This is a genomic window from Prevotella sp. kh1p2 (assembly GCF_900111525.1).
In the GTDB taxonomy this organism is placed as follows: domain Bacteria; phylum Bacteroidota; class Bacteroidia; order Bacteroidales; family Bacteroidaceae; genus Prevotella.
On the sequence record NZ_FOHY01000009.1, the window covers coordinates 59,772 to 117,442 of the forward strand.

Below are 57,671 nucleotides of genomic sequence, written 5' to 3' on the forward strand. Positions count from 1 at the left end.
GCTTACGAAATCATCCCCTCCTAACCTCCCCTTTCTAAGGGGAGGAACCGCTGCTGCATGCCCCCTGCCGATTGGTTGCTGATTATTTAAGACAGGGTAACAGCGTAGTTTTTTGTTTGTAGCAGGTTTGCTACTTAGCGGGAAAGAGCAAGTAACAGTTTGCAAAAAGTCAAACTGGTATCCTCCCCTTGGAAAGGGGAGGCGGAGGAGGGGATGACCTGATAGCATGAGTTGGCAATGCAGCTTATGAAATCATCCCCTCCTAACCTTCCCTTTCTAAGGGGAGGAACCATTGCTGCATGCTCCTTGTCGGTTGGTTGCTGATTATTTAAGACAGAGTAACAGCGCGTTAATTTTGCTGCAGCGGCTTTCCTGCTGGCCATTCTCTAATCGAACAAATCAGGCTCCGTGGGTGCGGGGTTGCCATCAGCAGAAGCGAAGCGGGCGATGAATTCGTCTTCGGAAATAATGGGGATGTCCAGCTGATGGGCCTTCTGGTTCTTGGTAGAGGTGGACGCCACGTCGTTGTTTATCAGGTAGTTGGTCGATTTGCTCACGCTTCCCGTCACCTTGCCGCCCTGACTCTCGATGTATGCTTTCAGCTCATTGCGGTTCTTGTAGTGGTGCACGTCGCCGGTGATGACGAAGGTCAGTCCCTCACACCGTGCCCCGGTGGGTTTGCTTTCGGCCTGGATGACGTGCAACTCGGGCAGCAGATGGTCTACCGTTCGCTGGTTCTGCTCGTCGTGGAACCAGCGGACGAAGGACGCGCTCTTCTCCGGTCCGATGCCCGAAATCACGGCAAAGTGGCCCTCGTCGGAGGTTTCGCGGGCTTCGCGGATGAGGTCAGCCAGCTTGTAGGCAGAGAGCAGGCGCTTGCAAACATCCACTCCGCACATGGGAATGGTGAGAGCGTAGAGCAGCCGTTGTGCCTCCACCTGGCGCGAAGCCTCGATGGAGCGCATGATGTTGGCAACAGACTTCTCGCCAAAGCCCTCGAGCGAGGCCATGGCTGTGGCGTGGTCGCGCAGCCGGTAGATGTCGGCATAGTCGCTCACCCAGCCCAGGTTGATGAATTTGGCTAAGGTCTGTTCCGATATTCCGTCAACATCCATGCCCGCCTTCGACACGAATCGGGCGAATTTCTTGAGCTGTTTGGCGGGGCAGGCGGCGTTGGTGCAGTGCAAGGTGCGCGTTCCGCTGGCGCCGCTTACACTTACTTTGGTGGCCGAACCGCACACGGGGCAGTGCTCGGGTATCTCGAACGAGCCCACGGCCTGGCTCACCCGGATGACTTTGGGGATGATTTTGTTGGCCTTGATGACCTGCAGCACGGAGCCAGAACCGCCGATGCCGAGCCGTTGGCACTCGCTGATGTTGCACAGCGAGGCCCGCTTCACGGTGGTTCCTTCGAGCTCCACGGGGTCGAACACGGCCACGGGCGAGATGGTGGAGGCAGCGCACGACCACTCGATGTGGTCGAGCCGGGTCTCTGCACTCTCGTCTTGCCACTTGAAAGCGTAGCCCGCACGCGTGGCGTGGTGGCCGGTTACGGAGCCGGTCTGGGCGTAGGCGGTGTCGTCGTAGGTAATGACGAGGCCGTCGACGGGGTAGGGGTTCACGCGGTCGGTTACCTTTCGGGTCCAGCGGTCAATCACTTCTTCGATGTTGTTCAGTGTAGGTTGCCGGATAAGTTCGTGCTCCACGGGGCCGAAACCTAACTTGCGGAGCCACTGCATGCGTGCACCCCAGGAGCTGATGTCCTCGTCGGTGTGCACCAGAGTGAACGGAATCCAGTGTATGTGGCGCGCTTTCACCTCCTGCGGGTCCTTGAGCGTGAGCGAGCCCGAGGCCAGGTTACGGGGGTTGGCGTACTCTTCGTCGCTCTCCATGTTGAACTGTTCGAAGTCTTCATACGATATCACGGCCTCGCCGCGGATGACAACGTGGCCGCTGTAGGCTATCTGCGGCAGTATGCCCTCTATGGCTCCGGCCAGGTGGGTGATGTTGGTGCCGATGTGGCCGTTGCCGCGCGTAACCACTTTGGTTAGCCTGCCGTTGTCGTAAGTCACTACAAGGGTGAGGCCGTCGAGCTTCCACGAGAGCCACACGGGGCGCATTTCGGCCCATTTCTCCAGGTCGGCCGGCAGCTTGGTCTTGGCCAGCGAGAGGGCTGCAAACTCGTGCTGCTCCTTCTGTCCGGCCAAGTTGTCTTCCGAAACCTTGTTGGTAGGCGAGTCGGGGAGCACTTCGCCCGTCTCTGCTTCAAGTTGTTTCAACTGGTCGAACATCGAGTCCCACTCGTGGTCGCTCATGAGTTCGCCCCTGCCATTATAGTAGGCTTGCGATGCCTGGTTGAGTTTGTCGACCAGTTGCTGCATCAGTGTGATTTTGTCCATAGTCTTTAATGATGCTGCCCTGCGCGGGCAACGGTTTTGGTTTTTATCTGTTATGCTTGCAAAAATAACAAAAAAGGTGCATAAAAGCGGGTAGGATGGAATAAATTTTCTAACTTTGCCGTGTCCGCAGGCAGAAATGAGGTGTGTTGTTGCGGACTTTTTAAAGCAAGAAAAGAATGATAGAGGTAACTGTATCGGATGAGATAGAGAGCGTGTGCCCGGGCTTTGTGGGCGCGTGTGTTGAGGCCCGCGTGGTGAACAGCGAGTATTCGGAAGGGCTGTGGCAGGAGATAGGCCGGCTCGGAGAACAATATCGCAGCGAGCTGACCACCGAAACGCTGAAGCTGATGCCCGGTATCGAGGCCACGCGCAGGGTGTACCGGGCGTGCGGCAAGGATCCGTCGCGCTATCGTCCGGCATCGGAGGCGCTTATCAGGCGCATGCTGCAGGGTAAGCAACTGTACCAAATAGACACGCTCGTAGACCTCGTTAACCTGGCCAGTATCAAGTTCGGCTACAGCATCGGAGGCTTTGATGCTGACAAATTCGTGGGCAGCAAGCTCACGCTGGGCATCGGCCGGGAGAGCGAACCCTATGAAGGCATCGGACGGGGAATGATAAACATTGCCGGCCTGCCGGTGTATCGGGACGGCGAGGGAGGCGTAGGCACACCCACATCCGACCATGAGCGCACCAAGATAAGCCTCGAGACCACGCACTTGGTGGTGCTCATCAATGGTTACGACGGCAACGAGCAGAACGTAAGAGCCAATGCCGAGTACATCTTGGAGCTTGTTAGGAGATACTGCCAGAGCAGTGGCGGCAGCTATTTCGTGTACAGGTAAAAGAGCCGGCGGTCGTCAGATGAGCTGCAGGAGCTTGCGGTCGGCGTCGGTCCAGTTCAGCTTTTCCATCTCTGCCCGGGTGAGCCATTTGGCATCCAGGTGCTCCAGCAGCTTGAAGTCGCCGTCACCTTTGCGGCACAGATAGCCCGTGAGCGCAATCCGGAAGTCGGGATACTGGTGCTCGACCGTGCCGATGGGGCGGCCTACAAAGATGTCCCAGTCCATCTCTTCCTTGATTTCGCGAATGAGGGTAGCGTAGTCGCATTCACCTGTTTCAACCTTTCCGCCGGGGAACTCCCATCGTTCGGAATTATAGGATTCGTGCGACCGGCATCTCTGCATGCACAAGTATCGGTCTCCGTCTTTCACAATGGCTGCCACGACTCTCACCGGTTCGTGGCCAAAAGCGTTTTTTTCCATAAATCAATCATTAATGGTGCGAATATACAAAAAATATAGTATCTTTGCTTCTCGTAATCTTCTTTTTTATTATTTATTCTATAATTCTGTGTTGACGTGAGTATTATAATAGGTATAGACGTAGGTATCAGCACCACCAAGATTGTTGGTATCAACGAAGAAGGCAAGGTGGTATCGCCCATCCGCATCAAGGCTACCGACCCGGTAACATCGCTCTACGGTGCTTTCGGCAAGTATCTGTATGACAATAAGGTGAAGCTGGAGGACATAGAGCAGGTGATGATAACCGGCGTAGGTGCCGCTTACATCGACGCACCCATCTATGGACTGCCCACGGCAAAGGCCGAGGAGTTTATAGCCGACGGTTTGGGAGCCCGTTATGAAACCGAACTGGAAGACATGATTGTGGTGAGCATGGGCACCGGTACATCGCTCGTGCAGTGTAACGGCAACAATATACGCCACATCGGAGGTATCGGCGTGGGAGGCGGTACGCTGATGGGGCTTGCCCGCATCATGCTCAAAACCGACGATGTAAAGACCATCACCACGCTTGCCATGCAGGGCGACATCTCCAATATCGATGTCCGCATCGGCGACATCAGCCCCAATCCGCTGCCCGGACTTCCCAAGACAGCCACTGCCAGCTTGTTCGGAAACGCCAAGAGTAATGCTTCACGCGAGGATATTGCGCTGGGAATCATCACCACAGTGCTGCAAACCATCGGCTCGAGCACCATCCTCTCGGCTCTGGGAACAGGCATCCGCGAGTATGTACTCATCGGAAACCTGACCCTGCTGCCGCAGTGCAAGGAGGTTTTTCCGGCCATGGAAAAACTCTACAAGGTACGTTTCATCATTCCGAAGTACAGCGAATTCTGCACTGCTATTGGTGCGGCGCTCTACTATCTCAATAACCGCAAGTCGGTTTAACGGGTCAGTTCCACCAGCCGAGCCATCTGTACGGGTATCCGTATCTGCTGAGGACACTTCGGCAAGCATGCCTCGCAGTCCATACACTGGTCGGCCCGGCCGCTCTCTTCTATGGCTTTGCGGAAACCATTGACAAACTCCCGGCGGCGCTCTGCGTAGTCGGGAGCGTTTTTATCGGGCAGAGGAAGCACGTGGGAGTTCACTGCTTCGTTGTAATAAGCAAAGTTTTCGGGTATATGCACACCGTAAGGACAGGGCATGCAGTAGCGGCATGCGGTGCAGGGAATGGTGGGATAGCCTGCCAGCGAGTCGGCTATCTTGGCCAGCAGAGCCTTTTCCGCCTCCGTACAAGGGTCGAGAGGAGAGAATGTCTTGACGTTATCTTCCAAGTGTTCCATGTACGTCATGCCGCTGAGTGCAACGAGAATGTTGGGCAGAGTGCCAACCCATCTGAACGCCCAAGAGGCAACGCTCTTGCCTGGTCGTTGGCTTGTGAGTTGTTGGGCGAGCTCGGCAGGAAGCTTGGCCAGCCGGCTTCCGAGCAGCGGTTCCATCACCACGTTCTGTATTCCCAGCTTTTCGCATTTGTTGTAGAGATACTCCGCGTCGGCATCTTCTTTGGAGAGCGAGGCATGACGCCAGTCAACATAGTTGAGTTCTATCTGTACGAAGTCGAATTGATACTTGTCGTTGTGGTCCAGCAACCAGTCGAACACGGCCACGTCGCCGTGGTAGGAGAAACCCAGGTTGCGTATTCTGCCTGCCTTGCGCTCCTCAACGAGGAAGTCGAGCAGGCCGTTTTCGATGAAGCGATGCTTCAAGTTCTCAATCCCGCCGCCACCTACAGCGTGCATGAGGTAATAATCTATGTGGTCAACTTGCAGGTTCTTGAACGAGTTGTGGTACATTTCCTTGGCCTTGTCAATGTCCCAGAGCCTTTGATTTTGGTTCGACATCTTCGTTGCAACGAGGTATTTCTCGCGCGGATAGCGGTGCAGCGCAATGCCTGTAGCGGCCTCGCTCTTGCCTCCGCAATAAACGGGAGCCGTGTCAAAGTAGTTCACTCCGTGGGCAATGGCATAGTCCACTTCCTTATTCACCAGCTCTTGGTCAATCTGTCCGGCCTTCATCGGCAGGCGCATCATGCCGTAACCGAGCAGGCTCACCTTGTCTCCGGTGTGGCGGTTCACCCTGTAAGTCATGTTGTTGTGGGCCGACTGGCGGGGCGCTTTGCCGTCTTCCATCGGACCGGCAATTACCTTGAGGGGGTCAAGAGCCATCATGGCCATGGCCGAAGCGGAACCTACGCCCAGCTTCTTGATGAACTCTCTCCTGTTTAATCTCTTGTTTTCGTCCATAATGTTGATGTTTAGTTTTCAATCGCAAATATAATAAAAAACCATCATGCCAAGTATATTTGCGCGGAATTTCTAATTTTTATTGTACCTTTGTGTCAGTTTACAACACAAACATCACATGAAAACAATCTCTATTCTCGCGCTTTTGGCGTTGTCATTCCCATTACATGCGCAGAAAAAACCACTCGACCACTCCGTTTACGACGGCTGGCAGAGCGTGCAGAATGCCACGATTTCGCGCAGCGGAAACATCCAGACATGGCAGGAAAACCCACAGGAAGGCGACGGCGTGCTCGTTATTCGCAACAACAAAAACGGCCGACAGCTCCGCCTGCCGCGCGGTTACAGGCAACAGATTGTAAGCGGCGAGCAGTTCGTTGTCTGCCAGTTGAAGCCGCTCTACGAGCAGACGAGGAAGGCGAAAATCAAGAAAAAGAAGGACGACGACCTGCCGCAGGATTCCCTGGCCATCCTTAACTTGCGGACATGGAAGGTGAACAAGTTTGCCTCCGTTCCCTCCTACAAGCTCGGCAAGTATGCTACAAGGGCCGTGGCCTTTATGAGCAGCGACACGACCCTTATCCCCAAGAAGGAGCGGAAGAAGAAAGACGTGGGCCGGCCCTTGCTGGTTTACGAGTTTCTCACCGGCCGCACGGACACGTTACGCCACGTTGATGCCTATGACATGGACCGCACGGGCAGCGTGGTGGCCTACACCCGCAAGGAGCAGAAGAACAAGATGCTGCTCGGAACCTACGACATAGCCCGCCATGAGTCGGCACTCGTGGGCGACACGCTGGCCTTCTACGCGCTGCCCTCCTTCAATGAGCAGGGCTCGCAGATGCTGTATCTTGCCTCTGCCGACACCATGAAGACCGGCAACAAGCACTGTGCACTCTACCGTTACACCATGAACGGCAAGGCCGAAAGACTGGTCGACTCCGTCCGCATAGGCAATCTGCCCAAGGGATGGGGCATCAACGAGTATGCCGCACCGTCCTTCAGCCGCGACGGCAAGCGCATCTTTGCCGGCGTGGCACCGCTCATTGCGCCCGACGATACCACCAAGTACGACTTCGAGACGGCACAACTTGACCTGTGGACCTATAACGAACCCATGCTCCCACCGGCCATGAAGGTGAACCTGAAACAGCTGCAAAGGCAGACGTGCCTGGCCGTTTACCGCGACGGAGAGCTCAAACCCCTCACCACTTCCATGTTCGACGACATCCGGCTCATCAACCGCGGCAACGCTCCCAAGGCCCTGTCGGTCGACCGCACGGAACGGATGGTGGAAACGCAGTGGAACTACCAGATACCCGAACGCGTCAACCTGATTGACCTCAGCACCGGGGCACGGCAGCTGGTAACGGAAGGCGTGGTAAGCCAAGTTAGCGCCTCGCCCTCTGCCCGCTATGTGGCATATTTCGACATGAAGGCTTCCGTGTGGAAAGTCTTTGACTCCACAACCTCCTCTACGCGTGAACTTGGCACCCAGACGGGCGTAAACTTCTGGAATGAAGACGACGACCACCCCATGCTCAAGGAGCCTTACGGCCTGGCGGGATGGACAGCAGGCGACGCCGACATCATTGTCTACGACCGCTACGACGTGTGGCGTCTGCCCGTTAACGGTGCAAAAGCCGTTTGCCTGACCAGAGGCGAGGGCCGCAGAGACAGCCTGACGTACCGTTATATCAGCACGAAAGAGGCCGACGACGACCCCACCATCGCTCCCGGCGAGGAGATGCTGATCTCCGTCTTCGACAATGTGAGCAAGCGCAACGGCCTCGCCCTGACCACCACCGGCGGCAACCTGCGCCGCTGCACGCTCGAGGGATGGAGCTACCTGAACATCATCAAGGCCCACGATGCCCGCGTTTATGCCTATCTGCGGGGCAACTTCCAGCACTCCAACGACATCTACCTGACGCGCAACAGCTTCAAGACGCAGCAGCAACTCTCGGCCATCAATCCCCAGCAAAAGGACTACAACTGGGGCTCGGTGGAGCTGGTACACTGGACGGCCTTTGATGGCAAGCGGCTCGACGGACTGCTCTACAAGCCCGAGAACTTTGACCCAACGAAGAAATACCCCGTGATGATTTACTTTTATGAGAAGCGTTCGGAGAGTCTGTACAGCTATATTGCACCGGCCCCCAGCCGTTCCATCATCAATATCTCGTTCTTCACGAGCCGCGGCTACCTGTGTTTTGTGCCCGACATTGTGTACACCGCCGGCCTTCCAGGCGAGTCGGCGTACAACTGCGTGGTAAGTGGAGCCGAGGCGCTGGCCCGCAATCCGTGGGTCGATAAGGCCAACATGGCCATTCAGGGACAAAGCTGGGGAGGCTATCAGGTGGCCTATCTCATCACCCGCACCAACATGTTCAAGGCTGCCGGGGCAGGAGCACCGGTATCGAACATGACGAGTGCCTTCGGCGGCATTCGCTGGGAGAGCGGACAGAGCAGGCAGGGGCAGTACGAACAGGGCCAGAGCCGCATCGGCCGCAACCTGTGGCAGGCCCCCGAGCTGTACCTTTCAAACTCGGCACTCTTCAAACTTCCGCAGGTCGAAACGCCCGTCCTCATCATGCACAACGATGCCGACGGCGCCGTGCCCTGGTACCAGGGCATCGAGCTTTTCATGGGTTTGCGCCGCCTGGGCAAGCCGGCATGGCTGCTGGAGTACAACAACGAGGCCCACAACCTCAAGGAGCGCCGCAACTGCAAGGACCTGTCGGTGCGCCTGCAGCAGTTCTTCGACTATGAGCTCAAGGGCGCGCCGCAGCCTGCCTGGATGAAGAACGGCATCCCGACACTGCTCAAGGGGCAGTACTTCGGGTTCGAGCATGCCGACTGAATGTAAAGAGGGTATGCCCGCCGGTGGTGGTGCATACCCTCTTGATAGTTTAAATAATGGGTTCGGATGTAGGTACTATTCGTACCAAACCTCGCCACCCAGCATGGATACGAGTTCGGTCTGGTCGCTGCTACTTGCTTGGTAGGCAGCTAAGTCCTGATAGACCTCTTCTTTAATTCTACTTACTGCCATAGTTGTAAAGATTAAATGATTAATATGTAGCTTTACCAGAAGCCCGTGGGCTTTCCGTTTCAGGATTACGCGAATTGCAGTTCCCGCGCACCCTAACATTGCAAATATAGCGAAAAAATTGATGTGCATCAAGTCTGATGTATTAAAATAATGTGAAAACTTGCGTTCTTTGTGTTTAATTAGCACTTGTTGGGAGCCTTTCAGACTTTGTTTCCCAAATTCTTCCTACGGGCCTTTTGTTCTTTCACATATATTTCGTATTTTTACGCCCGCATACCAACCAAGCACCCGCAAACAATGACAAAACCATCGTGGTTAGAGAAAGAGAGGCTGTACAGCATCATCTTTGAGTCCGACACCAAGGCCGGCAAGAAATTCGACATCGCCCTCATCGTGGCCATCATGCTTAGTCTCGTGGTCTCCTTTATCGAGAGCATCCAGCACATAGCCCACACCTACAAGCTCATCTTGGAGGTTATGGAGTTCGTGCTCACCTTCCTCTTCACCATCGAGTACATCGCCCGGCTCTATTGCTCGCCCAACAAGCGGGAGTACGCCATGAGCTTCTTCGGCGTCATCGACCTGCTGGCCATCCTGCCGCCCTATCTTTCGGCTTTCTTTCCCGGTGCCCGTTACATGCTCATGCTGCGCTCCTTTCGCTTCATCCGCATCTTCCGTATCTTCCGCCTGTTCAACTTCATCAACGAGGGTTACATCCTCCTGCAGTCCATCCGCAGGAGTCTGCGCAAGATACTGGTCTACTTTCTCTTCGTGCTCATACTCGTTACGTGCATCGGCACGCTTATGTTCATCATTGAGAACGGCGTGCCCGGCTCCCAGTTTACCGACATCGGCACGTCCATCTACTGGGCTATCGTAACCATGACCACCGTGGGCTACGGCGACATTACGCCCGTTACGCTCCTTGGGCGGCTGCTCTCGGCCTTTGTCATGCTGCTGGGCTACACCATCATAGCCGTGCCCACAGGCATTGTGTCGGCCACTTTCATCGACGAGACCAACCGCCGCGTGGAGAACGGACGTTGCCCCCGCTGCGACGGAAAGGTAGATGCAAAGGACCGTTATTGCTCCCATTGCGGCGAGAAACTCTGATGGCAGATATCTTGACAAATACCTGCTGTGGTTTTGCGTATTTGCAATCAACCGGCCGCCCGGCTGCAAATACGCTAAAATAGGACTGTCTTTAATCGGCTGGTTATCAGCAGTTTGTGTTTTCCTTACATTTTCCGGGCGCCTCGGAGCTGTCGTTCGGGGTTGCCGGAGCATGTTTTCCGCCTCGCCGGAGCTATGCTTCGGCAGGCTTGAAGCTATCCTTCGGGGCGCCCGGAGCTATGCTTCAGCCGGACCGATGGCGGTTTCCGGGCCCGGCGGAGGGCGGAAACGGGCCTCTTGCTTGCTGTTTCGGCCGGAAATACTGCACTCATTTCAGGCATAAAATCAGGACAAAACCGCCGCTTTCTTTCCGCCTGCGGGCTTGCTGCTGCCCTGCCATCACGCAATTACCCACCGCCAAATGCAGCCGAACCGATATTTTTTTGTAATTTTGCTGCACCAACTAAACAACTGTCAATACTGTTATCAGATGAAGAGACGTTTTACTTTAGCCCTCGTGCTGCTGTTCGCCCTCGCCGCGAGTGCACAGCAGCTGTACGTGGGAACCTACAACATCAGGAACAATGCCAGCAACGACGACGAGCTTGAAGGTAACGGATGGAGCGTGCGGCAGCAGGTTGTGTGCGACCAGATTAACTTCGAGAGCCCCGATATCTTCGGTGCCGAGGAGGTGGTGGTGGGGCAGTTGCACGACATGCTGCGCCGCTGTACCGGGTACAGTTACCTCGGTGTGGGGCGCGACGACGGCCGTGAAGCGGGCGAATATTCGGCCATTTTCTACAAGAAAGACAAGCTCCGACTGCTCCATAGCGGCCACTTCTGGCTCAACGAGACGCCTGACAAGCCTGCCCTTGGGTGGGATGCAGCCTGCGTGCGCATTTGTACGTGGGGCGAATTCAAGGACCGCAGCACCAAGCTCAGGTTCTTTTTCTTCGCCCTCCACATGGACCATGTGGGCGTGGTGGCCCGCAGGGAGTCGGCCAAACTCATTGTGCAGAAGATAAGGGAGCTGGCCGGCACGCGGCCGGTTGTGGTGGTAGGCGACTTCAATGTAGACCAGAACGACGATATCTTTCAGGTTTTCGTGCAGTCGGGACTGCTCAAGGACAGCTACGTTCACGCCCGCCAGCGCTTTGCTGAGAACGGAACGTTCAACGCTTTCAGGCCCTCGCTGAAGTCCGACAGCCGCATTGACCACATCTTCGTCTCGCCCCAGTTCGAGGTGGAGCACTACGGCATCCTCACCAACATGTACTGGAAGCCCGTTTCAGGCAGCCCGGAAGTAAAGGGGAAGGATGCTCCGCAGGAGATTGGCTTCCGCCGGTGGGAGCTCCGCACGCCGTCGGATCACTATCCGGTCTTTGTCAAACTCAGGTATCGTAAGTAGCATTTGCAGTCCTCTACCGTTGCCGCTGCGGCCCGTCTTGCGTCTTGCAGCAACGGCAAAGGGTAGGGCAGAGCCGGCTGCTGCGCGCAAATACGGATGCGGGGAACTCCCTCCGCGAGTCCTGCTCACAAACAGAAAGAATGAACAAAGCAGTTATCAGATTGAGGTTTCGTATGGTTTCCAACTTCTTGCGCGAGTTGGGAGCCCCGTTTGCCGCCTTGGTTATCCTTCTTGCTGCGGGCCTGGCGTATCTTTTCTCCTATCTGCCCGAGGGCTCTCTGGCCGCTGTGGCGGCCTGCATCGTTGCCTTTACGCACTTTTCGAGAGGCGACAGGGCGATGCTGAACATCCTGACCCGAGGCCGCGACAGGTTGGTTTTGCTGACAGACTACAGCCTCATAGCCCTGCCGTTCTTTATGGAGGCCGTGCTGCTGGGCCGGCTGAAAGATGCGGCGGGCTGTGCTCTTGCGCCCTTGCTGCTTGTGTGGCTGCCGGCTGCTCACGTAGATTTTCGCGTTCCCACGCACCCGCTGCTGCTCAAAGGCAGCGTTTTCTACCTCGGCAGTCTGCGGGTGCTGCTTCTGCCTTACGTGCTTTTGGTGGCAGTGGCGGCCGTAGGCATCTGTTACAACAACATGAACCTGGCCCTGGTAAGCACCTTGCTGTTTGTCTTCCTGCTGGGCAATTTCCTTTTTCAGGAGCTGCATCGGCCTCATCTTCTCTTCTATCCGGGCTTCCGCCGCATGGTGTTGCTCAACGCAAAGTATTCCTTCCTGAATGCCGTTGTGTTGCTTCTGCCTTTCGGAGTCGTGTTCTTCATGGCCTCGCGGACTGTGGGCGGCGTGCTTGATATAGTGGTCGGGTGGCTTGCGTGCAGCCTGTTTCTGCTGCAAGCGTACCTATTAAGGTTTACTGCTGCAAGCCTGTTGGTACTTCAGTGGCTGGTTCTGTGGTTCCTGTTCCTTGTCGGTTGCGGCGCGCTGCTATGGCACGGGATGCTTGCAGTTCAGCTTTTCATCATTGTGGTGTTGCTTCTGCAAGCCAAAACCAGTACACAGAACATTTTTAATTGAGCAATATGGAACTGTCGAATATCACCAAACGCTACGGCAAACTGACCGTTCTGGCGGATGTGAGCATTGTTTTCGGGCCGGGAAAGATATACGGTATCATGGGCGAAAACGGCGCCGGAAAGAGCACCCTGTTCCGTTGCATGACGGGATTGGAGCCTTACGAGGGCGCTGTTTCGCAGGAGCCGGGCTCGCTCATCGGCTATCTCAGCGACACGCCCTACTTCTATCCCATGGTAACAGGGCGTGAGTTTGTGGATTTCAGCTTGCGGGCAAGAGGCCTGACCGTTGGCAATGAGGCCATAGAAGAGCTGAACCGCCAGTTCCGGTTGCCGCTGCAGAAGTATCCCAGCCAGTATTCTATGGGCATGAAGAAGCGGTTGATGCTCTTTATTCTCATGTTGCAGCATAACGACATCTACATCCTTGACGAGCCGTTTAACGGCCTGGACCTTTCCGGTTGCATCCTGCTGAAGAAGTGGATGCTGCAAATGAAGGCTGAAGGCAAGCTACTTGTCCTCTCATCCCATATCATCTCTTCGCTCACAGATGTCTGCGATGAGATTTATTACCTGCATCGAGGCCGGATAGCACGAACGTTCAAGACGGAGTCGACAACCGAGATAGAAGCCGAAATTACCCGTATTCAGAGCCTGTAAGCCTGAATACGGGTAGCCGAAACCAACGGGAGCCGGGATGGAACAAACCACCCGGCTCCCGTATTCATAATCTTTTTCAGCCTTTCATCATCAGGCAAAGAAGCCTATCTTGCCGATGAAGTAGAGCAGACCGTAGCCTAAGACCATGCTGATGATGCCCACCGTGAGGCCTACCTTGAGCATGTCGTTCTGCTTGACCAGTCCGGTGGAGTAGGCAATGGCATTGGGAGGCGTGGAGATAGGCAGGCACATGGCGCTGGAAGCAGCAAGGGCAATGCCGATGATGACGGTAGAGGTGCCGCCGATGGAGCCGAGCTTGTCACCCATGCCGGTACAGACAACGGCCAGGATGGGCACCAGCAGGGCTGCCGTAGCGGTGTTGCTGATGAAGTTACTGAGGAAGTAACAGATGACGCCCGATATGAGCAGGATGGCCACTGGCGAGAACTGGCCGAACGGGATGCTCTCAATGGCGCGGTCGGCCAGCCCCGATCCGTTCATGCCTAAGCCCAAGGCAAAGCCTCCGGCCACCATCCAGATGACCGACCAGTCTATCTTCTGCAAGTCTTTACCGGTGATAACGCCGGTCAGGGCGAACACTCCCATGGGTATCATGGCCACGGTGTTGGCGTCAACATGGGTGACCCGGTCGAAGAGCCACATGAGAATAGTAACCACGAAGGTTCCCGATACCACCCACATACGCCATCCGTGGGCTATCTCGCCCTCAATCTTGAGCTCGATGGTTTTCTGGGTAAAGGGGAAGAAATGCAGGATAATGCGCCAGCTGAGGAACAGTATAAGCACAACGAGGGGGAACATGACGGCCATCCACTGGCCGAAGCTGACGTTCATACCCAGCTGTTGGTTGAGCGCCTGCAGGGCAATGGCGTTGGGCGGAGTGCCGATGGGGGTGGCCATACCGCCGATGTTGGCAGCCACGGGAATGCTCATGGTGAGCGCTATGCGCCCCTTGCCGTTGGCCGGCAGCGCTGCAAAGACGGGCGTGAGGAAGGTGAGCATCATGGCTGCTGTGGCCGTATTGCTCACGAACATGGAAAAGACACCCGTGATGAGCAGGAAACCCAGCAGCACGTTCTCGCTCTTATGGCCGAACGGACGGATGAGGTTCTTGGCCAGCAGCACGTCGAGACCCGACTTGGTGGCCGCTATGGCCAGGATGAAACCGCCCAGGAAGAGCATGATAACGGGATTGGCAAAGGTGGCCATGATATCCTTCGAGGCCAGCAACTCGCCGAACTGCTCGCCTTCACCCTTAAAAAACACGATCGCGTTGTTGGAGATGGTGAGGCACATAATGGTGATGATGGCCAGCGAAGTGGCCCACGACGGGATGGCTTCGGTGAGCCACGAGAGGGTGGCAAACACGAAGATGGCGATTACGCGCTGCTGAACTACGGTGAGACCGTCGATGCCAAAGAAAGCTGTTGGCAAGTTCCAGATGACGGCGGTGATAATCACAATGGCGATGAGTTCCCATACTTTCTTCATCTCAATGTGATTGTTGAGTTGATTTGGATTTTCTTCCGACATGGTATTTGTTGTTTTTTGTTGAGTTAGATTTTCGGAATGCAAATATAACAAAAACCGAACAATGCAGAAAAGAAAATAAGATAAATTAATCATTGGGGTGCACATACGGTGCCTGCAGCGGGTTCCCGGCCCCAAGGAACCGACGATTGGGAGTGCCGGAGACGTGCTTCGGGAACTTTCGACAGGTGTCGCACGATCATACGACAAGTGTCACACAATCGTGCGACACCTGTCGAAAGTTCCCGAAAGTGGCTGCCGGCACCCCCGCCGGCTGTTTTTTGTTACCAGGGTAACGGCAGAACGACTCCCTGCCAAGTGCCTGCGGAGCGGCGTCCGGTGTGCAATGACGGAAGCGAAGCAGCGTAAAGATATAAATAAATTTGCTTTTTCGGGGGATTTACATTATCTTTGCATCGCAATAGGTTCATGCGATTGATTAAAAGGGAATCAGGTGCAAGGCCTGAACTGTCCCGCAGCTGTAAAGGGCTCTTTATGGAGATGAACACAAGCCACTATCCTCTTGGATGGGAAGGCGTTCATACTTGAGTCTCAAGTCAGAAGACCTGCCGTTGCCATTCATATACTTGCCCTTTTCGAGGAAGAAGGACAAGTGGGACAATAGTATCAACGACAATGGGCAAAACCATCTTTACAGTGGTTGTATCGGCGCTGGCTCTGAATGCGTATGCGCAGAACGACACGATTACCCGCCAGGTGCATGAGCTGGAGGGCGTGGAGGTGGTGTCGGCAAAAGCCGGCAGCAACATCACTTCGGCGGTTCCCCTGCAGTTGATATCGGCAGAGAAGATGGAGCTGCTGGGCGTGCAGACCATGGCCGAAGCGCTGAACCACATGGCCGGAATAACGCTGCGAGACTACGGTGGAGCGGGCGGTATGAAGACCGTATCGGTACGAGGCATAGGCTCGAGGCATACCTCCGTGATTTACGACGGTATGGCTCTGAGCGACTGCCAGACAGGAGAGATTGACCTCTCGCGCTACTCGCTCGACAATGTCCGCAACCTGCAGCTGGTCATAGGCGATGGTGACAACATCTTCGTACCCGCCCGCACCAACGCCGCTGCTGCCTATCTGGCCATAGAGAACATGTTGCCGCCCACGCAGAACCACCGTCCGCACGTCAAAGGGCGCCTCACCTACGGGGCGTGGAACACCGTGGCGCCGTCGTTCTACTACGGCCGGAGCATCACGGACAGGGTGGCATTGTCGGTTCAGGGAGAGTTTCTGCATTCCGACAACGACTATCCCTTCAGGCTCTACAACGTGAGGCTGGTTACGCGCGAACATCGAACAAACAGCATGATGAATGCCGGGCACGCCGAAGGTAACGTGAACTGGCAAATCAACCCGCGTGCAACGCTCAGCTGCAAGCTGTACTATTACGACAATAACCGCGAGCTACCGGGCATCGTTCACCTCTATACACACGCCAATGACGAGACTCTGCACGAGCGTAATGCCTTCGGTCAGCTGGGCTTTCGCACCAGACTGGCCGAGCGGTGGTGGCTGATGCTGGGCGCAAAGGTTAACTGGGCGCAGTCCGATTACCACAACGGCACGCCCGGAAGCTCACTGACAGATGCTGAATACAACCAGAGCGAGTGCTATACTACGGCCGCCCTGATGTATAGCCCCTGCCCGTGGCTGGCGCTGGACTACTCGGCCGACTACTTTCTCAACCGGCTCAACAGCTCGCAGACCTACTACAGCAAGCCCTCGCGGCACTCGTTGCTGCAGTCGGCAGCGGCCAAGGTACACACCGGGAGGTTCACGCTTACGGGTCGGCTGCTGTGGAGCAACTACCTGGAACGGGTGGAAGTGGGGGCCGCCAGCAGCAATGCGCACAGGCTGTCGCCCTCGGTAAGCGCCTCGTACAGGCTGCTGACGAGCGAAAATCTCTATCTGCGGGCTTTCTGGAAGAGCATCTTCCGCATGCCTACCTTCAACGAGTTGTACTACTTCCACATAGGTGCGGCCACGCTGAAGCCGGAAAATACGAGCCAGTGGAATGTGGGGCTGACCTACCGGAAGGAGCTTCAGGCCGTGACCCTTGAGGCAACTGCCGACGCTTATATTAATAAGGTGAAGGACAAAATCATCGCTATCCCGTTCAATATGTTCGTATGGCGCATGATGAACCTTGCCAAGGTGAGCACGCATGGCATGGATGTAACGGCCAACGTGCGGTGGACAGCGGGCCTGGAGCACACTCTCGAATGGACGGGAAACTACAGCTGGCAGCGCGCCGGGAACCGGACAAACCGACAGTCGGCCAACTACGGCAACCAGATAACCTACACCCCGGAGCATACCTGCAGCGCTACGCTCACGTGGCTGAACCCCTGGCTCAACATGAGTTGTACCATCGACGCCCTGAGCGAGCGGTGGACAACCAACGAGCATGCCGCCGGAACGCGCATGGCAGGCTACGGAGAGATGCACATGAGCGCCTATCGCACGTTCGCCGTTGGCGCCACCAAGCTCACCGCCCGGGCCTCGCTGCTGAACGTAACCAATAAACAGTACGACATCGTAGCCCACTATCCCATGCCCGGAAGGTCGTGGCGGGTGAGCCTTACGATAGAACTCTGACCATAGAAATATAAAAGTTCAATAACTAAATGTAATAAGAAATGAAGAAGTATTTATCAAGTTTGATGCTCCTTGCTATGGGAGCACTGCTTTTTACAGCATGTGGAGATGATGATAACGACGGCCCCGGACCGGTTCCCCACTATGAGAGCATGGCCGATGGCGTGTTTGTAATCAACGAGGGAAGCTATTTCAGCAAGATTGATGGCTCGCTCGATTTCCTCAATTACAAATCAGGAACAGTTTCCCACAACGTGTTCAGCACGGCCAACGGCCGCTCGCTGGGCGGTACTCCCAACAGTGGAGTGGTGTGCGGACAGAACATCTACATCGTTGCAAGTGATGAGAACCGGGTAGAGATTGTGAATACATCTACCTTCAAAGCCGAAACTCCCGTTTCGGTTCAGTCTCCCCGCGAGGCCTGCACCGACGGAGAATCGGTCTACGTTTCATCCTGGACCGGACAGGTAACACGCATAGATGCCAGCACCCACGAAGTGGCAAGAACCTCGGAGGTTATAGGCTCGCATCTCGAAGGCATCGCCGTGAGCGGCGGCTACGTGTATGTGTGCAACTCGGCCGATGCTTCCAAGGCGTACACAGACCCCAACTACTACCTCACAACGGTGGTTAAGCTCGATGCGAAGACACTGGCAAAGGTGTCGGAGATTTCAGTTACACTCAATCCTACGCAGATACTGGCCTCCGGAAGAGACCTTTACGTGCTTAGCTCCGGCAACTATGGCGCTGTGAAGGCATGTGTGCAGAAGATTGAACCGGACAACAGCGACAAGGTAACGGAGATAGCTGAGGCCACGATGATGGCCATCGGCAACGGCAAAATCTATCTCGTGAATGCCCCCTACGGCTCTCCGGCAACCTATCAGGTCTACGATTTGAAGGAGAAAGACACCAATACGTTCATCGCGGGCACCGAAATCTTCAGCCCGTATGCCATAAACGTTGACCCCACAACGGGCGAGGTGTTCATCACCTCCTTGTCTAAAGACCCCGATACTGGCTATGCCAGCTACACGACCGACGGCAGACTCTATCGCTACAAGGCCGATGGTACGTCCGTGGCTGATTACACCATCGGTGTTAACCCGGGCACACTGGTATTCAACGTGCATCAGCAACTCGGTAAGTAAGCGATGAACAGGCAGCTTGCTCTTTTCTTCCTGTGCACAGTCGTGTGGCTCTCATCCTGCGGCGGCGGTTCTTCAGCCGTCTCGCAGGATGGGGGCGATACCGTTGCCTTTCGTTATGCAGAGCACATCTCGGCAGTTAAATACCCGGGATATATTAAGGTGGAGCTGGCCGACCCGTGGAAACCGGGCCGCACGCTGCACACTTACATCCTGGTACCCAAGCAAGACAAGCTGCCCGATGGCCTGCCGCAGGGCACCGTGGTGCGTACACCGGTGGAGCGGAGCGTGGTCTTCAGCACGGCCCACTGCCAGCTGCTGTATTACCTCGGAGCGCAGGATGCTATTGCGGGCGTATGCGATTTGAAGTACATCCTTATCCCCGATGTGCAGCGTAGAGCTGCCCTTTCCGCCTCGCCTGCCTCTGCCCGTCCCATTGTTGACTGCGGCGAAGGCCTTGCACCCATGACAGAAAAGATAATAGACCTGCGTGCCGATGCCCTTCTGCTTTCGCCTTTTGAGAACAGCGGAGGCTATGGCAAGCTGGAAAAGACAGGGATTCCACTCATCGAAGCGGCCGACTACATGGAGACCTCGGCCCTGGGAAGGGCCGAATGGATGAAGTTCTACGGCATGCTCTACGGCAAGGAACGGCAGGCCGACTCGCTTTTCAACATCGTTGACAGCACCTACAACAGCCTGAAAGCCGTGGCCGCGCGACTGCCCAAGGGGCGTTCTGTCCTGACGGAGCGCAAGACCGGCAGCGTGTGGTACTGTCCCGGCGGCCGCAGCTCCATAGGTTTGCTGATTGCCGACGCCAACGGCCGCTACGCCTTCAGTGCCGACCGCCACAGCGGCTCGCTGCCTCTGCCTTTCGAGCAGGTGCTCGATGAGGCCGGCAACACCGATGTGTGGGCTTTCAAATTCAATGGAGAAAAGCCGATGACCCGTGCCGATTTGCTGGCCGAATACCACGGATACGAGAGCATGAAGGCCTTCCGCACGGGCGAAATCTACGAGTGCAACTGCACCGTTACGCCCTACTTTGAGGAGACGAGCTTCCGTCCCGACTATCTGCTGCGCGACTTTATCCAGCTTCTCCACCCCGGAACCGACCTGGGCGGACTGCGTTATTACCGGAAACTCTGAATGAACAAAGGCGTAAGATACTGTATCGGATTGGGGCTGGCGATAGCTATGCTGTTCGTGCTGAACCTGATGGCCGGCTCGGTTGATATTCCCGCAGCCGACATCTGGCATATCCTCACGGGGCATGAAGCCGAGAGAGCCAGCTGGAAGTTCATCATCCTGGAGTCTCGGTTGCCGCAGGCGCTCACTGCGACCCTGTGCGGAGCGGCCCTGGCCGTTAGCGGACTGATGCTGCAAACGGCCTTCCGCAACCCGCTGGCAGGCCCCGGCATCTTCGGCATCAGCAGCGGAGCAGGCCTCGGAGTGGCGTTGGTCATGCTGCTCATGGGCGGCAGCGTGACGGCCGGGAGCCTCACTCTGAGCGGCTATGCAGCCATTCTGCTGGCCGCCTTTGCAGGAGCAATGGCGGTTACGGCCGTTATCTTCCTTTTTTCAACCATCGTCCGCAACAGCGTCATGCTGCTTATCATCGGCATCATGACAGGCTACATCTCCAATTCCGTTATCTCTCTGCTCAACTTCTTCGCCACCCAAGAGGGCGTGAAGAGCTACCTGGTGTGGGGAATGGGCAACTTCGGTGGCGTGTCGCTGCAGCAGATGCCGGTCTTCGCGGCCGTTACCGGAGCGGGTATCGTGGCCTCGGCGCTGCTCATCAAGCCGCTCAATGCGCTGCTGCTGGGCGAACAGTACGCCGAAAACCTCGGCATCAACATCGTGAGCGTACGCAACCGGCTGCTCGTGGTAACGGGTATTCTCACCGCGGTAACCACGGCTTTCTGCGGTCCCGTGGCCTTCATTGGCCTTGCCGTGCCCCACATGGCGCGCCTGCTGCTTACCACCGAAAACCACCGACAGCTGCTGCCGGCCACGCTCCTCATGGGTGCAGCCGTGGCGCTGCTGTGCAACATGGTTTGCTACCTGCCCCGCGAGAACGGCATCATACCCCTGAACGCCGTGACGCCGATTATCGGAGCCCCGGTCATCATTTACGTTATCGCACGCAAAACACACTGAACAATGAACAAGATATACACTAAATCGGGCGACGGAGGCACCACCGGCCTCCCCGGCGGAAGCCGGGTGAGCAAGCTCGACCTGCGCATCGAGGCCAACGGAGAGATAGATGAACTGAACGCCCTGATAGGTCTGGTGCGGGCGTCGCTGTCCGGAAACGAAGAAACCTGCAGTCTGTTAAAAGCCATCCAGCAATTGCTGATGGCCGTGATGACCCACGTTGCGGCATCGGGCAAGGGCGAACCGGATGGCTTACGAGGCATGTGCAGCCGGCTGGAGGCCGAAACCGACCGGCTGGCAACAGGCAACCGCTTCTGTTTCATGCTGCCGGGTGAGAGCCGCGAGGAGGCCTTGGTCCACGTTGCCCGTGCCAAGGCGCGAACGGCCGAAAGGCGGCTGTGGGCCGTGAACGAACGCTATCCGCTGGCTGCTGACGTGATGCAGTTCATGAACAGACTGTCGGACTATCTCTTTGCACTGGCCATCGGACTTTCCGAAGATACCGCCGCACGGCCGTGAGCGGAGCTGGAAGCAACCCTGCCGCGGGTGTTCGTGCTGTCCGTATGGGGCTGCGATTAATTTTGACAAACACCTTCTGTAGTTTCGCGTATTCGTAACGAAGCAGCCAGTTGGCTGCAAATACGCGAAAATAGGGCTTCTTTTATTTCGCTGGTTATCAGCATTTTGTGTTTTTCTTCCGTTTTCCGGGCGCCCGAAAGCTGCCTTTCGGGCCATCAAAAGCTCATTTTCCTTCGGCTTGGAGCTGCCTTTCAGCAGTCTTGAAGCTATCCTTCGGCAACCCTGGAGCTATGCTTCGGGGTGGCCGGCCGTGGCTTTCTGCCTTTTCCGGGCATCGGAACAGGCTATTTGGAGGCTATTTCGTACGAAACGGCTACACCGTTTTCTGGCATAAAATCAGGACAAACAGGCACGCCGTTCCGTAGCTCCGGCGCTGCCGTTTCAGATGATTCGCTGGTAAGCAAGCCGCTCCTCGCCGTTGAGCAGGTGGATGATGCCGCAGTAGGTGAAGCCGTAGGAGGTGATGAGATGCTGCATGATGCGGTTGTCGGCATGGGTGTCGATGCGGATGTTGCGGGTGCGGGTGAAGCAGAAATCCATCATGGCGCGGAACACGCCGTGGCTCTCGGGCGTGCTGGCCACGCGGTGGATGATGTAGTAAGGCTGCTCATCGTCGGCCCAACGGCCGTTGTAGATGGTCTTGTAGGTAGGGTCGGGGCCTTTCACAAATGCGAAAGTAGCCACCACGCGGCCGTCTTCCTCGCACACGTAGCTGGCGCCACAGTCGATGTCGGCCAGTATCTGGTCGCGCGAGGGCTTGCCTTCGGGCCACTGGTCCGGGTTGCCCGCAGAGCGCATAATCTGCCGGGCAGCGTCGATGATGGTCATGATGCGGTCGGTATCGGCCGTGGTTGCGGGGCGTATGGACAGTGACATGGGCGTTAACGGTTTGTCTCCCGCACTGCGGGAGTGAAGTTTCGGGACTTAATAAGCTGATTCGAACTCGCGCAGGAAGCGGCAGTCGTTCTCGGAGAACATGCGCAGGTCGCTCACGCGATACTTGAGGTTGGTGATGCGTTCCACGCCCATTCCGAAGGCGTAGCCGCTGTACACGCTGCTGTCTATGCCGCAGGCTTCGAGTACGTTGGGGTCTACCATGCCGCAGCCCAGTATCTCCACCCAGCCGGTATGCTTGCAGAAGCCGCATCCCTTGCCGCCGCAGATGTTGCAGGAGATGTCCATCTCGGCGCTGGGTTCTGTGAAGGGGAAGTAGCTGGGGCGCAGTCTTATCTTGGTATCGGGGCCGAACATCTCGCGTGCAAACGTGAGGAGCACCTGCTTGAGGTCGGTAAAGCTCACGCCCTTGTCAACGTACAGGCCCTCTACCTGATGGAAGAAGCAGTGGGCGCGGGCGCTGATGGCCTCGTTGCGGTACACCCGCCCCGGGCAGATAACGCGTATGGGGGGCTGGTGGGTCTCCATGTAGTGGCTCTGGTCGTTGCTGGTGTGGGAGCGCAGCAGGATGTTCTTGGTTACGTCGTTGGGGTTCATCTCAACGAAGAACGTGTCCTGCATGTCGCGTGCAGGATGGTCGGCAGCGAAGTTGAGCTTAGTAAATACGTGCAAATCGTCGTCCACCTCGGGTCCTTCTGCTAAGGTGAAGCCCATGCGGGAGAAGATGTTGATGATGTCGTTCTTGACGATTGTGAGCGGGTGACGTGTGCCCAGACGGATGGGGTAGGGCGTGCGCGTGAGGTCCAAGTCGTCGTTTTCGGCGTCTGCAGTTTCGGCTTGCTCCCTGAGTTCGTTAATTTTAGCTATCGCGGTTTGCTTGAGTTCGTTTATTTTCATGCCCACCGTCTTCTTCTGGTCGGCTGCAATGTTGCGGAAATCGGCCATCAGCGCGTTTATTTCTCCTTTCTTGCTGAGGTACTTCAGCCGCAGTTTCTCAACCTCTTCGGCATTCTGTGCGGAGAGTTCACTTACTTCCTTGAGCAGTTCGTCTATTCTATCAAGTATCATAGTCGTTTGTTACAATTTACCTGCAAAGGTAACATTTTTATGCTAAAACCAAGAAGATATCGAAATAAAGTTGTATTTTTGCAGCAATTTGAGAGTCTTTATGGTTCATAGAAGAAATGTGATATGAAAAAGGGAGCTTTCTTTATACTCTTTCTGGTGGCGTGTACGGCCATCAGCTATACCACAACCGGTTGTACAGACAAGAAGCCCGCAGCCGACAGCGTGGCCGTAGACACCGGCCGGGTGGACTCGGTTGTGGAGGATACGATGGAAACCATCATCGAACAAACGCCCATGCCCAAGGCTGCCGACGAGCTTTTTGACGACTTCTTCTTCAACTTCTGCGGCAACAGAAAGCTGCAGCGCAGCCGCATCCGCTATCCGTTGCCCGTCTACATGGACGGCAAGGTGAGCAGCCATATTGCCCAGAAGGAGTGGAAGATTGACCATTTCTTCATGAACCAGGGCTACTATACCCTCATTTTCGATAACCGCAAGCAGATGAACTTGATGAAGGACACCGCCGTGAACCACGTGGTGGTGGAGAAGATATACTTCAGTCAGAAGCGCGTGAAGCAGTATCTCTTCAACCGGGTGAACGGCCAGTGGATGCTCACTTCGCTCAATTTCAAGCCCATGTATGAAAATCAGAACGCCTCGTTCTGGCGCTTCTACGAGCGTTTCTCTACCGACAGTGCTTTCCAGGTGGAAAGTATGAACGACCTGGTGCAGTTCACCACCACCGACCCTGACGACGAGTTCCGCCAGATTGAGGGCTCCATGGCTCCCGAACAGTGGCCGTCGTTCAAGCCGGGACTCATCCCCTCGGGCATCATCTACAACATCATCTACGGCCAGGAATACCAGCAGAGCAGCCAGAAGATATTCGTTATTCGCGGCATTGCCAACGGACAGGAGGAGGAACTGGTGTTCCGTAAGCGCCAGGGACGATGGAAACTGATGAGTTTCAATGGCTGACGGGGCAACGGAATGATAGAACGCTACGACTATAATCTACTCAAACACAACACGTTCGGCATCGACGCCAAGTGCCGGAGATTTCTGGAATATGCCTCGACCCATGAGGCCGTGCAGCTTGTCGGCATGCTCACTGAAGCCGACCGGCCGCTGCTCATCATCGGGCAGGGCAGCAATCTGCTGCTCACAGGCGACTATCAAGGCACCGTCATCACTCCCCAGAACCGCTTCGAGGCCGAAATCCTGACACAGCCTTCGGCCTCCGGCCAGGTACTTCTTAGGTGCTGGGCCGGCACTACGTTTGATGACGTGGTGGAGTTTGCCGTTACCCACGGCCTTTATGGTGCCGAGAACCTCTCGCTCATACCGGGAGAGGTGGGAGCCTCGGCCGTTCAGAACATCGGCGCTTATGGTGCCGAGGCCTGCGACATCATACACCACGTCGAAGCGGTGGAGATAACCACGGGCCGCGTTCTTACCTTCAGCAATGCCGACTGCGCCTACAGCTACCGCCAGAGCAGGTTCAAGCGCGAATGGAAGGACAGGTTCCTCATTACGCATGTTACCTATCAGCTTTCGCGCACGTTTGCACCCCGCCTGGATTACGGCAACATCAGGGCGCGGCTGGCCGAAAAGCAAATCGGCCATCCCACTGCCCGCGAGCTGCGCGAAACCATCATCGAGATACGCAGAGCCAAGCTGCCCGACCCGGAAAAGGAAGGAAACGCCGGCAGCTTTTTTATGAATCCCGTTGTTTCGCGGGCCAAGTACGAGGAGCTGGAAGCCCGTTTCCCGGGCCTGCCGCACTACACCGTCGACGCCGACCACGAGAAGATACCCGCCGGATGGATGATAGACCAGTGCGGATGGAAGGGCAGAAGCCTGGGCCGCGCAGGCGTGCACGACCGCCAGGCATTGGTTCTGGTTAACCGGGGCGGGGCCACGGGGCAGGAAATCGTACAGTTGTGCGAGGCCGTGAGGCGGGATGTTTTCAGCAAATTCGGCATCGAAATCCATCCCGAAGTAAACATCAGGTAAATGGAAAGGAGAAGAACATGAGGCTTACTTTCTTGGGTACAGGTACGTCGGGCGGCGTTCCGTCGCTGGGATGCAGCTGCGAGGTGTGCCGTAGTACCGACCCACGCGACAGACGATTGCGCACGGCGGCGTTGCTCGAAAGCGATACAACGCGGCTGCTCATAGACTGCGGTCCCGATATTCGCCAGCAGTTGCTGCCGCTCCCGTTCCGTCAGCTTGACGGCGTGCTGCTTACACACATCCATTACGACCACGTGGCGGGCATAGACGACCTGCGGCCGTTCTGCATCTTCGGCGATATAAACATCTACGCCAATGCGAGCACGGTGCGCGGACTGAAGCAGACGATGCCTTATTGCTTCACAGAGAAGCTCTATCCCGGCGTTCCGCTGCTCAAGCTCCACACCATTACGCCCCATCAGCAGCTGCATCTGGGCGATATAGACATCACGCCCATTGAGGTGATGCACGACTGGCTGCCCATCCTGGGCTACCGTTTCGGCTCGCTGGCCTATATCACCGACATGAAGACCATAGCCCCCGCGGAGTACAAGTACCTGCGGGGCGTGGAGACGCTGGTGGTTAATGCGCTGCGGTGGGAGAAGCCCCACCACTCGCACATGCTCGTACCCGACGCCGTGAAGTTTGCCGAACGGATAGGCGCCCGCCGCACCTACTTTGTGCACATGACCCACCAGATAGGCTTCCATGCCGAGGTCAACAGGCTGCTGCCTGACGGAATGGAGTTTGCCTACGACGGGTTAACCATCGAGGTGTAAAGAATCAGCATAACTGACAAATCGGAACTAAAACGCCAGTTTTTACTAAATAATGTTATAAAAACGGCTTTAAAAGAACAAAATGCTTGTAAATAACGAGATTTATTCTTATCTTTGCAACGTGTTTTTCATAGTATTAGATTTAAGGTTAACAAGGTTGGAGTACGGCGGTACTCCTTTTCTTATGCCCGTAAGTCAACGGCCAAGGGCTCCGGAACTCGAGTTCGCAAGCCTTCAGAGCGGCTTTCTCCGCCTCTGCTCTAAATCCCTCTGCCGGCGGGAGTTCTGCCGTGGCCGTACTGGAGCTATGGTTCAAGCCTCTTGAAGCTATCCTTCAGGCGCCTTGAACCTATCCATCAAGAGGCTTGAACGATACCTCCCGCCCTGCCACCCGTGCGGTGAGGGCACAAAAAAGGCATAGACTGTAATCTATGCCGGCTGTAGGTTCAACTTATTTCTTGAACTTCCTGTAGAGCTTCCAGGCCAGAATGACGCCGTCGAGTACGCCTGCCCCGGTGTTCATCAGGCTGTTGAAACGCCTGGACGGGGTAGAGGCCGACTTGAAAGCCACGGGCTGGTGGAACAGGTTTGACCACAGGGAGCGAATCTTCTGGTCGTCTTTCTGGATGTCGGCGAGGAGCAGGGCCTTGCGGAGCCGTATCTCGTGAAGATTCTTATAGGGTGTTATCGGAGTTTCCAATGTACAATCGATGATTTTGAAAGATTATTTACCGAGGAGCAGACTGGCCAGGAAATGCACCAGAGGCTTCTCTATCCACGGCTTGCGGAAGATGATGAAGAGCATGAGCACCACAAAGTAGAAAGCGGCGACGATGGCAAACGCCCCCACCTGTCCGGTCAGAGGAGCCAGTGCATAGGCAACTGCAAAGCTCACGTAGATGAGCATCAGGATGAGCAGAAACGCCAGTACGCCCGCCATGATGAGTGTCGTGAGAACCCTGACAACCTTCTCCACCACGTCCAGCTTTACATATTCGCTTTGCAGACCAATGTAATGCTTGATGACTTCTACCAGCTGTCCGATGGTCTCTATATTCTTGTCGTTACTGAACACGTTATGTATTTTGCTTGATTAAGAACTTGGGAAAGGCACAGGGAGGGCTGCCGAGGCCTCCCTCCCCGCACTTGTAGCTTTCCCGCTGCGTTTACTCAGCGATGTTGGTAGCGGCGTCCTTGATGTCGTCTACCAAGTCATTCACGTCTTTCTTAGACAGTTTGAGGTCGTGTTTCTTGCAGAAGTCGTCTACTGCATCAACAATCTTGTTGCGGGTATCCGCACCTTTCTCGGGAGCCATGAGCAGGCCCAGGGCCGCTCCGGCAATGGCGCCACCTAAAAATGCGCCAATGTAACCTAATGTCTTCATAATCTTTCTTATTTTTAGAATTAAACAATGAGTTTCTTCGTCACCGTGTACCTTATTATATATAACGGTGTCTTGAAGTGACAAAAGTAGTAAAAGATATCTGAAGTACAACCAAATGCGAAGCCATTTTTTGTTAAAATAGTTGTATTTCCTTGATTTAACAAACTTTATGCGGCATTTTTCTGCGAGTTTAGTAGATATTTTGTAATTTCGCACATTATAGTTATGATAACAAGTTTAATTTCTAATAACCTATTAAGAATTATGAAGAAATTTATGGTTTTGTGCGCAGGGTTCTGCGCAGCGTTAGTTTTAGCAAGTTGTGGTTCAAGTAAGGAGAGTGCTTACAAGAAAGCATACGAGAAGGCAAAGGCCCAGGAAACCACTCAGGTATCTGAGGAGCCGTCGGCTGATGCAGTGTCTGTTACTCCGATGGTTGAGCAGCCCGCCACCCAGACAACGGTGGTTGATAATGTGGATAACGCCACCTATCGTACCGAGGATGTTACCGTTGTAAACGGCAGCGGCCTCCAGCAGTTCAGCGTTGTGGTTGGTTCATTCTCTCTGAAGGCCAACGCCGAGGGTCTGCAGAACACGTTGAAGGCTTCGGGTCTTGACGCTCAGGTTGCTTACAACTCAGAACGCAACATGTATCGTGTCGTAGCTTCGACCTTTGCTGATAAGGGTGCAGCTGTTCAGAGCCGCAATCAGCTCCGGGCAACTTATCCTGATGCTTGGTTGCTCTACAAGAAGTAAGCAGCGCGCTTGTGGCTACAGGCCGGGGCGGAGTGAAACTCTTCCGCCCCCGAACCCCATGAGTTAGCTGCCCACACCCATGCGAATACTTTCTATCGATTACGGTAAGAAACGTACGGGAATAGCAGTCACCGATCCATTGCAGCTCATAGCCAATGGATTGGCGACTGTTTCTACATCCCAGCTGTTCGACTTTCTGCGCGATTATGTAGGCCGTGAGCAGGTGGAGCGCATAGTCATCGGCAAGCCGATGCAGCCCAATGGCGCTCCCAGCGAGAACCTGCAGCGCGTAGAACAGTTTGTGAACAGATGGCGCAAGGCCTGCCCCGCCATTCCCATTGAGTACTACGACGAGCGCTTTACGAGCGTGTTGGCTCACCGGGTGCTGCTGGACAGCGGGGTCAAGAAGAAGACCCGGCGCGAGAACAAGGGGCTGGTAGACGAGATAAGTGCCACCATCATCCTGCAGGACTGGATGTCGGCGCGCCGCTGACGGCCGTCAGCCGCTTTTGTAGTGGCTACACCCGGCGCGGGCAGGTGGCGTGTTTCTGCGTTTCATAATTAAAAGAAAAAACTCAATTAGATGATTTTACCAATTTACGTTTACGGTCAGCCTGTTCTCCGCAAGGTAGCTCAGGACATCCCGACCGATTATCCCGGCTTGAAAGAACTTATCGACGACATGTTCGAAACGCTCACTAACAGCGAGGGCGTTGGACTTGCCGCGCCCCAGATAGGCAAGTCCATCCGCTTGGTGGTGATGGACCTTGACGTGCTGAAGGACGATTTTCCCGAGTATGCAGGCTTCCGTCATGTCTTCATCAACGCCCATATTATAGAGGCCGACGAGAACAGTCCCGCCGAAACTCTGGAGGAGGGATGCCTCTCCATACCCGGTTTGCACGAGAACGTAACCCGCCCCACGCGCATCCATGTGCAGTATCTGGACGAGAACCTGCAGCCTCACGACGAGTGGGTGGAGGGCTATCTGGCCCGCGTCATGCAGCATGAGTTCGACCATCTGGACGGAGTAATGTACGTGGACCGCGTTTCGCCGCTCCGCAAGCAGCTCATCCGCAACAAGCTGCGCGCCCTTACGCAGGGCCGTTACCAATGTGCTTACCGCACTAAACCGCTCCGCAAGTAACATTCGCCCCATCGTTTAAGCCTCGCCAAGTCTCCCTCAAGGGATGCTGTCTGAACTGATTTCATGTGATGAAATACCGTTATCTGAAAATAGACATGCTGTACATTCCTTCTTTACGGGAGGTTTGGCGAGGCTTTCTTTTCTCCTTTTTCTTTCTCCTTCTTCCTTTTTCGGCCTCGGCGCAGTACAATGTAGACAAGCTGCTCACCAACGGCGAGGTGGCTCTGCACTACGAGGACTACGTGCTCTCCATACAGTATTTCAACCGGGCCATCGCCCTCAAGCCCTATCTTTACGAACCCTGGCAGTACCGGGGCGTAGCGAAATTCTATCTCGACGACTTCGTGGGCGCCGAGAGTGATGCCACGGAGGCCATCCGGCTCAATCCTTACATCGACGCACTCTACGACTTACGGGCCATTTCCCGCATCCGCCAGAAGAAGTTCTCCGATGCCATTGCCGACTATACGGCGGCCATCGGGCTCAACCCTGCCAGCCAGAACTTCTGGTTCAACCGTGCCATCTGCCGCATGAACGTGAAAGACTACAAGCAGGCTCACCTGGATGTAGACACCATCGTGAAGCGTTGGTCGAAGTTCTCGAATGCCTATTCGCTCAACGCCGAAATCTATCTGCAGGAGAAGGACACCACGATGGCGGCCCGATGGCTGGACAAGAGCCTGGCGCTTGACCCCTATGACGGCGATGCCTGGACAACGCGAGCCTACATCAGTCTGGCCCGCCGCCAGTGGAAAGATGCCGACGCGTTCCTGAGCAAGGCCATTCATCTAAAGCCCAAGCAGGCCGGCAACTACGTGAACCGGGCGCTGGCACGCTACAACATGAACAACCTGCGCGGCGCCATGGCCGATTACGACGCGGCCATAGACTTCGATCCCAACAACTTCCTGGCCCACTACAACCGCGGACAGCTACGCATGCAGCTCGGCGACGATAACCGCGCCATCGCCGATTTCGACTTTATCATCCGCCTGGAGCCGCAGAACTTCATGGCCATCTTTAACCGCGCGCTGCTCCATGACCGCACGGGAAACCTGCGGGCGGCCATCCGCGACTACACCACAGTTATCAACCAGTTTCCCAACTTCTGGACCGGACTGTCCTACCGGGCCAGTTGCTACCGCCGGCTCGGCATGACCGCCAACGCCGAACTCGACGAGTTCCGCATCTTCAAGGCACAAATGAACAAGCATCTGGGCATCCAGCCGCGCTGGAGTAAGAACAAACGCAAGCAAATACGCAAGCGGAGCGAGATAGATCTCGATAAGTACAACGAGCTGGTAGTGGAGGACAACAACGAGGTTGAGCACGAGTACAAGAGCGAATATCGCGGACGAGTGCAGAACCGGAGCGTAGACGTGGCCTTCATGCCCATGTACACGCTCTCTTACTCCAAGTATAGCAACGGCGTGGAGAGCTACCAGGCCTTTGATGCCGAGGTTGAATCGTTCAACAAGGACGCCCATCCGGCCCATCGCCTGTACGTGAACTGCAACCCGCAACAACTCTCCGAGAGCGCCTCGAAGGTGTATTTCGCCCTCATTGACAGCCTCTCCGCCCATATTGACGCCGCCCATGCGGTGGGTCAAACAGCCCGTTACCTGCTGCAAAGGGCCGTGGCCTACAGCGTGGTGCAGAACTACGACGCCGCCATCAACGACCTCACCACCTACCTGCAGATAGACAGCACGCTCTCAATGGCCTACTGGCAGCGGGCCGTCTGCCAGAGCGTGATGAACGAGTACAATGCCTCGCGCGGCACGGATACGCGCCTCAAGGCGGCCAGTGCCAAGTTCGATTTAGACAAGGCCATCGCACTCAACCCCCGTAACGCCTACACCTATTATAACAGGGGCAACCTCCATGCTGCCGACAAGCAGTACTCGCTCGCCACGGACGACTATACCAAGGCCCTTGCCCTTGATGCCAACCTGGCCGAGGCGTACTATAACCGCGGTCTGGCGCGTATCTACAGCGGCAACAAGGCAGAGGGAATACGCGACCTGAGCCGTGCAGGAGAGCTCGGAATCTACAGCGCCTACAGCGTCATCAAGCATTTTGCGGCCGATAAATAGTTATTTTCTCGGTCTGCAATTGCATTCTCCGTTGCCGGCCACAGCCTCATCCCGGCTTGTATCTTGGCTTATTTCCACATTCATTTTGTGCTGACGTAGGTTCGGTTTCACATCCTTCAGCATCCCTGAAGCTATGCTTCGCGAACTTTCGACAAGTGTCGCACGATTGTGTGACACTTGTCAAATGATCGTGCGACACTTGTCGAAAGTTCCCGCTCCTTATCTTCAACACCGCCGGAGCAAGTTTTTTACGCCCTTCATAATGCCGTTTTTTATCTCCATTTGCTGTAGGTCTTTGCCTTGCAGCTTGTTAGTTACCTTGTTCCTCTGATTTATCATCCCCTCCTAACCTCCCCTTTCTAAGGGGAGGAACTGGTTAGCCCTACAGCTTGTAATGGGAACAAAAAGGGAGCTAAGTATTAGCTGAAGAACTAATTGGTATCCTCCCCTTGGAAAGGGGAGGCGGGGGAGGGGATGATAAACGGTCAGCGTGCCACAAAAACATCGCCTTTAGCTGCATTCGGTTTTCTTTCCGGAAAAGAAAAAAGGTGCTTTCTGCTTGCGAAGAGAGCTTCTGTAAAATACCCGGTTCATTATTTGGAGCTAACGGAAGTTTTGCCTATATTTGCCTGCCGATGGCACTTTCCCGCTACGAATGCAGGCTGTGCCGTCAGCAAACCTAAATACATGATGGCATGAGGCACCCTTATCAGCAATATGAAAACACTCCGGCATGGGAAAAAGTGAAGCGGATAATCCTCGACTTGGAGGCAAACAACGATATCGAATTGCTCACCCCAGTAGAATATGTGGTGGGATATCTGTGCCGGGAGATGGCCCCTTGGCTCACGGAAAAGACACCGCAAGAAGATGAAAATAACAGATGAGTTCAGTCAACTGGCCTTTTCGGTATTCCAGGTAGAGACGCTTGCCGCTGTAAAAGATGCGGTGAGAGACATTTTCTGTGCTGATTTTGGAGGCGGAACAGCCACGTTCTCCGACCGTGCTTTCAGCATCAGAGAGTTTTGCCATCCCCATGTTGGGGGTGCTCACGACGACGTATTCTGCTGCTGGCAGACCCTGCAATATCCTGACAAGGTGTTTTTCGTTTCCAATTCGGCCGACGGTCGGCAGACCCTTTGCCGTGTGCTACACCTCAGGCTCAAGTGTCCGTACTTGCAATGCAGTCTCTCCGGTGGCGCCGACTACCCGTTCTGCTCGTTCCACTACACGTCCGCAGATGGGGCAGAGCGGGATGTCTTGGCCTACAAAGACCCGCAGTGGACCTTTTATGACAGAGGAACGCCGCTGCCGATAGAGGATGTGAGCCTGTACAAAAGCCGCAGGATAAGAGACCGCTTGAACAATGACGTCATTCTGTTGTACTTAGAAAGGCTCGGCATCAAGTTCGAGTTGATGGACAAAGATGTGTCAGGGCACTTTATATGTGTACGGCAGCAGAAGCTGTTGCCATAATTGTGTCGTGTCGCGAGCTGGCAGGCAACGGCCGGAGTGGCGGCACCGGCGCGGCTTGATTTTATGGAAAAAAGAAGCCCGTTTGTAGACGTAAGTCAAAAATAAGCCTTACCTTTGCAGTCGATTCGATAAATAAACTAATTTGTTATGGTTAAAATCACATTTCCAGACGGCTCTGTTCGTGAATACGAAGAGGGCGTAACTGGGTTACAAATCGCCGAGAGCATATCGCCGGCTCTCGCTCGCAGCGTTGTATGTTGCGGCCTCAATGGCGAAATAGTGGAACTCAACCGACCCATCCATGCCGATGCCAAGTTCGCTCTCTACAAGTTCGAGGACGAGGAGGGCAAGCATACGTTCTGGCACACATCGGCCCATCTGCTGGCCGAAGCACTGCAGGAGCTCTATCCCGGCATTCAGTTCGGCTTCGGTCCCGCTATCGAGAACGGGTTCTTCTACGACGTGATGCCTGCCGAAGGGCAAAGTATCTCGGAGAATGACTTCCCAAAGATTGAGCAGAAAATGATGGAACTGGCCCGCAAGGACGAACCCGTGGTGCGCAGGGAGATAGCCAAGGCCGACGCGCTCAAGGAGTTCAAGGCCGACGGACAGGAGTACAAATGCGAGCATATAGACCAGGATTTGGAGGACGGAACCATCACCACCTATACTCAAGGCAACTTTACAGACCTCTGCCGCGGCCCTCACCTCATGTCGACCGGTCTCATCAAGGCCGTGAAGATTACGAGCGTGGCCGGTGCCTTCTGGCGCGGAGACGCCAAACGCGAGCAGATGACGCGCATCTACGGCATCACCTTCCCCAAGAAGAAGCTGCTCGACGAGTATCTCGTCATGCTGGAAGAGGCCAAGAAGCGCGACCATCGCAAGATTGGTAAGGAGATGGAACTCTTCATGTTCTCCGACCGCGTGGGCAAGGGTCTGCCTATCTGGCTGCCCAAGGGCACGCAGCTGCGCCTGCGCCTGCAGGACTTGCTGCGCAAACTCCTCAAGCCCTACAACTATCAGGAGGTAATAACGCCGGGCATAGGAGGTAAGAGTCTCTACGTTACTTCGGGTCACTACGCCCACTACGGCAAAGATGCGTTCCAGCCCATCCACACCCCCGAGGAGGACGAGGAGTACATGCTCAAGCCCATGAACTGCCCTCACCACTGCGAAATCTACGCCCGCAAGCCGCGTTCCTACAAGGACCTGCCGCTGCGCATAGCCGAGTTCGGAACGGTGTTCCGCTACGAGAAGAGCGGCGAGCTGCACGGACTTACGCGTGTACGCACCTTTACACAGGACGACGCCCACATCTTCGTGCGCCCCGAACAGGTGAAGGCAGAGTTTGAGAACGTGATAGACATCATCCAGAAGGTGTTCGGCGTCTTCGGTTTCGATAACTACGAAGCCCAGATTTCGCTGCGAGACCCGAAGGATACCGAGAAGTACATCGGTTCCGACGAGGTTTGGGAAGAGAGCGAGAACGCTATTAAGGAAGCCTGCCAGGAGAAAGGTCTCAACGCCAGAGTTGAGATAGGCGAGGCTGCCTTCTACGGACCCAAGCTCGACTTCATGGTCAAGGACGCCATCGGCCGCCGCTGGCAGCTGGGCACCATACAGGTAGACTACAACCTGCCGGCACGCTTCAAGCTGGAATACACGGCCGAGGACAACTCCAAGCAGACGCCCGTGATGATTCACCGGGCCCCCTTCGGCTCGCTCGAACGCTTCACGGCAGTGCTCATCGAGCATACGGCAGGCCACTTCCCCCTGTGGCTCGCACCCGACCAGGTGGCCATCCTGCCCATCTCCGAGAAGTATAACGACTATGCAGACGAGGTGAAGAAGTTCTTCGACAGCAAGGATGTGCGCTCTTATATCGATGACCGCAACGAGAAGATAGGTCGCAAGATACGCGACAACGAGCTGCGCCGCGTGCCCTATATGGTTATAGTAGGCGAGAAGGAAGCAGCCGAAGGACTCGTTTCCATGCGCGTACAGGGCGGTGGCGAGCAGGCTACCATGCCCATGGCAGAGTTTGCCGGCCGCATCAACGATGAGGTTGCAAGCCAGCTGGTGGCAGCCGAGGCATAGGCGGGACAGTGATTTCTGTGTCCCGCTGCAGAACAAACAGCAGGTCTCATGGAACAACCAAGGTTCCGTGAGACCTGTTTCTGTTTAAAATAACTCATTAAAAATTTGGCTAATACACTTGAAATCGTTAACTTTGCAGCCGTTTAGCAAAGTAGACAACATAATATAGTTGAATGAAGAATGACAGAATGAAAGACCAGTACCGCGTGAATAATCAAATTCGCGTCAGGGAAGTGCGTTTAGTGGGTGACGAAGGCTCGGAGGTTGTTCCTACCCGTCAGGCATTGGATATGGCCCGTCAGCAGGGTGTAGACCTTGTGGAGATTTCGCCCAATGCACAGCCGCCTGTATGTCGTCTCATTGACTATAGCAAGTTCCTTTACCAGCAGAAGAAGCGTCAAAAGGAAATGAAGCAGAAGCAGGTGAAGGTAGAAGTGAAGGAGATACGTTTCGGACCGCAGACCGATGAGCACGACTACCAGTTCAAGCTCAAGCATGCGCAGGAGTTCCTCACCGAGGGCAACAAGGTGCGTGCGTACGTTTTCTTCCGCGGACGCTCCATTCTGTTCAAGGAACAGGGCGAAGTCTTGCTCCTGCGTTTTGCCAATGACCTCGAAGAGTACGGAAAGGTAGAACAGCTGCCGAAGCTCGAAGGCAAGAAGATGTTTCTCTACCTGGCCCCCAAGAAGATTGGAGTAACCAAGAAGAGCCAGCAGAAGCGTGACCGCGAAGCCGAAGAGGCAGAAAACAAAGAAGCTGTCGAGAAGGCCAAGAACGCCGAAACGGAGCAGAACACCGATGAACAGCAGGCCGACAGCCTGCCACTGAGTGGCGGCATCTTCGACAATGCCAAGAACGGCGCTGAAGCTCTCAGGAAACTTAAAGATTGAAAACAGTGCGTAACGCCCGGTATATGCGTTGCCACGATATAGTAAAAACAACAATTTAAAAAACAAAAAAATGCCAAAGGTAAAGACAAACTCCGGTGCGAAGAAGAGATTCCGTTTCACCGGTACCGGTAAGATTAAGAGAAATCATGCTTACCACAGTCACATTCTGACTAAGAAGACAAAGAAGCAGAAGAGAAATCTGGTACACTCTACACTTGTAGACTCAAGCAACTTGAAACAGGTACGCGACCTGCTCCGCCTGCGTTAAATCATTTTTAGTCGAATTAATTAAAGGAAAAGAAAACTATGCCAAGATCAGTAAATCACGTTGCTTCAAAAGCAAGGAGAACCAGAATTCTGAAGCTCACAAAGGGTTACTATGGAGCTCGCAAGAATGTTTGGACGGTAGCAAAGAATACATGGGAGAAGGGTCTTACGTACGCTTACCGCGACCGTCGTAACAAGAAACGCAACTTCCGCGCACTGTGGATACAGCGTATCAACGCCGCTGCACGTCTGCAGGACATGAGTTACAGCCAGCTGATGGGTGCCCTGCACAAGGCAGGTATCGAGATTAACCGCAAGGTTCTTGCCGACCTTGCCGTCAATAACCCCGAGGCTTTCAAGGCCATCGTAGACAAAGTGAAGTAAATAAAGCCCCTTGCGCAGTGCTTCTCATAAGGAGCAGCCACAGGGTTTTAAACCTTACAATAAGTAAAAAGAAGAGGACTGTCGCTCGATTGCGGCAGTCCTCTTTTGTTATTTGCCCGTTCCGGGCTTCTGCATAGTGCTTTTAGGCAGTCCAGCCGATAGCCGGCGGAAAGTTTCGACACTTGTCGCATCATCGTGTGACAAGTGTCGAATTCATGTGCGACAAGTGTCGAAAGTTCCCGAAGCATAGCTTCAAGGCGGCGATGGGGCAGATTTGAGCATCCTGACAGGCTGAATGCAGAAAGGTTTTCGGCTCATTTTTTAATTGGTCAAGACGATTTTTCGTTCCCGTTCTCTTGCGTCCTGCTTGTTTTTTCGCTATTTTTGGTGCCGGAAACAGAGGCGGTATCGCATACTACAGTTGTGGTACAGCGGAGATGCCGGATATAAATATTATCGGTATGGAGAACATGAAGCAACTTTGCGGATGGCTTGTCGTGGCGGTGCTGATGGCTACTGCGCCTGCATGCAGGGGCGGGAAAGCCGCAGAAACGGTTGGTGCCGTTGTGATAGACACAATGACTACGGCCGAAATAGACTCGCTTCCGGAGGAGGTAGAGGGCGCCGGCTGTGCTTATTACCGCACTCCGGTCATCACGAATGGGGTAATAAGTCAGACAGATATCATCTTCATTTCGGCTCACCCCTATGCTGCAATGAAGTTGGACGGCAAGAAACAGCTGCTTGAAATGGTGGACAGCATCAGCAACTTTGACCGACAAGTGTTTGCGAACCAAGCCTACAAGGTAACTGTTTCCGTGCAGCATACGAAGCACTGGCCCGGTGATGAAGAAGCGGGTGGGGGACTCGAGGACGGCGAACTCAAGGTTGAGAAGCACGACGGGCGCCATGTCAGGTTGCGTTATTACGGTTATTGTGGCTGCTGAGGCGGCAGCCGGCGGCACATGGCGTATGCCCACAGGCCGGCGAAGCCTGCCAGCGGTTAGGCTGCCTGTAAAAAACAAGCCTGCGGGCAGGCTCTGATGGGCTTACTGCTCATACTTGTTCAGAATGCGCGGGCAGCCTATAAAAACTGCCATTTATTTTGTTTTCCGGCACGATTTTTGTATTTTTGCATCTTGATAAAAATGCAATCAATGATTTCAGTAGAAGGACTGACGGTAGAATTTGGCGTCAAGCCCCTGTTCCGCAACGTGGGTTTCGTCATCAACGACCGCGACCGCATCGCCCTGGTGGGTAAGAACGGGGCCGGCAAGTCTACCATGCTCAAGATACTCTGCGGCCTGCAGAAGCCTACGGACGGCGTTGTGGCCGTTCCTGCCGATACCACCGTGGGCTATCTGCCGCAGGTGATGAAACTTTCGGACGATACAACGGTAAGGGAAGAAACCCGCAAGGCGTTCAGCCAAACTACCAAGCTGCAGGCCCTACTGGCACAGATGCAGCAGGAAATGGCCGAGCGCACCGATTACGAGAGCGACGACTATCGCCAGCTGATAGAGCGTTTTACACAGGAGCACGACCGCTTCATGATGCTGGGCGGCGAGAACTACGAGGCCGAAATGGAGCGAACGCTCGTCGGGCTCGGCTTCAGCAGGAGCGATTTCGACCGTCCCACACGCGAGTTCTCCGGTGGTTGGCGCATGCGTATAGAGCTTGCCAAGATACTGCTTCGCAAGCCCGACGTGCTCTTGTTGGACGAACCTACCAACCATCTCGACATCGAGAGCATCCAGTGGCTGGAGCAGTTTCTGCAGCAGAGCGCCAAGGCAGTGGTGCTGGTGAGCCACGACCGCGCCTTCATCAACAACGTAACGAACCGCACGTTGGAGATAACATGCGGCCATGTGGAGGATTACAAAGTCAGGTACGATGAGTATGTAACGCTGCGCAAGGAACGCCGGGAGCAGCAGTTGCGGGCCTACGAGAACCAGCAAAAGGAGATAGCAGACACCAAAGCCTTCATAGAGCGGTTCCGTTATCAGGCCACCAAGGCCGTGCAGGTGCAGCAGCGCATCCGTCAGTTGGAAAAAGTAGTGCCCATAGAGGTAGACGAGGTGGACAATGCTGCCATGCACCTGAAGTTCCCGCCCTGCCTGCGCAGCGGCGACTATCCCGTTATCTGCGACGACGTACGCAAGGACTACGGCCGCCACACGGTGTTCGACCACGTAACGCTGACCATCAAACGGGGCGAGAAAGTGGCCTTTGTAGGCAAGAACGGAGAAGGAAAATCAACGCTCGTAAAGTGCATCATGGGCCAAATTCCTTTCACCGGGACGCTTAAAGTGGGCCATAACGTGCAGATAGGCTACTTTGCGCAGAACCAGGCACAGCTGCTCGACGAAAGCATCTCTATCTACGAAACCATCGACCGGGTTGCAACGGGCGACATGAGGCTCAAGATAAACGACCTTCTGGGTGCCTTCATGTTCGGCGGCGAGACGTCGGACAAGAAGGTGAAGGTGCTCTCCGGAGGCGAACGCAGCCGCCTGGCAATGATCAGGTTGCTGCTGGAGCCCGTCAACCTGCTCATCCTCGACGAGCCTACCAACCATCTCGACATGCCTTCCAAGGACGTGCTGAAGGAGGCCATCCGTGCCTTCGACGGCACTGCCATCATCGTGAGCCACGACCGCGAGTTCCTGGACGGCCTCGTGACCAAGGTCTACGAGTTCGCCGACGGCAAGGTCAAAGAACACTTAGGCGGCATTTACGACTATCTGCAGGCCCACAACGCCGAGACCATTCACGAGGCCTTGGACGCTGCAACGGCTTCGGCAGAGCCCAAACAGGCCATTGCCGAACCGGAAACACCGGCCTCGGCAAGCAGGCAGAGCTATCAGGAACACAAGGAACAGCAGAAGAAGATACGCGTTGCTCAGCGTGCCGTAGAGGCCTCGGAGAAGAATATTGCCCGCATGGAGAAGCGTATGAAGGAACTCGACGAGCTCTTCATGCAGCCCGAAAACGCGTCGGACGTCGAGCTGGTGACCGAATATACGTCGACCAAAGAGGCGCTCGACAAGGAGAACGAGCACTGGCTGGAGCTTTCCGAAGCCCTGGAAAACCTGCAGCAATAAGCATCACACAAAGCGAAACATTATTAACATAAAGCCAAGAAACATGAACATGAAACAAATTTTACCGATTGTCATGATGGTGGCAGCGCCTACAATGGGCGTGGCTCAGCAGAAATCGGGGCTCGTCATGTCGAATCTCGACAAGACGGCCAAGCCTGCCGACGACTTTTACCAGTTCGCTACAGGCGGCTGGCAGAAAGCTCACCCGCTGCCGGCAGCCTACAGTCGCTACGGCAGTTTCGACAAGCTGCAGGAAGACAACAACGTACGCATCAACTCGATTCTGGGCGATCTGCTGAAGAAGAAATACAAGCAGGGAACCACCGAGCAAAAACTCTCCGACTTCTACAAGCTGGCCATGGACTCCGTTCGCCGCAACAAAGAAGGCGTTAGCCCTGTAAAACCGTTGCTGAACGAGATGGAACAGGCCGCTACCAAGGCCGACCTGCGCCGCATTCAGCTTAAGTACGCCGCCTTCGGCTATGGAGTACCCATGGGCATAGGCTTCGGCGCCGACGAGAAAAACGCCAAGATGAACATCCTGAACATCTATCAGGGCGGCTTGACATTGGGCGAGAAGGAGTATTACCTTGACAACGACGAGGCTACAACGGCCATTCGCGAGGCCTACAAGGAGCACATCGCCCGCATGTTCCACCTCTTCGGATTCTCCGATGCGGCAGCATCAGCCAAGCGCGATGCCGTTATCCGCTTCGAGACCTCGGTCGCTCTCATTTCCAAAAGCAATACAGAGCTGCGCGACCCGCAGGCCAATTACAACAAGATGAGCCTCAAGCAGTTCGAGGCCAACTATCCTAACATACCGCTGGAGTCACTGCTCAACGCCGAGGGTGTGAAGAGTTCGTACTTCCAGGAGATGGTAGTAGGCCAGCCGCAGTTCGTGGCCGGCATCGACAAACTTACCTCCGTGCTCACCACCGACGACCTGAAGGCCATCATGGAGTGGGACGCCATCATGATGGCTGCAGGCTATCTGAGCGACGACGTGATAGCAGCAAACTTCGACTTCTTCGGCAAGACCATGCGCGGACGCCAGCAGGACTTCCCCCGCTGGAAGCGTGCAGTAAACCAGGTTGAGGCTGCCATGGGCGAGCCTCTGGGCAAGATGTACTGCGAGCGCTATTTCCCGGCCTCGTCGAAGAAGCGCATGGAGCAGCTCATCCGCAACCTGCAGGTTAGCCTCGGACAGCGTATAGATGCGCAGACCTGGATGAGCGACACCACCAAGGCTGCCGCCCATGCCAAGTTAGACGCCTTTTACGTGAAGGTGGGCTATCCCAACAAGTGGAAAGACTGGAGCGGGCTGACCATCGACCCGGCCAAGTCGTACTACGAAAACGCCATGGCCGTGGCCCTCTTCAAGGACAAGCGCAGCATTGAGGAGAAAGCCGGAAAGCCCGTGGATCGCGACGAATGGCACATGACTCCGCAGACTGTGAACGCCTACTACAATCCAACGACCAACGAGATTTGCTTCCCCGCCGGCATCCTTCAGTACCCCTTCTTCGACCCGAAGGCTGATGACGCCTTCAACTATGGCGCCATCGGCGTGGTGATAGGTCACGAGATGACCCACGGCTTCGACGACCAGGGCAGCCAGTACGACAAGGACGGCAACATGAAGAACTGGTGGACGGCATCTGATGAGGCCAACTTCAAGAAGCGCGGCGATATGTATGCCGACTTCTTCTCGTCCATCGAGGTGCTGCCCGGCCTGCACGGAAACGGCCGCTTCACGCTTGGAGAGAACCTGGCCGACCACGGTGGGCTCCAGGTATCGTTCAACGCATTCAAGAATGCCACTGCCAAGAGCCCGCTGAAGGCCAAGGACGGCTTCACGCCCGAGCAGCGTTTCTTCATTGCCTACGCCGGTGTATGGGGCCAGAACATTACCGAGAAGGAGATACGCAACCGCGTAAAGGCCGACCCGCATGCACAGGGAGAGTGGCGTGTAAACGGTGCCCTGCCGCACATCGACGCCTGGTACGAAGCCTTCGACGTGAAGTCAACCGACAAGATGTACCTGCCCAAGGAGAAGCGTTTGGAACTTTGGTAAGTCTAAACCTTACAAATAACCCTAAAGGATGCCCGGCCAATGGCGGCAGGCATCCTTTTTTTATTGTCCTTCTTGCTGTTTTCTTGCTCATGGCAGCAGATAACTGGTTAAAGGAAAAGCCCACCACAGCCCTCCCGAAAGGAGGGAGCATTGCCGTAAACAAAGAGTGAATGGAAATATAGTTGCTACTTAAGGGAGAACGACAAACCGTTTCCTCCCCTTGGAAAGGGGAGGTTAGGAGGGGATGACACATAAGCAGCACTCGTTGAAAAACACTTTCTTTCTCTCGTTTTCGATTGATTTTCTGTTATGAAACGGATGTTTTGAACTTGGGATATATGCTTTGGTTAGTCGGTATCTTGCTGAAAATCATCCCCTCCTCCGCCTCCCCTTTCCAAGGGGAGGATACCAGTTAGACTTGCTTCGCTTCTTTTTCCTCTTCCTGCTTTCTGCTATCAACTGCATGATAAACCTGCTTTGTTCCAAGGGGAGGATACCAGTTGGCTCCTTAACCAATACTTAGCTCCCTCTTTGTTCCCATTACAAGCTGTAGGGCAAACCAGTTCCTCCCCTTAGAAAGGGGAGGTTAGGAGGGGATGATAATTCGGGGGAATGGGGTAATAAACTTGTTATCCGGCAAATAAAAACAGCAAGCGGATATAAAAAACCGCGTTAAGGAAGGCGTAAAAAACCTGCTCCGGCGGTGTTGAAGATAAGGGAAAGGAACTTTCGACAAGTGTCGCATGATTGTGCGACACTTGTCAAATGATCGTGCGACACTTGTCAAAAGTTCACGAACCATAGCTTCAGCACCCGGAGGGCATACATTGGATAACCGGATAAGATGCAGAAAGGCGTGCAGCCGTCAACAGGTTGCACGCCTTTCACGCAGTGGTTTACCCGGAAAAGAGGCTATTGGGTGATGATGAGCCGCAGGCTGTCGGCCTTGGCCCGTGTCTTGAGCCACTGCTGCAGCTTCTGTCTGTCGGTGTTGCTGAAGCGGCCCCTGTTGCCCACAACGGCCATCACGTAGCGACGCACGGCAGCGGAGTCAACGTTGGATTCGGCAACGCGGGTCAGTGTAACGGTGCTGATGGTGGGATAGAGAGCCCTGAGCTCGTTCCTGATGTCCTTGCCCATCGTTTCGTAGCGCGTGTATTGCGCGAGCTGGCTTTCCAGGTCGTGTATCTGTGTTGACTGCTCCACCAGCTTCTGGTTGGTGGCTTCGCCGGACAGGGTGGCGTTGTTCAGCGTCTGGCTGCGCAGCAGCAAGCTGTCCGACTGGTAGCCCTGGATAACGTTCAGCTTGTAACCGGCCATCTTGTAGCCGTCCATCTGCTTCCTGATGCTGTCTATGGTGCTCTTTGTTATCAGCCTGCCAACGGCCACTACGTTAAGAGTTTTGCTCTTCTCATCCAGGTTCTGCGATATGATTTGGGTGCCCTTGAACACGAGCTCGTTCTTTACGAACCTGCGGGCATTGTTGTCCACCACGCTTTGCCTGATGATGTTGATGGTCATGTAGGTAGCCGGCAGCATGGTGAGGATGACGATGGCCACGATGTAACGCCGCACCTTGGAAAGGCGCTGGGGGTCTTCAAAGGTCTTGTGCTCGAACTTCAGCATCCTTACCCCCACGAAGGTGGCCAGACAGATGAATACGGTATTGATGAAATACAGATACAAAGCGCCGAAGAAATAGGAGGGGCTGCCCACGGCCAAGCCGTAACCAGCGGTACAGAGCGGCGGCATGAGGGCCGTGGCAATGGCCACTCCGGGTATTACATTGCCCTTTCCTTTGGTTGAAAGGGCAAGAATGCCGGCCGCGCCACCGCACAGCGCGATGAGCACATCGTACAACGTGGGCGACGTACGGGCAAGAAGTTCCGACTGAGCCTCGTTGAGTGGCGTGATGGCAAAGTAGAGCGTGGCCGTTAAAGCACTGATGCCGGTGGCCACGAGGTAGTTCTTGACCGACCGTTTGAGCAGCTCCAAATCGTTGATGCCTATGGCCAGGCCCATGCCGATGATAGGTCCCATGAGCGGGGAGATGAGCATGGCGCCGATGATAACTGCCGTGGAGTTGACGTTCAGGCCAAGAGAAGCAATGAAGATGGCAAAGATGAGCACCCACAGATTGGCTCCGTGGAAGGCTACGCCGCTGCTTATCTGGCTGATGGTTTCCTCTTCGTTCTCCTTGTCGGGTATGGCATTGAAGTATCCCTTCACAACTTGCCACAGGGTGGTTGTATGCTCTGTCATGTCAATGTTTTTGTTGCAAATTTAATGTTTTTGGCTGATAAATGGGCAGAATGAGGCTAAAAATGTGCCGTAAGGGCTGCCATTGCGATTTGGAAGTTCCACTTTTTTTGTGTATCTTTGCACAAAGAACGAAAGTTAAAACATTGTTTTTGCTCCTACAGTTGATGCTTTGACTTTGAATGATGCTTTCTTTTGTATTTCCATGAAGCAGCTGCGGCGCTTATGCTTGATGGAGTTGTTTCTGATAAAAGATAAAAAGACATGATGAAGAGTTACCAACGCAAGATAGAATACAGGCTGATAGTGCCCGCTTATCAGTTCATGCAGCGTGAGAAGTCGAGCGGAGTAGTGCTCGCCCTGTCGGTGGTCGTGGCCCTGCTGCTGGCCAATTCGCCGCTCAGAGAGCAGTATGCCGCCATCTTCGAGCAGCACTTCGGGTTCGTTTACAACGGCCGGCCGTTCCTGAACTTCAGTCTGGAGCATTGGATAAACGACGGTTTGATGTCGATGTTCTTCTTCGTCGTGGGGCTTGAACTGAAGAGTGAGTTCATCGGAGGCGAGCTTCGGGACATCCGGCAGGTTATCTTGCCCGTAGGTGCTGCTGTGTTCGGCATGCTGTTTCCGGCAGCTATCTACCTCTTGCTCAATGCCGGCACGCCCGTTGCGCAGGGCTGGGGAATTCCCATGGCCACCGATATTGCCTTTGCCCTGGCCGTGCTCTACATGCTGGGCGACCGCGTGCCAGTGTCGGTCAAGGTGTTTCTCACCACGCTGGCCATCGTCGACGACCTGGGTTCCGTGCTGGTAATAGCTCTCTTCTACACCTCCCACATCTCGCTGATGAGCGTTGCAGTGGGCATAGGTTTCCTGGGTTTGATGTTCGCAGGCAACAAGTTAGGCATCAAGAGCGTGTGGTTTTATGGCGTGCTCGGTATCGGCGGCGTGTGGGTAGCGTTCCTCATGTCGGGCGTTCATGCCACCATAGCTGCCGTACTGTCGGCTATGGTGATACCGGCCGACTCAAAGATAGCCGAACCTGCATTCATTGCACGCATCAGGAAGGAGCTGAAGCGCTTTGAAGAAGCCGAGTCCAACGACGTGCGGACGCTGGAACCGGAGCAGGTGGAGATAATCTCGAAGGTGAAGGAGAACACCCTGATGGCCATTCCGCCCCTGCAGCGGCTGGAGCACAGCATGCACCCGCTGGTGTCGTTCGTCATCATGCCCGTGTTTGCACTGGCCAATGCAGGCGTCTCGTTCGTGGATATGGACCCGTCGGTACTCTTCGACAACCACGTTGCCCTGGGCGTACTGTGCGGGCTGCTGATAGGAAAACCCGTTGGCATCGTTACCTCCGTGTGGCTGCTTACGCGCCTGCGGCTGGGGCGGCGCAGCATGTCGTGGCGCCGGCTGACGGGACTCGGCTTCCTTGCCTCCATCGGTTTCACCATGTCCATGTTCGTTACCATGCTGGCATTCGATGATGTCACGAACCACGAACAGGCCAAGGTGGGCATCTTTGCAGCCTCCATACTGGGCGGAATCATTGGCTACGCGCTGTTGAAAGAAAGCCGCAGCCATTCGTGAGCAATCTTTTAATAACCCTCTGTTTAGCAATCACTTATCCGTATCATGCTTTCCCGCCTTCACGGAGCTATGCTTCAACGTCCTTGAACGGCACCTTCAAGGACGTTGAAGCTATTGTTCGGGCGCCTTGACCCATAGCTCCGTCGCGGCGGGTGCACGCAGGCAGGGTTGCAGGGCCACGCTCATTGACCGCATGCAGCTTAGCTTGCAGGGTGCAGGAAGCTCCTGCCCGGAGGCAAAGGAGAGGATTTCTTGTGTTTTTCATGTTGCTTTTTTCGTTCGTAGTATTTATTTTCGTTATCTTTGCATGACTGTAAACAGATGGTTCAACATTTAAATTCAAATAGCTTTGCCGTTAAGATTACCCGATAAACTGCCTGCCATTGAGTTGCTGAAGCGCGAAAACATCTTCGTGATGGACTTCTCGCGCGCCCACAGACAGGACATCCGCCCGCTGAAGATAGTGGTTCTGAACCTCATGCCGCTCAAGCTGACCACGGAGACCGACCTCATCCGCCTGCTCTCCAACTCGCCTTTGCAGCTGGAGGTCAACTTCCTGAAGATGAAAAGTCACAGTCCCCGGAACACGCCCGTGGAGCACATGATGATGTTCTACAAGGACTTTGAGGAACTCTCTAAGACCAACTGGGACGGTCTGATTGTGACCGGAGCGCCCGTGGAGCTGCTGCCTTTCGAGCAGGTTGACTACTGGGACGAGCTTACCGCCATCTTCCGCTGGGCCCGCACGCACGTTACCAGCACGCTCTACATCTGCTGGGCGGCCCAGGCAGGGCTGTATTGCCACTACGGCATCCCCAAATATCCGCTGCCGGAGAAGATGTTCGGCATCTTCCGCCAGTACCCCCTGCAGCCGGAACTGCCCATCTTCCGCGGCTTCGACGATGTGTTCAGCATGCCCCAGAGCCGCCACACGGAGGTGCGCCGGGAGGACATAGAACGCGTGGAGGGGCTGGACATCATCTCGGAGTCGCCCGAGAGCGGCGTTGGAATTGTCATGGCGCGGGGCGGAAGGGAGTTTTTTATCACCGGACATCTGGAATACGCCCCCGACACTCTTGACAAGGAGTACCGCCGGGACTTAGGAAAACGCGACGACGTGGGGCTGCCTGTCAATTATTACAAAGACAACAACCCGGCCAACAAGCCGCTGGTAACCTGGCGCTCGCATGCCAACCTGCTGTACAATAACTGGATTAACTACTACGTTTATCAAGAAACACCGTACGATCTGAATAACATCAGGTAGACAGGGCGGCTCATCCTCCGCCATTACACGAACCGTTATGAGAACACTGGAACTGCTGGCACCCGCCAAGAACACAGAATGTGGCATTGCTGCCATTGACCACGGAGCCGACGCCGTGTACATAGGCGCCGACCGTTTCGGTGCCCGTGCGGCGGCGGGCAATACCGTTACCGACATTGCCCGGCTCTGTCGCCATGCCCATCTCTATGGCGCCCGGGTTTATGTAACGGTGAACACCATTATTTACGAACACGAACTGGAAGCCATCCGGCAGCTGATAACGGAGCTGGAAGAGGCCGGCGCAGATGCTCTCCTGGTACAGGACATGGGCATTTTGCGTATGGGAACGAGGCTGCCGCTGCACGCTTCGACCCAATGTGATACTCGTACGGCGGAGAAAGTGGGCTGGCTGAAGCAGTTGGGCTTTGCCCGCGCCGTGCTGGCCCGCGAGCTCTCGGCAGCCGAAATCAGGCAGATACACGCCTCGGTGCCCGACATGGAGCTGGAAGTCTTTGTGCACGGCGCCCTCTGCGTGAGCTATTCGGGCGTGTGCTATGCCTCGCAGTACTGCTTCAACCGTTCGGCCAACAGGGGCGAGTGCGCCCAGTTCTGCCGCATGAAGTTCGACTTGCTCGATGCCGACGGCCGTGAGATAGAGCACCAACGGCATCTGCTCTCGCTCAAGGACATGTGTCAGATAGACAATCTCGAGGCCTTGGCCGACGCCGGAGCCTGCTCTTTCAAGATTGAGGGGCGGCTGAAAGACGTGGCATACGTGAAGAACGTGGTGGCTGCCTACAGCCGGCAACTGGACCGGCTCATCCGGAAACGGCCCGGAGAGTATTGCCGGGCGTCGCGCGGAGAGGTGCAGTATGCCTTTACACCCAACCTGCACAAGACTTTCAACCGCGGCTTCACCACTTATTTTCTGAACGGTCGGCAGCCCGACATCGCCAGTTTCGACACGCCCAAGGCCCTGGGCGAGTTCGTTGGCCGTGTGAAGGAGCTGCGCGGTAACAGCTTCAACGTGGCCGGAACGGCGGCCTTTGCCAATGGCGACGGTCTCTGCTTCATCAACGCCGCGCATGAACTTGAGGGCTTCCGGGTGAACCGGGCAGAGGGCAACCGCCTCTTTCCGCTCAAGATGCCGGAGCATCTGCGGCCCGGAATGGCTCTGTATCGCAACAACGACGTGGCCTTTGAGAAGATTCTCGCCGGGCCTACGGCAGAACGTAAGCTGGCTCTCGACATGACATTTGCTGCCACTGCGGGCGGCTTCAGGCTTCAGGCAGCTACGGCCGGCGGGGCCTCCACGGCCGTTGCCACCGTAGAATTTGAGCACCAGGAGGCCCGGAAACCGCAGCGTGACAACATCGTGTACCAGCTTACCAAGCTGGGCAACACGCCCTACACGTGCCGGAACGTACGGATAGAAGGCGGGGCAGAGGGCTGTTTCGTGCCCTCCAGCATGCTGGCCGACCTGCGGCGGAGTGTGGTGGAGCAACTTCTGGCGGCGGCCGAAACCGTTGCGCGCAGCGAGAAACCTGCTGCTCCGCAGGCCGTGGTGCCGCAAAAGGAGCAGCTGATATGGCAGCCCGAGTACAAGACCTATCCCTATCTGTACAACATCTCCAACCATCTGGCCCGTGAGTTCTACGAGAGCAGGGGAATGGAAAACGTGGCCGAGGCCTTTGAGGTGGATGCCCGCCACGCGCGGCCCGTCATCATGCAGTGCCGCCATTGCATCCGTTATTCGTTGGGCTACTGTGTTCTGAAAGGCGGAAAGAAGCCCACCTGGAAAGAGCCTCTTTACCTGCGGCTGGGCGACGGGCGCAGGTTCATGCTGGAATTCAGGTGCAACGAGTGCCAGATGAATGTGCTGGCCGACGCCTCACCGCATGCGAAGTGACGGCCGGAGGCTTGCAACGTTTGAGTTTTACCTTATTATATAAAACCAGGAATGAGCAACTTGAAGCATTACGTTTACATCATGGCGTGCGTGGTCTTATCCCTCCCGGGCCTTAGCTCCTGCTATCACCAGCAGCCCAAGACCTCCGATGCCTACGTTCAATACAGCGAGCGGCAGCGCGACTCGCTATCGTTCTCATCGACCCACCATTATACCAACAACTTCAACTTCATTGTCAAGGCCGATTCGCTCGTCCTTTTTCGGCAGCAACCGGAGGAAGTCGTGAGCCACATGGAGACCGACTCGCTGAGCGTGAAGCATCATGACCGCCTCGTGGTAGCCGACATCCGCATCCTGCCCAACGACTCCATAGACTCCGTGTGGGTGCAGGTGGCCCGCGACCAGGAAACCTTCGGGTGGATACATGAGTCGAAACTGATACCCAACGTGGTGCCCGACGACCCCATTTCACAGTTCATTTCCACCTTCTCTGACGTGCATCTGCTCATCTTCCTCATTGTGATTTGCTTCATAGGCTCCTGCTATCTGATGCGCCGGTTGCTGAAGAAGAAAGCCTACATCGTCCATTTGCGCGACGTGGACTCCTTCTATCCCACGCTCTTGGCACTGCTGGTGGCGGCTTCGGCCACGCTTTATGCCAGCATCCAGCTGTTCGCCCCCGAGATGTGGAGGCACTTCTACTTCCATCCCACGCTCAATCCGTTCTCCGTTCCGCTGATATTGGGCATCTTCCTGGCATCCGTATGGGCCATGCTGATAGTGGGACTGGCAGCTGTAGACGACATCCGCCACCTGCTGCCAGTGGGCGAAGCCGTGACTTATCTGCTTGGACTGGCTGCCGTGTGTGCCGTCAACTACATTGTGTTCAGCATCACCACCCTCTACTATGTGGGCTATGCGCTGCTGGCACTCTATGCCTATTACGCCGTGCGGTTGTACCTGCGCCACAGCCACACGGTCTACGTGTGCGGCAACTGCGGTGCACTAATGCACCGAAAGGGCCGTTGTCCGCACTGCGGAGCACTAAATTCCTAACAAATAAGGATTGCTGTTTTGTTAAAGAATGTGTAACTTTGCACGCATTAAGTTACCTTCTTATGAATAAAAAACTATTGATGGCAGCAGCCGTAGGCGCTGTTATGTCCTCCTCCATGCAGGCTGTAACCATACCGGGACGCCCGATTTACAGCTTAGCCGATTCTTCCCGAGTATTTGATTTGGATGAAGTTCTTGTGGTATCGCAGCCCAAAGAGCAGTTCCGCCTGCGCCAGCAGCCGTTGAGCAGCAACATGTTTTCGGTCCGCGAGATGCAGTCGCTCAACGTGCGCGACCTGCGCGAGCTCTCTGCCTACGTGCCTTCGCTCGCCATGCCCAACTACGGTTCGCGCTACACTTCGTCCATCTACGTAAGGGGAATAGGCTCCCGCGTAAACAGTCCGGCCGTGGGCATCTACGTTGACGGCATGCCCCTGCTGAGCAAGAGCGCGTATAACTTCCACTCGTATGCCTTGGAGCGTGTCGACATCATGCGCGGTCCGCAGGGCACCCTCTATGGTCAGAACACCGAGGGAGGCATCGTGAGGATGTATTCCCGTAACCCGATGAACTACCAGGGCACTGATGTGAACCTGGGATTAGGCTCCCGCTGGTACCGCAACGTTGAGCTTACACATTATAATAAGGTAAGCGACAGGTTCGCATTCTCCATTGGCGGCTTCTATAATGGGCAGAACGGCTTCTTCCGCAACGCCACTACGGGCGAGCGGGCCGACAGGTACAACGAGGGCGGAGGCAAGCTGCGGCTCGTCTTCCAGCCAACTTCGCGCGTCGGGATAAACTACATTGCCGATTATCAGTATGTGCGCCAGAACGGCTTCCCCTATGGAGTGCTCGACGCGGAGACCGGCCGCACGGCCTCTCCTGCTACCAACCGGCAGAGCAACTACAGGCGCAACATCTTCAATACGGCGCTCGACTTCAACTACAAGGGCAACGGTTTCGACTTCAACTCCACCACCAGCTACCAGTATCTGAAGGATTACATGATGATGGATATCGACTATCTGCCTGCCGACTTCATGCACATGGAGGAGCGGCAGCACCAAAACGCCGTTACCGAAGAGCTCGTGCTGAAGGGCAACCGCAAAGGAATATGGCACTGGACCACAGGTGCGTTCGGCTCCTATCAGTGGCAGAAGACCGTGGCTCCCGTCCACTTTGACGGCGAGATGGATGCTTTCCTGGGCAGCACGATACGCAACGCCATGTACAACGCTATGGTGCGCTCCATGGCCGGACGCTTTACGGCGCAGGGAATGACGATGGAGCAGGCCATGGCCATGGCGCAGCAAATGATAGAGAGCAGGGGAGGAGTGAGCATGGACGTGGACCTGGCCTCGGTTCCGGGCCTGTTCCATACGCCGCAACTCAACCTCGGCGTGTTCCATGAGTCCAGCTTCGACCTCACCGACAGGCTTACCGCCACGCTCGGACTGCGCTATGACTACAGCCGGGTGAAGCTGTCATACGAAACGAGTGCCAAGATGACGTCCACTGCCAATGTGATGGGAACCGAGGCAACCGTAGTTCTCACCTCGCTGCTGCAGGACGAGATGCACAACAGCTACAACCAGCTGCTGCCCAAACTGGGCCTGAGCTACAGGATAGATGACAGCGGAAGCAACGTTTACACTACGGTGAGCAAGGGCTACAGGGCCGGAGGGTTCAACTTCCAGATGTTCTCCGACATCCTGCAGACCGAACTCAACAGGAACAGTTCACAGCGGGGCGACTACGACATTCCGCATACGGAGCAGGATTACGACAACATCCGCCACACCATATCCTACGACCCCGAGACCAGCTGGAACTATGAAGCCGGCACGCACCTCAACCTCTTCGACAACAGCGTGCAGCTTGACCTGGCTGCCTACTACATGCAGGTGCACAACCAACAGCTCTCCGTCATGGCCGGCAACTACGGGTTCGGCCGCATGATGGTGAATGCAGGCAGGGCACGGAGCTGCGGCATCGAGGCTTCGCTGCGCGGACAGGCCTTTGACGACCATCTGAGCTGGAGCGCGTGCTACGGCTTCACCCACGCCGTATTCAAGGACTATACCGACAGCCTGTCGGAGCAAGGCGCGCTGAAGGAGGTGAGCTACGAGGACAACAAGATACCCTTTGTGCCGCAGCACACGTTTGCAGCCTCGGCCGACTACCGCATCGACATTGCCGAAAGCGGGCTGCGGGCAGTCACCATAGGTGCCAACGTGAGCGGAAGGGGCAAGATTTACTGGGACGAAGCCAACACCTACTGCCAGAAGTTCTATGCCGTGGCGGGCGCACATGCCGATGCCGACTTCGGTGCCGTGGTGCTTAGCCTGTGGGGCCGCAATCTTACCAACACGCGTTACAATACCTTTGCCGTAAACAGCGCTGCAACCGGGCGGAGCTATGAGTTTGCCCAGCGGGGCAATCCGGTGCAGTTCGGCGTCGATGTACGGATGCACTTTTAACCACAACTGTTAGAAAACTGTTAGAAGAAGCTGTGCCGAAGACGGACGGCCTGCCGCAGACAGCGACAGGCAAGGTGTCCGCCTTCGGCACTTTTCGTGATGTTGGGGCATGAGAAAAGCCTGCCTATATTTCTTTACAAATACCCTCTCAGGTTTCGCGTATTTGCCGGCAACCGTCCGTTTGGTCGCAAATACACGCGTTTTGGGCCGTTTTCGTAATTCGTTGAGTATCAGTGTTTTATCTTTATAGCATACTTCCTGGCCGTAGTGAGATGGTCTCACTATCGTAGTGAGATGGCCTCACTATCGTAGTGAGATGGCCTCACTATCGTAGTGAGATGGCCTCACTACTGTAAGGAGATGGCCTCACTATCGTAAGGAGATGGCCTCCTTACGCTAAAGAGCATAGCTCCGAGGGGCTTAAAGCATAGCTTTTGCGACTTTGAAGGCCACATTCAGCACTTACGGAGGTGGCAAACGGGCCCGAAAGCGACTGCAAACGAGGGTTCCGTTTGCTGGTTCGAGCAGAATGATTGCACGTTTTTTCGGCATGTTTTCTTTACAAACAAAGATGCTCCGCGTGGTTTCCGCCGCCTCGCCAGGCAGCGGTCGTGGCGCGTGCACTGCGCCCGCTGACGGGTCGGACTGCCGGAGAAGACGCTCACGGACGGTAAACCTTTTTTGTTGATTAATATTAAATCTTTTATTCTATATAGGTGTTATCTGATATATTTTTCTTATTTTTGCAACTAAATTACTTGTAATAACGTCTTGAGGACATGAGAAAGGGAATGAGAACCGTTTTCTGTGCGTCGTTGTGCGTGCTTATGCTGGCTACGGCAAGCTGCGGGAACGGCCAGAAAAAAGAATTCAACAGACTGCTGACGGAGCTGGCGGCCGACGATGCAACTATCGACAGCGACGACTGGAGCAAGATAGCCGGATTCCTGGACAGCAACAAGGCCCGCCTGAAGGAGTTCTACGACGGCGACCGCATCAACGTGGACGCCGTGAAGGAGTACATCGAAGACTTCTTCGAAGGTCGCCGCCCGGCCAGGGAAATCAAGTTCGTGGGCATCGGCGGCAAGCCCCTGAAGGTGAAGTTCTATCTGGAACGGTCGGGCTCCATGACGGCATACGACTCGCCCGCAGGCGACGGCAGCTTCAAGGCGGCCATCGTGCAGATGCTGAACAACCTGCCCGACAACGACAACCGCATCTATGTGGTGAACAGCAACGTGAACGCTTACCCGCAAGGGTTCCGCAAGTTCCTGAGCGACCCTAACATCTTTGAGGCTACGAAGGGCATTGGCGACCCATCGTACACCGACTTCGGCGCCATCTTCGACAACATTCTGAACAAGACGGGCGACGATGAAATCAGCATACTCGTAACCGACATGATTTACTCCACGCGCAACATGGCCGGCGTAAACCCGCAGAAGGTGTTTGCCGAGGCGCAGGGAATGACGAATGCGGTGTTCAAGAGCGAGGTGAGGAACAAGAGCATGCTCATCATCAAGATGAACGGCTCTTTCAACGGGCCCTATTATGCCTACAACAACAGCGTGAGGCAGTACAACGGCAGGCGCCCGTACTACATCGTGGTGGTGGGTAGCAACGACAACATAGCCCGCCTGACGACCGACAAGAGCTACATTCCCTTCGCCCGTTTTGCCGACCTCAGAGGCTACGAGGACATGTATCTCTTCGAGACCGACGACGTTTACGAGCCTTACTATTCCATCCTGCTCAACAATCCCGACATCCGCGGCCGGTTCCAACCCGAACGGGGACAAAGCACGCAGATAACCGATATAGACAACGTAGAGGTTGACCGCAACTCGGGCGACATACGTCTGGCGCTGGCGGTGAACCTCGACGGCATGCTCATAGACGAGGATTACCTGACCGATGCGGCCAACTACGAGGTAGAATCGGACGATAAAATCACCATCAGGGAGATACGCAAGATATCAGACAAGGACGTTACGCCCGCCGAAAAGAAGTATTTGGACAAGGCCACCCACATCTTCATTCTGGAAATGAAGGAGATGAAGAACGACCAGGAGGTGCGCATCAAACTGATGAACCGCCTGCCCGCGTGGGTTGAGGCTTCCTCGAACGACGATGATACCAGCGTAGACGCCCGCACAACCTTCGGCCTCAAGTATCTGCTTCAGGGCATATACAACAGCTACCGCAAGAACTCGGAGGGCGAGCCTTACTATTTCGAATTGAAAATGAAGTTTAAAGATTGACAGAATAAGGAAATGAAAAATTCAGTATTACTGATAGCCGGCCTGGTCATTACAGTGCTGTTTGTGGTTTTTGCAAGCCCTCTGTTCGAGGCGCTGTACTATGAGCGCGAGTTCTCCAACGAGATGTACAACCAGAACCTGTACCTCATGGTGGCGCTGGTAACGGCTGCCGTGGCCTGGGCTACGGCCGGGCTGTTCTACTATGCCATCAACTCTGTCAGCTTCAGCCGCTGGTATCACTGGCTCATCGTGCTGCTGGCAGGGGCTGTGGTTACACCCGTTATCAACTACATCTATCCGGACAAAATCTTCTCTGCCGACGGTCTCGACTTCAGCGCACAGCTTGTGAGCTTCTGCGTGATGGACATGCTGGTGGAAGTAGTGCTCTTCGTGGTGGCCTCGTTCTCCATTCGCTGGTGGTCGTCCAACTGCCGCCACACGCCAATACCCGAATAAGTGGGCCGGGCCAAACGGCATGCACCGCGAGGGGAGCATGCCATCAGTTAGTCAAATAAAATAAAAACATAACGTGAGATTATTCTTATTTCTTGTAGGCGGTACCGGGTCGCGCGTCATGCGGCCGCTGGTCATGCAGCTTGCCGCCGGAATACATCCTCTCAACGAGGCCGGGCAGCCCGTGCCGCTGGAGATAGTTCCCATCATCGTTGACCCTCACAAGGCCAATGAGGACTTGAAACGTACCGACAATCTGCTGCGCTGGTACAAGCAAATCCGCCAGTCGCTCTACGGCGATACGGTGGATGTAACGCGCGGGTTCTTTTCTGCCAAGATATCAACTCTTTCGGATATCCTGCCCAACGGCTCCAACCTGAGCGACACGTTCCTGTTCAACATGGGCGCCGTGGAGTCCAAGAAGTTCCAGGACTTCATCTCTTACTCTACGCTCGACACGGCCAACCAGGCCCTGGCATCGATGATGTTCTCCAGCTACCAGCTGGACACAAAGATGGACATAGGCTTTGTGGGTAGCCCGAACATAGGCAGCGTGGCGCTGAACGAGTTCAAGGACTCGGAGGAGTTCCGTCAGTTCTCCAACGTATTCCAGAAGAACGACCGCATCTTCATCGTGAGTTCCATCTTCGGAGGTACCGGTGCGGCCGGCTATCCCATCATTGTGAAGAACATACGCAACGCGGGCAACAACACGATGATAAACAACCGGGGCGACTTGCGCGACGCACGCATCGGCGCCCTCACGGTGTTGCCGTACTTCAACGTGCAGCAGGACGAGAACAGCCCCATCTCGCGGGCCGACTTCATATCGAAGACCAAATCGGCTTTGTTCTACTATCACGACAACCTTACCGGTCTCCGTCAGGGCGGAGTAGACCTTCCGCTGTCTAAAATCAATGCCTGCTACTATGTGGGCGATGAGGTTCCGTCGAACCCCTACTACAATGACCCGGGCGGAAACGGGCAGCGCAACGACGCCCACGTGGTGGAGTACGTGGGAGCCTTGTCGGTGTTGGACTTCCTCTCGATACCCGACGACCAGCTGCGCACTGTCGACGGCAATGCGCAGAACCCCATTTACAAGGAGTACGGACTGGCTAACGACAAGAATACGCTGAGCCTGAAGGACTTCGGTTTGCCCACCCGCTCGTTCGTGAACCGGCAGATGGTGAAGTTCCACCTTGCTTATATGTACATCACCAATCAGCTCAAGAGCGACATCGGGCGCGGTTACACCGAGGATAAACCCGAGATAACGAGCGGATTCCTGTCAACTTCGTTCTTCACCACGCTCACGGCCAACTTCTATGTCTCGTACTTGCAGTGGCTCAAGGAGCTGCGCGGCAACCAGCGGAGCTTTGTTCCGTTCAACTTGGATACCACGAGTTTGAGTGAAGCCATTACGGACGTGGCTCCCAAGACAGGCTTCTTTAAGTCGGCCTTTGATTACAAGACACTGCTTTCTGCGTTGAACAAGAACTCGCAAACCGCGGTTAAAGCCGGCAAGTACGGCTCCGACAAGGTGGCGTTCAGGCTGCTTGACCTGCTTGATGAAACGCTCGACAAGGTTATAGACGAGAAGTTTAACGGAATTATTTAATGTTGATATTTCATGTCAAAGATACTATCATATAACAACAAGACATCCGGCGAAGGCTGGATACCCTTGAGTAATCAGTACAGCGCCGACGAGATAAACATGATATCCGACCCCAACGGCGGTCTGTCTACCCAGCCTCGCACGGCCATACCCAGCCCCTTTGCGCAGATGGATTTGGTGAAGAATGCCTTCTCGCGCCTCTCCACGCATGCCAACCTGCAGGGAGAACAGATGGACGAGAAGCTCGTTGCCAATGCACTTGACATAGCCCAGCTGTTTTTCAACTATCCCGAACTGCGCACACAGCTGCGCATCATCGAGTGGAACAAGCCGGTGGAACTGCAACGCTTGCAGGATGACAGCCAGCACAAGCTGCTGGGCGAGACGTTGCAAATGTTTCTGGAACAGGACAAGGAAGCATTCAACTTCGACAAGATGGACCGCCTCTACTTCCTGGTCTATGGCAATCAGGTTATTGGCGGCACGTCGCCTGTCACGCTGTTCATGGCTTCGCCAAATGCAAATGCCAACATGTATGACATCCCGGTGGAGCAGAATGTCAACCTGTTCGACCTCTGGCGGCCGCTCTATATGCGCAATGAGAAATTCATCAAGTACGTGTATGCCCTCTTCACGGCCTATCCGGAACTCAAAAGAGACTGCGGCGAGGTAAACAGTTACCTGATAACGAACTTCCGCCTGCTGTCTGTCAATCTGCAGCAGACCATCCTCACCGACATCGGTAATCCCGAGGCAATGGACTTGGGAGCCATAGAGCGTGCCAAAACGTATTTGGATGTGAACTTTGCAAAGCTGGACGAAGGTGTCCAGGCACTCGGGGTGCCTTTCTATTGTGCTCGTAAGGAAGACGTGTTGCGGTCGATTGAGGAGAGTGACTTCGTGATAGTGCCTTCACGTAAGGTGGAAGGCAGACTCCCGCTGGTGCTCCAGAACCATTTGAATGCCCCCCAGACAGAGCCTTTCAGATACGTAACCAGCAACTGGGACGATGCAAC

47 protein-coding genes and 1 riboswitch (1 of these 48 only partly in view) are annotated in these 57,671 nt (G+C 55.2%); of the genes, 36 read left to right on the forward strand and 11 right to left on the reverse strand.

The genetic code is table 11. The features are described 5' to 3' along the window. Nucleotides 1-386: 386 nt before the first annotated feature. Nucleotides 387-2,399, reverse strand: coding sequence for an NAD-dependent DNA ligase LigA (gene ligA / locus BMW31_RS06775; RefSeq protein WP_091823031.1), 2,013 nt, complete (start codon nt 2,397-2,399; stop codon nt 387-389). A gap of 176 nt (nt 2,400-2,575) precedes the next feature. On the opposite strand from ligA, the gene BMW31_RS06780 reads away from it, so the two are divergent. Then, entirely contained in the window at nt 2,576-3,244 is a 669-nt protein-coding gene (locus BMW31_RS06780) for a B3/B4 domain-containing protein (RefSeq protein WP_410524432.1), read from the forward strand. 15 nt (nt 3,245-3,259) lie between these two features. On the opposite strand, the gene BMW31_RS06785 is transcribed toward BMW31_RS06780, so the two are convergent. Then, nucleotides 3,260-3,664 carry a (deoxy)nucleoside triphosphate pyrophosphohydrolase gene (locus tag BMW31_RS06785; protein ID WP_091823034.1) on the reverse strand — a complete coding sequence of 135 codons (405 nt, stop codon included), beginning with the start codon at nt 3,662-3,664 and terminating at the stop codon, nt 3,260-3,262. A gap of 96 nt (nt 3,665-3,760) precedes the next feature. Between BMW31_RS06785 and coaW the strand changes: the two genes are divergently transcribed. Then, nucleotides 3,761-4,597 carry a type II pantothenate kinase gene (gene coaW, locus BMW31_RS06790; protein ID WP_177166286.1) on the forward strand — a complete coding sequence of 279 codons (837 nt, stop codon included), beginning with the start codon at nt 3,761-3,763 and terminating at the stop codon, nt 4,595-4,597. Here the strand turns inward: coaW and BMW31_RS06795 are convergent. Then, on the reverse strand, nt 4,594-5,955 hold the full coding sequence (locus BMW31_RS06795) for an aldo/keto reductase (RefSeq protein WP_091823038.1): 1,362 nt from the start codon (nt 5,953-5,955) through the stop codon (nt 4,594-4,596). The genes coaW and BMW31_RS06795 overlap by 4 nt on opposite strands. 118 nt (nt 5,956-6,073) lie before the next feature. Here BMW31_RS06795 and BMW31_RS06800 point away from each other — a divergent pair, with 118 nt between their 5' ends. The 5 genes from BMW31_RS06800 to BMW31_RS06825 all read left to right on the forward strand — a co-directional run bounded on the left by BMW31_RS06800 (nt 6,074) and on the right by BMW31_RS06825 (nt 13,260). Next, on the forward strand, nt 6,074-8,818 hold the full coding sequence (locus BMW31_RS06800; RefSeq protein WP_091823042.1) for an alpha/beta hydrolase family protein: 2,745 nt from the start codon (nt 6,074-6,076) through the stop codon (nt 8,816-8,818). Between the two features lie 489 nt (nt 8,819-9,307). Further along, complete coding sequence (locus BMW31_RS06810) at nt 9,308-10,123, forward strand: ion transporter (protein ID WP_091823049.1); 816 nt, start codon at nt 9,308-9,310, stop codon at nt 10,121-10,123. 490 nt (nt 10,124-10,613) lie between these two features. Then, complete coding sequence (locus BMW31_RS06815) at nt 10,614-11,531, forward strand: endonuclease/exonuclease/phosphatase family protein (protein ID WP_091823052.1); 918 nt, start codon at nt 10,614-10,616, stop codon at nt 11,529-11,531. 140 nt (nt 11,532-11,671) lie between these two features. After that, nucleotides 11,672-12,604, forward strand: coding sequence for a hypothetical protein (locus BMW31_RS06820; protein ID WP_143049166.1), 933 nt, complete (start codon nt 11,672-11,674; stop codon nt 12,602-12,604). A 5-nt stretch (nt 12,605-12,609) separates the two neighbouring features. After that, a complete protein-coding gene (locus tag BMW31_RS06825) occupies nt 12,610-13,260 on the forward strand; it encodes an ABC transporter ATP-binding protein (RefSeq protein ID WP_143049167.1) in 651 nt (216 codons plus the stop codon). Between the two features lie 90 nt (nt 13,261-13,350). Here BMW31_RS06825 and BMW31_RS06830 read toward each other — a convergent pair whose 3' ends face one another. Continuing rightward, nucleotides 13,351-14,814 carry an SLC13 family permease gene (locus tag BMW31_RS06830; protein WP_091823062.1) on the reverse strand — a complete coding sequence of 488 codons (1,464 nt, stop codon included), beginning with the start codon at nt 14,812-14,814 and terminating at the stop codon, nt 13,351-13,353. 403 nt (nt 14,815-15,217) lie between these two features. Further along, nucleotides 15,218-15,400, forward strand: a riboswitch (cobalamin riboswitch). Between the two features lie 47 nt (nt 15,401-15,447). On the opposite strand from BMW31_RS06830, the gene BMW31_RS06835 reads away from it, so the two are divergent. The 5 genes from BMW31_RS06835 to BMW31_RS06855 are packed head-to-tail and all read left to right on the forward strand — an operon-like array spanning nt 15,448 to nt 21,257. Next, nucleotides 15,448-17,427: a TonB-dependent receptor plug domain-containing protein gene (locus tag BMW31_RS06835; protein ID WP_091823066.1), complete on the forward strand. Its 1,980-nt coding sequence runs from the start codon at nt 15,448-15,450 to the stop codon at nt 17,425-17,427. 41 nt (nt 17,428-17,468) lie between these two features. Further along, a complete protein-coding gene (locus BMW31_RS06840; RefSeq protein WP_091823069.1) occupies nt 17,469-18,578 on the forward strand; it encodes a YncE family protein in 1,110 nt (369 codons plus the stop codon). A gap of 3 nt (nt 18,579-18,581) precedes the next feature. Beyond that, nucleotides 18,582-19,724, forward strand: coding sequence for an ABC transporter substrate-binding protein (locus BMW31_RS06845; RefSeq protein WP_091823072.1), 1,143 nt, complete (start codon nt 18,582-18,584; stop codon nt 19,722-19,724). Next, nucleotides 19,725-20,738, forward strand: coding sequence for an iron ABC transporter permease (locus BMW31_RS06850; protein WP_091823076.1), 1,014 nt, complete (start codon nt 19,725-19,727; stop codon nt 20,736-20,738). Between the two features lie 3 nt (nt 20,739-20,741). Further along, a complete protein-coding gene (locus BMW31_RS06855; protein WP_091823080.1) occupies nt 20,742-21,257 on the forward strand; it encodes a cob(I)yrinic acid a,c-diamide adenosyltransferase in 516 nt (171 codons plus the stop codon). A 441-nt stretch (nt 21,258-21,698) separates the two neighbouring features. Here BMW31_RS06855 and BMW31_RS06860 read toward each other — a convergent pair whose 3' ends face one another. Together BMW31_RS06860 and pheS are read right to left on the reverse strand one after the other, a co-directional pair. Beyond that, nucleotides 21,699-22,193, reverse strand: a complete 495-nt coding sequence (locus tag BMW31_RS06860; RefSeq protein ID WP_091823083.1) for a GNAT family N-acetyltransferase — start codon at nt 22,191-22,193, stop codon at nt 21,699-21,701. Between the two features lie 48 nt (nt 22,194-22,241). Further along, entirely contained in the window at nt 22,242-23,279 is a 1,038-nt protein-coding gene (gene pheS, locus BMW31_RS06865; RefSeq protein ID WP_091823086.1) for a phenylalanine--tRNA ligase subunit alpha, read from the reverse strand. A 123-nt stretch (nt 23,280-23,402) separates the two neighbouring features. Between pheS and BMW31_RS06870 the strand changes: the two genes are divergently transcribed. Genes BMW31_RS06870 through BMW31_RS06880 form a run of 3 tightly spaced genes read left to right on the forward strand, consistent with a single transcriptional unit; the run spans nt 23,403 to nt 26,074 of the window. Beyond that, on the forward strand, nt 23,403-24,257 hold the full coding sequence (locus BMW31_RS06870) for a DUF4348 domain-containing protein (protein ID WP_091823089.1): 855 nt from the start codon (nt 23,403-23,405) through the stop codon (nt 24,255-24,257). A gap of 12 nt (nt 24,258-24,269) precedes the next feature. Next, nucleotides 24,270-25,295, forward strand: coding sequence for a UDP-N-acetylmuramate dehydrogenase (murB, locus tag BMW31_RS06875; protein WP_091823092.1), 1,026 nt, complete (start codon nt 24,270-24,272; stop codon nt 25,293-25,295). Nucleotides 25,296-25,312: 17 nt separating this feature from the next. Further along, complete coding sequence (locus BMW31_RS06880; protein WP_091823095.1) at nt 25,313-26,074, forward strand: MBL fold metallo-hydrolase; 762 nt, start codon at nt 25,313-25,315, stop codon at nt 26,072-26,074. A 451-nt stretch (nt 26,075-26,525) separates the two neighbouring features. Here the strand turns inward: BMW31_RS06880 and BMW31_RS06885 are convergent, their stop codons facing one another. From BMW31_RS06885 to BMW31_RS06895, 3 genes are all read right to left on the reverse strand, one after another. After that, nucleotides 26,526-26,774 (reverse strand): hypothetical protein, encoded by a 249-nt coding sequence (locus BMW31_RS06885; protein ID WP_091823097.1) that lies wholly within the window; start codon nt 26,772-26,774, stop codon nt 26,526-26,528. A 24-nt stretch (nt 26,775-26,798) separates the two neighbouring features. After that, nucleotides 26,799-27,149, reverse strand: a complete 351-nt coding sequence (locus tag BMW31_RS06890; RefSeq protein ID WP_091823100.1) for a phage holin family protein — start codon at nt 27,147-27,149, stop codon at nt 26,799-26,801. Nucleotides 27,150-27,240: 91 nt separating this feature from the next. Next, on the reverse strand, nt 27,241-27,459 hold the full coding sequence (locus BMW31_RS06895; protein WP_091823103.1) for a YtxH domain-containing protein: 219 nt from the start codon (nt 27,457-27,459) through the stop codon (nt 27,241-27,243). 264 nt (nt 27,460-27,723) lie between these two features. On the opposite strand from BMW31_RS06895, the gene BMW31_RS06900 reads away from it, so the two are divergent. The 12 genes from BMW31_RS06900 (at nt 27,724) to BMW31_RS06960 (ending at nt 41,756) form a co-directional block, all read left to right on the forward strand. After that, nucleotides 27,724-28,215 (forward strand): SPOR domain-containing protein, encoded by a 492-nt coding sequence (locus BMW31_RS06900; RefSeq protein ID WP_091823245.1) that lies wholly within the window; start codon nt 27,724-27,726, stop codon nt 28,213-28,215. Between the two features lie 79 nt (nt 28,216-28,294). Beyond that, nucleotides 28,295-28,708 (forward strand): Holliday junction resolvase RuvX, encoded by a 414-nt coding sequence (gene ruvX / locus BMW31_RS06905; RefSeq protein ID WP_091823106.1) that lies wholly within the window; start codon nt 28,295-28,297, stop codon nt 28,706-28,708. A gap of 90 nt (nt 28,709-28,798) precedes the next feature. Beyond that, the gene (def, locus tag BMW31_RS06910) at nt 28,799-29,362 is read left to right on the forward strand and encodes a peptide deformylase (RefSeq protein WP_091823108.1); all 564 of its coding nucleotides are present in this window, start codon (nt 28,799-28,801) and stop codon (nt 29,360-29,362) included. A gap of 95 nt (nt 29,363-29,457) precedes the next feature. Further along, complete coding sequence (locus BMW31_RS06915; protein ID WP_091823248.1) at nt 29,458-31,458, forward strand: tetratricopeptide repeat protein; 2,001 nt, start codon at nt 29,458-29,460, stop codon at nt 31,456-31,458. A gap of 870 nt (nt 31,459-32,328) precedes the next feature. Beyond that, on the forward strand, nt 32,329-32,934 hold the full coding sequence (locus tag BMW31_RS06925; RefSeq protein ID WP_091823113.1) for a hypothetical protein: 606 nt from the start codon (nt 32,329-32,331) through the stop codon (nt 32,932-32,934). 147 nt (nt 32,935-33,081) lie between these two features. Beyond that, on the forward strand, nt 33,082-35,034 hold the full coding sequence (gene thrS / locus BMW31_RS06930) for a threonine--tRNA ligase (protein ID WP_091823116.1): 1,953 nt from the start codon (nt 33,082-33,084) through the stop codon (nt 35,032-35,034). Nucleotides 35,035-35,207: 173 nt separating this feature from the next. After that, the gene (gene infC / locus BMW31_RS06935; protein WP_091823119.1) at nt 35,208-35,924 is read left to right on the forward strand and encodes a translation initiation factor IF-3; all 717 of its coding nucleotides are present in this window, start codon (nt 35,208-35,210) and stop codon (nt 35,922-35,924) included. 70 nt (nt 35,925-35,994) lie between these two features. After that, nucleotides 35,995-36,192 (forward strand): 50S ribosomal protein L35, encoded by a 198-nt coding sequence (gene rpmI / locus BMW31_RS06940; RefSeq protein ID WP_091823122.1) that lies wholly within the window; start codon nt 35,995-35,997, stop codon nt 36,190-36,192. Nucleotides 36,193-36,230: 38 nt separating this feature from the next. Then, a complete protein-coding gene (gene rplT / locus BMW31_RS06945) occupies nt 36,231-36,575 on the forward strand; it encodes a 50S ribosomal protein L20 (protein ID WP_091823125.1) in 345 nt (114 codons plus the stop codon). Between the two features lie 461 nt (nt 36,576-37,036). Then, nucleotides 37,037-37,522, forward strand: coding sequence for a hypothetical protein (locus tag BMW31_RS06950; RefSeq protein WP_177166287.1), 486 nt, complete (start codon nt 37,037-37,039; stop codon nt 37,520-37,522). Nucleotides 37,523-37,732: 210 nt separating this feature from the next. Next, nucleotides 37,733-39,679 (forward strand): ABC-F family ATP-binding cassette domain-containing protein, encoded by a 1,947-nt coding sequence (locus tag BMW31_RS06955; protein WP_091823131.1) that lies wholly within the window; start codon nt 37,733-37,735, stop codon nt 39,677-39,679. A gap of 43 nt (nt 39,680-39,722) precedes the next feature. Next, nucleotides 39,723-41,756 (forward strand): M13 family metallopeptidase, encoded by a 2,034-nt coding sequence (locus BMW31_RS06960; protein ID WP_091823134.1) that lies wholly within the window; start codon nt 39,723-39,725, stop codon nt 41,754-41,756. A gap of 912 nt (nt 41,757-42,668) precedes the next feature. On the opposite strand, the gene BMW31_RS06965 is transcribed toward BMW31_RS06960, so the two are convergent. Then, the gene (locus BMW31_RS06965) at nt 42,669-44,018 is read right to left on the reverse strand and encodes a TIGR00341 family protein (RefSeq protein WP_091823137.1); all 1,350 of its coding nucleotides are present in this window, start codon (nt 44,016-44,018) and stop codon (nt 42,669-42,671) included. A 261-nt stretch (nt 44,019-44,279) separates the two neighbouring features. Between BMW31_RS06965 and nhaA the strand changes: the two genes are divergently transcribed. After that, nucleotides 44,280-45,605: a Na+/H+ antiporter NhaA gene (gene nhaA, locus BMW31_RS06970; RefSeq protein WP_091823139.1), complete on the forward strand. Its 1,326-nt coding sequence runs from the start codon at nt 44,280-44,282 to the stop codon at nt 45,603-45,605. 67 nt (nt 45,606-45,672) lie between these two features. Here the strand turns inward: nhaA and BMW31_RS13430 are convergent, their stop codons facing one another. Continuing rightward, on the reverse strand, nt 45,673-45,870 hold the full coding sequence (locus BMW31_RS13430; protein WP_177166288.1) for a hypothetical protein: 198 nt from the start codon (nt 45,868-45,870) through the stop codon (nt 45,673-45,675). Nucleotides 45,871-45,954: 84 nt separating this feature from the next. Between BMW31_RS13430 and metA the strand changes: the two genes are divergently transcribed. The 8 genes from metA to BMW31_RS07010 form a co-directional block, all read left to right on the forward strand. Beyond that, entirely contained in the window at nt 45,955-46,872 is a 918-nt protein-coding gene (metA, locus tag BMW31_RS06975; RefSeq protein WP_091823142.1) for a homoserine O-acetyltransferase MetA, read from the forward strand. Between the two features lie 37 nt (nt 46,873-46,909). Further along, nucleotides 46,910-48,781 (forward strand): peptidase U32 family protein, encoded by a 1,872-nt coding sequence (locus BMW31_RS06980; RefSeq protein ID WP_091823145.1) that lies wholly within the window; start codon nt 46,910-46,912, stop codon nt 48,779-48,781. Nucleotides 48,782-48,832: 51 nt separating this feature from the next. Then, on the forward strand, nt 48,833-49,837 hold the full coding sequence (locus tag BMW31_RS06985; RefSeq protein WP_091823148.1) for a beta-carotene 15,15'-monooxygenase: 1,005 nt from the start codon (nt 48,833-48,835) through the stop codon (nt 49,835-49,837). A 62-nt stretch (nt 49,838-49,899) separates the two neighbouring features. After that, nucleotides 49,900-52,320: a TonB-dependent receptor gene (locus BMW31_RS06990; protein ID WP_091823151.1), complete on the forward strand. Its 2,421-nt coding sequence runs from the start codon at nt 49,900-49,902 to the stop codon at nt 52,318-52,320. Between the two features lie 791 nt (nt 52,321-53,111). Continuing rightward, on the forward strand, nt 53,112-54,581 hold the full coding sequence (locus BMW31_RS06995) for a hypothetical protein (protein WP_255404870.1): 1,470 nt from the start codon (nt 53,112-53,114) through the stop codon (nt 54,579-54,581). 12 nt (nt 54,582-54,593) lie between these two features. Further along, a complete protein-coding gene (locus tag BMW31_RS07000; RefSeq protein ID WP_091823157.1) occupies nt 54,594-55,037 on the forward strand; it encodes a hypothetical protein in 444 nt (147 codons plus the stop codon). Between the two features lie 133 nt (nt 55,038-55,170). Further along, complete coding sequence (locus BMW31_RS07005; protein ID WP_091823251.1) at nt 55,171-56,655, forward strand: hypothetical protein; 1,485 nt, start codon at nt 55,171-55,173, stop codon at nt 56,653-56,655. Between the two features lie 12 nt (nt 56,656-56,667). Continuing rightward, nucleotides 56,668-57,671: the beginning of a hypothetical protein gene (locus tag BMW31_RS07010; RefSeq protein WP_091823160.1), read on the forward strand. Its footprint extends 2,479 nt past the window's final position; the window shows 1,004 of its 3,483 coding nt (coding positions 1-1,004); it begins with the start codon at nt 56,668-56,670; the stop codon falls past the right edge of the window.

What these genes read in the sequence shown, in the direction of transcription:
- ligA (WP_091823031.1), bottom strand. Translation starts at nt 2,399, where the DNA reads ATGGACAAAATCACACTGATGCAGCAACTGGTCGACAAACTCAACCAG.
- BMW31_RS06780 (WP_410524432.1), top strand. Translation starts at nt 2,576, where the DNA reads ATGATAGAGGTAACTGTATCGGATGAGATAGAGAGCGTGTGCCCGGGC.
- BMW31_RS06785 (WP_091823034.1), bottom strand. Translation starts at nt 3,664, where the DNA reads ATGGAAAAAAACGCTTTTGGCCACGAACCGGTGAGAGTCGTGGCAGCC.
- BMW31_RS06795 (WP_091823038.1), bottom strand. Translation starts at nt 5,955, where the DNA reads ATGGACGAAAACAAGAGATTAAACAGGAGAGAGTTCATCAAGAAGCTG.
- BMW31_RS06800 (WP_091823042.1), top strand. Translation starts at nt 6,074, where the DNA reads ATGAAAACAATCTCTATTCTCGCGCTTTTGGCGTTGTCATTCCCATTA.
- BMW31_RS06810 (WP_091823049.1), top strand. Translation starts at nt 9,308, where the DNA reads ATGACAAAACCATCGTGGTTAGAGAAAGAGAGGCTGTACAGCATCATC.
- BMW31_RS06815 (WP_091823052.1), top strand. Translation starts at nt 10,614, where the DNA reads ATGAAGAGACGTTTTACTTTAGCCCTCGTGCTGCTGTTCGCCCTCGCC.
- BMW31_RS06820 (WP_143049166.1), top strand. Translation starts at nt 11,672, where the DNA reads ATGAACAAAGCAGTTATCAGATTGAGGTTTCGTATGGTTTCCAACTTC.
- BMW31_RS06825 (WP_143049167.1), top strand. Translation starts at nt 12,610, where the DNA reads ATGGAACTGTCGAATATCACCAAACGCTACGGCAAACTGACCGTTCTG.
- BMW31_RS06830 (WP_091823062.1), bottom strand. Translation starts at nt 14,814, where the DNA reads ATGTCGGAAGAAAATCCAAATCAACTCAACAATCACATTGAGATGAAG.
- BMW31_RS06835 (WP_091823066.1), top strand. Translation starts at nt 15,448, where the DNA reads ATGGGCAAAACCATCTTTACAGTGGTTGTATCGGCGCTGGCTCTGAAT.
- BMW31_RS06840 (WP_091823069.1), top strand. Translation starts at nt 17,469, where the DNA reads ATGAAGAAGTATTTATCAAGTTTGATGCTCCTTGCTATGGGAGCACTG.
- BMW31_RS06845 (WP_091823072.1), top strand. Translation starts at nt 18,582, where the DNA reads ATGAACAGGCAGCTTGCTCTTTTCTTCCTGTGCACAGTCGTGTGGCTC.
- BMW31_RS06850 (WP_091823076.1), top strand. Translation starts at nt 19,725, where the DNA reads ATGAACAAAGGCGTAAGATACTGTATCGGATTGGGGCTGGCGATAGCT.
- BMW31_RS06855 (WP_091823080.1), top strand. Translation starts at nt 20,742, where the DNA reads ATGAACAAGATATACACTAAATCGGGCGACGGAGGCACCACCGGCCTC.
- BMW31_RS06860 (WP_091823083.1), bottom strand. Translation starts at nt 22,193, where the DNA reads ATGTCACTGTCCATACGCCCCGCAACCACGGCCGATACCGACCGCATC.
- pheS (WP_091823086.1), bottom strand. Translation starts at nt 23,279, where the DNA reads ATGATACTTGATAGAATAGACGAACTGCTCAAGGAAGTAAGTGAACTC.
- BMW31_RS06870 (WP_091823089.1), top strand. Translation starts at nt 23,403, where the DNA reads ATGAAAAAGGGAGCTTTCTTTATACTCTTTCTGGTGGCGTGTACGGCC.
- murB (WP_091823092.1), top strand. Translation starts at nt 24,270, where the DNA reads ATGATAGAACGCTACGACTATAATCTACTCAAACACAACACGTTCGGC.
- BMW31_RS06880 (WP_091823095.1), top strand. Translation starts at nt 25,313, where the DNA reads ATGAGGCTTACTTTCTTGGGTACAGGTACGTCGGGCGGCGTTCCGTCG.
- BMW31_RS06895 (WP_091823103.1), bottom strand. Translation starts at nt 27,459, where the DNA reads ATGAAGACATTAGGTTACATTGGCGCATTTTTAGGTGGCGCCATTGCC.
- BMW31_RS06900 (WP_091823245.1), top strand. Translation starts at nt 27,724, where the DNA reads ATGAAGAAATTTATGGTTTTGTGCGCAGGGTTCTGCGCAGCGTTAGTT.
- ruvX (WP_091823106.1), top strand. Translation starts at nt 28,295, where the DNA reads ATGCGAATACTTTCTATCGATTACGGTAAGAAACGTACGGGAATAGCA.
- def (WP_091823108.1), top strand. Translation starts at nt 28,799, where the DNA reads ATGATTTTACCAATTTACGTTTACGGTCAGCCTGTTCTCCGCAAGGTA.
- BMW31_RS06915 (WP_091823248.1), top strand. Translation starts at nt 29,458, where the DNA reads ATGCTGTACATTCCTTCTTTACGGGAGGTTTGGCGAGGCTTTCTTTTC.
- BMW31_RS06925 (WP_091823113.1), top strand. Translation starts at nt 32,329, where the DNA reads ATGAAAATAACAGATGAGTTCAGTCAACTGGCCTTTTCGGTATTCCAG.
- thrS (WP_091823116.1), top strand. Translation starts at nt 33,082, where the DNA reads ATGGTTAAAATCACATTTCCAGACGGCTCTGTTCGTGAATACGAAGAG.
- infC (WP_091823119.1), top strand. Translation starts at nt 35,208, where the DNA reads ATGAAGAATGACAGAATGAAAGACCAGTACCGCGTGAATAATCAAATT.
- rpmI (WP_091823122.1), top strand. Translation starts at nt 35,995, where the DNA reads ATGCCAAAGGTAAAGACAAACTCCGGTGCGAAGAAGAGATTCCGTTTC.
- rplT (WP_091823125.1), top strand. Translation starts at nt 36,231, where the DNA reads ATGCCAAGATCAGTAAATCACGTTGCTTCAAAAGCAAGGAGAACCAGA.
- BMW31_RS06950 (WP_177166287.1), top strand. Translation starts at nt 37,037, where the DNA reads ATGGAGAACATGAAGCAACTTTGCGGATGGCTTGTCGTGGCGGTGCTG.
- BMW31_RS06955 (WP_091823131.1), top strand. Translation starts at nt 37,733, where the DNA reads ATGATTTCAGTAGAAGGACTGACGGTAGAATTTGGCGTCAAGCCCCTG.
- BMW31_RS06960 (WP_091823134.1), top strand. Translation starts at nt 39,723, where the DNA reads ATGAACATGAAACAAATTTTACCGATTGTCATGATGGTGGCAGCGCCT.
- BMW31_RS06965 (WP_091823137.1), bottom strand. Translation starts at nt 44,018, where the DNA reads ATGACAGAGCATACAACCACCCTGTGGCAAGTTGTGAAGGGATACTTC.
- nhaA (WP_091823139.1), top strand. Translation starts at nt 44,280, where the DNA reads ATGATGAAGAGTTACCAACGCAAGATAGAATACAGGCTGATAGTGCCC.
- BMW31_RS13430 (WP_177166288.1), bottom strand. Translation starts at nt 45,870, where the DNA reads ATGAAAAACACAAGAAATCCTCTCCTTTGCCTCCGGGCAGGAGCTTCC.
- BMW31_RS06980 (WP_091823145.1), top strand. Translation starts at nt 46,910, where the DNA reads ATGAGAACACTGGAACTGCTGGCACCCGCCAAGAACACAGAATGTGGC.
- BMW31_RS06985 (WP_091823148.1), top strand. Translation starts at nt 48,833, where the DNA reads ATGAGCAACTTGAAGCATTACGTTTACATCATGGCGTGCGTGGTCTTA.
- BMW31_RS06990 (WP_091823151.1), top strand. Translation starts at nt 49,900, where the DNA reads ATGAATAAAAAACTATTGATGGCAGCAGCCGTAGGCGCTGTTATGTCC.
- BMW31_RS06995 (WP_255404870.1), top strand. Translation starts at nt 53,112, where the DNA reads ATGAGAACCGTTTTCTGTGCGTCGTTGTGCGTGCTTATGCTGGCTACG.
- BMW31_RS07000 (WP_091823157.1), top strand. Translation starts at nt 54,594, where the DNA reads ATGAAAAATTCAGTATTACTGATAGCCGGCCTGGTCATTACAGTGCTG.
- BMW31_RS07005 (WP_091823251.1), top strand. Translation starts at nt 55,171, where the DNA reads ATGCAGCTTGCCGCCGGAATACATCCTCTCAACGAGGCCGGGCAGCCC.